The sequence below is a fragment of the Myxococcaceae bacterium JPH2 genome, assembly GCA_016458225.1.
Classification (GTDB): domain Bacteria; phylum Myxococcota; class Myxococcia; order Myxococcales; family Myxococcaceae; genus Citreicoccus.
In genome coordinates, this window is record JAEMGR010000003.1 from 980,416 (window position 1) to 1,025,808 (window position 45,393).

The following is a 45,393-nucleotide window of genomic DNA, read 5'->3' on the forward strand; positions in this document are numbered from 1 at the left end:
AAGTCCGACTGGCGCCGCGAGTGCCGCGCGGGGCTCGACGCGCTGTGAGCCCCTCGCGGGCTTACGTGGGCGAGGTGTACTTCGTGGCCCGCCACGCCAGCAGGTTGCGCTCGGCCGAGACGAGGGAGAAGCACACCACCAGGGCGCCCACGATGACGTCGTTCGCGGTGGCGCGGGTCAGGTCGCCGTAGCCCAGCACGGGCGGAGACAGCACGAGCCACGCGCCCAGCAGCGTGTTGACGAAGCGCAGCCCCATGACGAGCGAGGAGAGGAGCGCGACCGTGGCGATCAACAAGCCGACGATGGCGTCATTCATTCGCGGCACGGGGTGGGGATAGTCGAGCACGACAGGGGCGATGATGAGCCAGACGCCCAGGAACAGATTGCACCAGCGAGCCCACATGGCGGACACCTCCACGCGCGTACCACCGCAAGGTGTGACACGCCCGAGCTGCCCCTCAAGCGGGGGCGGCGGACGGAGCGAGGGCTCGGCGCGTCACCCGCGCCACAGCTGGCTCCAGAGGAAGCGCAGGTTGGCGGGGCGCTCGGCCAGTCGGCGCATGAGATACGGATACCAGGCGCGGCCATACGGCACATAAATCCGCACCGGATAGCCCTCGCGCGCCAGGGCGAGCTGCAAGTCCCGGCGGATGCCGAGGAGCATCTGGAACTCGAAGGCGCCCTTGGGCAGCCCGCGCGCCAGGGCGTGTGCCCGCGTGGCGTCAATCATTCGCTCGTCATGCGTGGCGATGCCATGGCGCACGCCGCTGTCGAGCAACACGCGCATGCAGCGCACGAAGTTCGCGTCCACGTCTGCCTTGTCCGGGAAGGCGACGTCGGGACGCTCCAGGTAGGCGCCCTTGCACAAGCGGATCCGCACCCGCTCGGCGCACAGGGCCCGGGCATCCGCCTCCGTGCGGCGCAGCGCGCTTTGAAGCACCGCGCCCACGTGCGCCTCACCGAACTCCGCGTGCAGCGCCCGCACGAGGTCCAGCGTCACCTGCGTCACCGCCGCATGCTCCATGTCCACACGCACGAAGGAGCCGCGCGCGGCCGCCTCGGCCACCACCTCGCGTGCATGGGCGAGCGCCAGCGCGGGGGAGAGCAGCAGACCGCACTGCGTGAGCTTCAGCGACACGTGAGCCTTCACCCCGGACGCGTCGATTCGCTGCAGCAGGCGTTTGTATTCAACGACCTCCTCGTGGGCCTCGGCCTCGCCGCGCACGGCTTCGTTGAGATGATCCACGCTGGCTTGCAACCCTTGCTCCGCCAGGGCTCGCGCGGTGTCCACCGCGTCCTCCCACGTCTCGCCCGCGACGAAGCGCCGAGCCAGCTCGCGCAGGGGCCGCAGCTTGAGGGCGGCGTCCTTCAAGCCCTGTCTTCGGGAGAGAAAGAGCAGGGTGGCGCGGGGCAGGGCGTGGGCGGTCATGGTGGAGCGCTCGGGTTCAATCCAGATGTCGGCTGAGGAAGTCTCCAACGCAGGCGTTGAGGGCTTGGGGATGGCTCATGTAAGGCAGATGGCTGGCCTCGGGGAGCAGCTCCATGCGCGCGCCAGGGATTCGCGCCGCCACCTCCCGCGCGGCCCACACGGGCACGAGCAGGTCCTTCTGTCCCTGGATGATGAGCGTGGGCGCTTGGATTTCGGAGAGCCGGTCCGTGAGGTCCGCGGCCAAGACGTCCCGCAGTCGGCGGAGCAGCTCCGTGGGAGACATCCGCCGCGCCTCGCGGACAATCTCCGCTCGCCCTTCGGCGGGAAGCGCGGCCCCGCCGAGCACGTGCGCGACCAGCGGCGCGAAGACATACGCCAGCGGCCGAGGCGCCCGGACGAGCGTGGACAACATCAGCGCCAGCCGCCGCACCCGCCGCACGCCGCCCACGGGAGACACCAACACCAGCGCCTTGACTCGCGAGGGGTAGCGCAGCGCGAAGGTCATGGCCAGCAGGCTTCCATAGGAAGACCCCAGCAAGGCGAAGCGCTCCGGGAGCCGCGCATCGGGATGGGCCAGGACCTCCTGGTTCCAGCGCAGCGGTGTCTGTCCCGACGGCGTGTGCAGGGGCGGGGTCCACAACAACAGCCGCAGCGTGCTCGCCAGCGGCGCCAGGGGGGCAAAGGAGCGGCCACTGGCGCCCAAGCCGGGCAGACACACCACGGTGCGCGCCGCGTCCGCGCAGCCCCCGGGAAAGGTGAACAGCCGCACGGGTGAGCCCCGCACCTCGCGCAGCTCGCATGGCAAGGCATAGCCGTGCTGGATGTCTTCGAGGTCCGGGACGAGGTGCGGCCGAGTCGCCTCGTCAGTCGTCATGACAGGCCCTCAATAGCAGCAGCCGCACGCTGGCCGCCAGTCGTTCGCGAAAGGCTCGCAGGCGTGGCTCGGGGGCGTCTTCCGGCGGCGGGGCATGCGGCGCCCCCACGGCGAAGGTGAGCCTCACGGGCCGGGGCCCCACGAGGAGCGGCAGCCGATATTGCTCTCCTGCCGCCAGCCTCACGCGCAGGCGCTCCGCTGGGGGCAGCCACCAGAAGGTGTCATCCACGCCAAAGCCCGCGAAAGGAATGACGGGCACTCCGGCTCGCGCGGCCAACCGGACGAAGCCCAGCGTCCGCTCCCAGCGCAATCGGTACCGCGCGCGTGGCAGCTTGAACGTCTCATGTGCTCCGCCGGGATAGCAGACCACCAGCTGGCCCTGGCGCAGCGCCGCCAGTCCATTCTCACGCGTGCCCTCCATGCCTCCCAGCCAGGGAAGGACGGTGCGCACCACGGGGATGCGGAAGAAGCCTCGCTCGGCCAATCCCTGCGCATGACGACCTGTGGCGGCATGTAGCAAATGAAAGAAGGCCGGGGTCTCGTACCCCCACACGCCATGGTTTCCCACCAGGAGCGCCGCCCCTTGCGTGGGCAGGTGCTCGACTCCCATCAGCCTGGCGCGGTGATAGCTCGCGGACAGGGCGGCCCCCCATTCCGCGAGGCGGAATACGGCGCGGCGCAGGGGCGGAAGTGTGGCGTCCACGGCCCATCATGATGGGCACGCCCTACACCTCGCGCATCCCGGAGCGACCAACGAGACGGGCGCACCACCCCCTTGCGCCACCCCTCACCACCCCACCCCCCCGGTTGTTTGACTCCGCCAGCCTCTCGGCAGCGCACCGCCTCACCCCTCGCATTGATGGCATTGCGTGAGGCGTTGGCCCAAGCCCTGGCCTCGTGTTGGAAACCCGGCGTTGGACTGGCGCCCCAGGCCTTGCCAGTCGCCAATATCCCCAGAAATCCCGGAAGTTCCCGAGACGACAGAACGGCTGATACGTCGCTCAGTCACAACTTTTTATCGCTTCCTTCGACAAATCCTTTTTTGGAAGGTATTGGTAGGGGCGGCAGTAATTGATGCCTCCCCCCTCCCTCTAGACGAGGAAAAGTCGAATATGTCGGTTGACAAGGCGTTCCGAGAGATGATTCGTAACGAGATCGAGGTCCAACTCAAGCCGCTGCGCGATGTGGTTTCGCGTCTGGAGGCTGGGACCTCGGACCTGGACGCGCTGCGCAGCGTGGCCGAGCGGCTGGCGCCCCTGGCGCAGGTCGTGGGCCCCCTGTTCGGTGGCAACGCGGCGGCGGCGGCGGTCAAGCCGGTGAAGCGTGGCCCGGGTCGTCCGGCTCGCACGGCGGCTCCGGCCCCGGTCGCGGTGTCGGGCAAGCGTCGCGGCCGCAAGCCGGCCACGGCGGACGGCGCGCGCTCGTGCGCCATCATGGGCTGCGGCAAGCCCAGCCGGACCAAGGGCTACTGCGCGGCCCACTACCAGAAGCTCCGGATGCTGGAGAAGACCAACCGCCGCCCGTCCGCTTGGGTGGACTACGCGCCGGCGGACAGCGTGGAAGACATCAAGCTGCCGCGGGGTCGGGCCGCCTCCAAGGCGCTGGCCGCGGCCGCTCAGGGTAACGGCTAGTCTTCGGACTGCCCCGGCCCGGGCAGACCTGGCGGTGGACCGCGGCTCCCTTCCGGGAGTCCGCGGCAGGTACACCCGCGCGGAGGCGCTTGCGCCGCGAGGGGGTGGCGGGCATGAATGCCCGGGCCATGAACAAACGCGAATTGGAACCAGGCATCATCACCGACCTGGCCGGCCGGACGACATACGGCGACTATCTTCAGCTCGACCGGCTGTTGTCCGCGCAGGTGCCGCGCTCGCAGCCGCCGCATCACGACGAGTTGCTGTTCATCGTTCAGCATCAGACAAGCGAGCTGTGGATGAAGCTGCTCATCCACGAGCTGAGCGCCTGCATTCGCTATATCCAGGCGGACCGTCTGGAGCCGTCGTTCAAGATTTTCGCGCGCGTGGCGCACATCCAGCGGATGCTTTTCGAGCAGTGGAGCGTGCTGGAAACGCTCACGCCCAATGAGTACCTGGAGTTCCGCGACACGCTGGGCAGCGCCTCGGGCTTCCAGAGCTTCCAGTACCGCGCGCTGGAGTTCCTCCTGGGCAACAAGGACCCGCATGCGCTGGGGCCCTTCCGTCACGTGCAGAGCGTGCATGGCGAGCTGGAGCGGCTGCTCGTGTCACCCAGCATCTATGACGAGTTCTTGCGACACCTGGCGCGCACGGGCCATGCGGTGCCGGCGGACCGCGTGGAGCGGGATTGGCGTCAGCCGTATGAGAAGAGTTCCCAGGTGACGGAGGTCTTCCGGCGCATCTACGAGGACATCGAGCAGCACTGGGATGCGTATGAGATGTGCGAGAAGCTGGTCGACACCGAGGAGCGTTTCCAGCTCTGGCGCTATCGCCACATGATGACGGTGATGCGCATCATTGGCTTCAAGCAAGGCACGGGCGGCTCATCCGGGGTGGGGTTCCTGCGCAAGGCGCTGGACCTGCGCTTCTTCCCGGAGCTGTGGGATGTGCGCACGGAGCTGGCGCCGCCCTCCGCCCGGCCGCCTCGGGGCCACGAGGGCACGTAACGAAAGTGTCACGCGGCGCGCGCGGCGGGAGGTCCACGGGGCCTCCTCCACGCAGGGTGGCTCGGTCACGCCCGACCCGCGATGTCTGGGTGAAGGGGCGGCTCCGAGCGGGCCGACCGTTCCCTGGCGGATGGCGCGGGAACTTCCCGCGCGCCGCGTGGGGAGGGCGGACTAGGCTGGCTCGCACCATGGCTGCCGAGGCACCGCTGCTCTTCGACCAGGCCTACATCCTCTGCTACCGCACCTTTGACGTGGCGGAGGAGATTGACCTGGAGCGGGCGCGGCGGGCGCTCACCGAGGACGCGCGCCGACTGAAGCTGTCGCGTGAGAACAGCCAGTACCTTCAATTGCCCAATCCCCCCGTGGCGTATGAGCTGGGGCGCCGGCCGCTCGCGCTGCGCGGCGGGCCTGTCACGGTGGATGCCACGGCGCGCCTGTTTGACCATGGCGCCGTGTCCATCATCCTGCGCGTCCCCGTGGTCCCTGGCACCACCTGGGAGACGCTCACCCAGGTGGCGGACGAGCTGTATGACAGCCAGGCGTTGGAGGACCTGGCGCTGGAGTTGGTGGAGGGGGTGCGCCGCACCATCGCCCCCGCGGTCCAGGCCTCGCACCTCTGGGGACAGAATGAGAGCTACACCGTCATCTTCGCCGAGCGCATCCGGGGGGAGCCCACCGCGGACGAGCTGCTGAGCCGCGCGAACATCGCCCGGCTCCTCTTGGGGGAGGTGGCCTCGGCGGACCTGTCCGCGCGAGAGGTGGAGGCCGTCACGCAGGTGCGCTTCAGCTATACCGTCAATGACCTGGTCGTCATTGATTGGAACAGTGCCTTTGTCTATGAGCCCTCGGGCTCGCGGGACATCCCAGACCTGCTGGAGATTGCCAACGCGCAACTGTTGGAGTTTCGCTACTACGACGAGCGGTTGGATGCACACATCGCCCGCATCCATGACGAGGTGCAGGCGCGACGCAATGGCTGGATTGCATTGCTGCGCAGTCCCTATCGCAACCTCGCGCGCCAGACGTTGGGCACCCTCGTGGACCTCAACGAGTTCGTCGAGCGCGTGGAGAACAGTCTGAAAATCATCGGAGATTTCTATCTGGCCAAGGTCTACGAGGGCGCGGTGCGTCGCATGCGCATCTCGGCGTGGCAGGCCTCCGTGACGCGCAAGCAGCAGCTGCTGGCCCAGACGTATGGACTGCTCAAGGGCGAGGTGGACATCGACCGCTCCCACCTCTTGGAGATGATGGTGGTGGCCCTCATTGTCTTGGAGTTGGCGGTCGCGCTCGCGCGCTTCATCGAACACTAGGCAACGCCTGGCGCGGTGGCTGGGTTCCCCGGGTAGAGGGGGCGTGGGACACTGAGGCTCCGCGGGCGACCCCTCCGCCCGGCGGGGGGAGCGGGGCATGAAGATGCCCGAAAGCGATTCGATGGCCACGGTGGACCGCGCCGCGCGGTCCTTGGATGCGAGGGCCGCCGCGCCCGGGGTGACGGGGCCCGGTGTGACAGGGCCCGCCGTGAATGGGCTTGAGTCGTTGCTCCGGTTGGTGGCGGCCTCGCTGGAGGCCCCGGCGGCGTCGCTGGGCTGGTGGGACGAGACGGGCCTCTTGCGCTCCTGGGTGACGCCGGGCCTGTCCCCCGAGGCGGGCGAGGCGTGCTCACGTCGCCTCCTCTTGCGCGGGTTGGGGGCGTTGGGCTCGGTGGAGGCGCCGGGCGCCTACCTGTCGGAGGACCTGTCCTCGGACGTGCTCCTGGCGGACGTTCCGGAGGTGCGGCAGGCGGTGGGCTCGGCGCTCCTGGCGCTCCCCCTCTTCCTGGCGCCCCGGCCCGCGCCGCTGGGGGTGCTCGCGGTGTACTTCGCCCGGCCCCGGCCCTTCCTGGCCCAGGACCTCCAGCGCCTGGCGCTCCACGCGACGCTGGCGGAGCGGGTCCTCGAGCGCGAGCGTCTGGCCGCGTTGGAGGCCGCCGCGCGGCAGCAGGCCGAGGAGTCCCGGCAGCGCTTCCAGCTCCTGATGGACGCGGGCGCGCTGCTGGCCGGGCCGCTGGACTGGGAGGAGCGGGTGGCCGCCGTGGTGCGGCTGGCGCTGGGCACGTTCGCGGACGGCTGCGCGGTGGACATCACCGCGGACGAGCCCGAGGCCCTGCGCCGGTTGGCGTCGCTCCAGGCGGACCCCGGGCTGGCGCCACCGTCGCTGGAGGCGCTGCGGTGGCGCTCGGACGATGCGCGGCCCGCGCTGCTGGATGAGGTGCTGCGCTCGGGGCGCTCGCGGATGGTGTCGCGCGTGGGGCCGGCCTTCGTCGAGGAGCGCAGCGGCGGCGAGGTGCTGTGGCGCAGCGCGTATGCGCAGGGCCTGTGCTCGCTCATCGTGGCGCCCCTGATGGCGCGCCAGCGCACCCTGGGGGTGCTCACCTTCGTGCGGGGCGAGTCGCGGCCCCCGTACGGCACCGAGGACCTGGCGCTGGCGGAGGACCTGGCGAGCCGGATGGCGGTGGCGCTCGACAACGCGCGGCTGCTGCGACAGGCGCGGGGCGCGGAGGATGCCAGTCGCCGCAGCGCGGCGCGGCTGCACGTGCTGGTGCAGGTCAGTCAGCTCATCGCCGAGGCGGGGTTGGACCTGGCGCAGGTGCTGGACGTGCTGACGCACAAGGTCTCCGAGGCCATTGGCGAGGCGTGCGTGCTGCAGCTCCTGTCGAGCGACCAGGAGCGGCTGGAGGTGGTGGCGGTGCACCACCCTCGGCCGGAGTCGCGGGCGCTCCTGGAGCAGGCCCTGCGCGACCATCCGGCCCTCCCGGGCGAGGGCGTGGAGGGGCGGGTGGCGCTCAGCGGGCAGTCCCTGGCGTTGCCTCGGCTGACGGCGGAGGAGCTGCGCCTGGAGCGGGCCCCGGCGGGGTTGGCGTACTTCGAGCGACAGGGGCCCCAGAGTCTCCTGGTGGTGCCGCTCGGCGCGCGGGGCCGGGTGCTGGGCACGCTGACCGTCATGCGCGAGTCCCCGGGCCGCGAGTACAGCGCCGAGGAGCGCGCGCTGCTGGAGAGCCTGGGCGCTCGGGCGGCGCTGGCCATCGACGACGCGCGGGCCTACGGCGCGGCCACCGAGGCGGTGAAGGTGCGCGACGAGGTGCTCTCCATGGCGGGGCACGAGCTGAAGGCGCCGCTCAACGCGCTCCAGCTCCAGATTCACATGCTGGCGCGCACGGCCCGGGAGGCGACGGCGGCGGGCAAGCTGGCGGAGCGCGCGGAGCGGGCCGCTCGGGCCAGCCAGCGCATGGGGCTGCTCATCGACGACCTGCTGGACGTGTCGCGCATCAGCGCGGGGCGGCTGTGGCTGCGGCGCGAGGAGGTGGACCTGGCCGCCGTGACGCGGGACACCGTGTCGCGCATGTCCGAGGAGCTGGTGCGCGCCGGCTGCGAGCTGCGCCTGGAGGCGGACACGCCGGCGCCGGGGCTGTGGGACCGGCTGCGCGTGGAGCAGGTGCTCGTCAACCTGCTGTCCAACGCGGCGAAGTACGGCGCGGGCCGGCCCGTGGTGGTGAGCGTGTCCTGGGCGGACGGGTGGGCGCGGGTGGGCGTGCGGGACGAGGGGATTGGCATCGCGCCGGAGGACCACGAGCGCATCTTCGAGCGCTTCGAGCGCACCGTGGCCGCGCAGCACTTCAAGGGCCTGGGGCTGGGGCTCTGGATCTCCAAGCGCATCGTGGAGGCGCTGGGCGGCACCTTGCGCGTGCGCAGCCAGCAGGGGCAGGGCTCCACCTTCACGCTGGAGCTGCCGGTGACGCCTCCCGAGGGCGAGGGCGCGCGGGCCGCGTCGGGTGACTCGGCGCTGGAGGAGCGGGGGGGCTGAGTGCCATGGTCGGGCTGTCCGTGCGAGCGCCCATGACCTCCCTCCCGCGACGTCCCTTCGTGCCGCTGGCTTCGCTGTGCCTCGGGCTCGTCCTCGCCGCGCCCGCTTGCGCGCCCCCACGCGTTCCCGCCGCCGCCGTGAGCGCGGCGCGGGACACGGACGGAGATGGCGTGGAGGACGCGAAGGACCGGTGTCCTCAGTACGCGGGGCCGGCCTCGCGCGAGGGCTGTCCGCTGCGCGACGTGGACGAGGATGGCGTGGAGGACGCGCGCGATGCGTGTCCCCGTCAGGCGGGGCCGCCCGAGCTGCGCGGGTGTCCTCTGGCGGACGCGGACCGCGACGGCTTGGAGGACGCGCAGGACCGGTGTCCGGAGGAGGCGGGTTCGCGCGAGCACGACGGGTGTCCGGTGCGCGACGCGGACGAGGACGGCGTGCCCGACGAGCAGGATGCCTGTCCGGCCGACGTGGGGATCGCGGAGCTGCGGGGCTGCCCGGCCCGAGACAGCGACGGGGACGCGGTGGCGGACCACCAGGACAACTGCCCGCGCGCGGCGGGGCCCGCGTCCAATCAGGGCTGCCCCGCGCGAGAGCCCCAGGCGGTGGTGCTGCGCAGGGATCGGCTCCAGCTCCTGGAGCGGGTGTACTTCGAGGGCGGCACGGCCACGGTGCAGCGCCGCTCGTTTCCGCTGCTGGACAATGTCGTGGCGGTGCTCAAGGCCCACCCGGAGCTGCGCAAGGTGCGCGTGGAGGGGCACACGGATGACCTCATCGAGCCCGAGGCCAGCCTGGCGCTCTCCCAGGCGCGCGCCGAGGCGGTGCTGTCGCGGCTGGTGTCCCAGGGGTTGGAGTCCGAGCGGCTGGAGGCGCAGGGGCTGGGGCAGGAGCAGCCCTTGGAGTCCAACACCACCGCGCCGGGCCGCGCGGCCAATCGTCGTATCGAGTTCGTCTTCGTCACCGAGGAGCCCATCCGCCCCGCGAAGGCAAGCCCGCGGCGCTGACGCGGTGGTGGACAGTTCGGAGCCCGGGCGCTCCCCGGCGGAAGGGGCGTGGGGTACGCTGGTTCGGGCGCTCCTCGTGGTTCCACCGTCCCTCCGGACGCCCTTGCCGCCGCCTGTCCCAGGCCGCAGAGGCTGTTGAATGAGTGCTTCGAGCCCCCTGTTCGGCGATCTGCTCCTCAAGCTGGGCATCGTCACTCCCTCGCAGGTGCAGGAGGCGCTCGCGCTCCAGGCGCTCACCGGCCAGCGCGTGGGCGAGGCGCTGATTTCCCTGGGCTACGTCTCGCGCGAGCAGATTCAGGACGCGCTCGGCGAGGCGCTGGGCCTGCACCACGACAAGACGCACGCGCAGCCGGCCCTGGGCGAGCTGCTCGTGGGCCTCAAGTACGTGACGCTGGCGCAGTTGGAGGAAGCGCTCGCGCGCCAGAGACGGGATGGACGGCGCCTGGGCGAAATCCTCGTGGAGCTGGGGCACTGCACCTACAAGCAGATCTACGAAGGGCTGGGGCTCCAGAACCGCCTCGCCGGCAGGCAGGACGTGTCGCGCCCCGCCATCGAGGGTCGCCGCCGCGTGGTGGTGGTGGATGACAGCCCCCTGGCCTGCGCCTTCGTGCAGGAGGGGCTGGTGGCGCTGGGCTTCGAGGTCGTCTGCTTCCAGGACCCCTACGAGGCGCTGGAGCAGGTGGGGCGGCTGCAGCCGGCCATCGTCCTCAGCGACCTGGAGATGCCGGGCCTGGAGGGCGTGGAGCTGTGCCACCGGCTGAAGGAGGGCCCCAGCCGGGGCGTGCCCGTCATCATCCTCACCGCGAACGACCGCGAGGCCGAGCGCGTGCGCGGGCTGCGCATGGGCGCGGACGACTACGTCAACAAGACGGCCTCCATGGACGAGCTGGCCGCGCGCATCGAGAGCGTGGTGCGCCGCACCGGCGAGACGGAGCGCATCCGCCGCCTCTTCGCGCGCTACACGTCCGACGCGGTGGTGGACGAGATTCTCAAGAGCACGGACGCCGTCGTGCTCACCGGCGAGAAGCGCGAGGTGACGGTGCTGTTCGCCGACATCCGCAACTTCACCGGGCTGGCGGAGAGCCTCCCGCCCGAGCAGGTGGTGGCGGTGCTCAACCAGGTGCTGGGGCGGCTGGCGGACGCCGTGTTCACCTGCGGCGGCACGCTGGACAAGTTCCTGGGCGACGGGCTGATGGCCGTCTTCGGCGCGCCGGTGGCTCGGCCGGACGAGGCGCTGCGCGCGCTCCAGTGCGCGAAGATGATGATGGAGGCCATGGCGGAGCTGCGGCTCCTGGCGGAGGCCGAGTGGCTGGCCAACGGCCGAGAGGGACAGCCGCTCGTGCTGGAGCTGGGCATCGGCATCAACTCGGGCGTGGTGGTGGCGGGAAACATCGGCAGCACGGTGCGCGCGGAGTACACCTGCATCGGGGACGCGGTGAATGTGGGCTCGCGGCTGTGCGCGCTCGCGGGGCCCGGGGAAATCCTGGTGGGCGAGCGCACCCGGGACCTGGTGAACGCGAGCGAGACGTCCTTCGAGGACCTGCCGCCCGTCCGGTTGAAGGGGAAGCAGCAGCCGGTCCCGCTTTACCGGGCGCTGTGAACGGGTAGGGTGACGGCCCATGTCCGCCGAACCCCCGCTTCCCGAGCCCCACCGCCGCTCTCCCATCCTGTGGGTGGGGCTCGTCTTCGCAGTCCTGCTGCTCATCGCCGTGGTGGTGACCGCGCTCAGCCGTCGCAACAGCGTGGAGGCCACGCGCGTGCATGACGACTTCGCCGTGCTGCTGGGCGCGCTGGAGCGCTACCGCGCCGACCACGGCGGCACGCTGCCGGAGGAGGGGGACCTGGAGGCGATGCTGGTGCCCCAGTACCTGCCCTCCGTGCCGTTGGACCCGTGGGGTCGCCCGTACAAGTACTCCAGCAACGGCAAGGACGTGTTCCTGGCCACCTTCGGGCGGGAGAACCAGCGCGGCGGCGCGGGCGAGGACCAGGACCACACCAACCACGACGGGCACGCGCAGCCCGTGCGCTGAGCCGCGCCCTCCGTGAAGCCGGCCCCGGAGCAGCCCGCCGGGGTGCCGGGCGCGCCACGGGGCCTCGGCCATGGCCATGTGTCCTGAAGGCAGGGTCGCGCCACTCGCGTCCTCGCCCGAAGGAGGACGGCGATGGCCATCGTCTGTGCGACCAACCTCTCCCCGGAGTCGGGGCGCGCGGCGGCGGTGGCGGCGGCCCTGGCGGGACGGCTGGGAGAGCCGCTGCTGCTCCTGGACGTGTCCGACGAGGCGCCCGTCCCCACCCCCGATACCCTGTCCGACGCGGAGGCCCATCGAGAGCGGCTGGAGGCCGAGGCCGACCGGCTGCGCGCGTCGGGCGTGACGGTGCTGCCTCCGGTGTCGGCGCCGTCCGCGGAGGGCTCGCGCCGGGAAGAGGCGGAGTGCCAGCGCGCGCGGCTGGTGGTGGTGGCGGCGGACGGCTGGCCCCCTGCTTCGTGGCCGCGCACGTCGATGGCGGCGCGGCTGACGCGGTACGGCCGGGCGCCGGTGCTGGTGGTGCGGCGGGACGGCGCGCTGCTGGACTGGGCGCGAGGCCGCCGGCGGCTCACGGTGCTCGCGGGAGTGGACCGGGCGTCCTCCACGTCCGACGCGGCGCTGACGTTCCTGCGCGAGCTGCGGCGGGTGGGCGCCTGCGACGTGGTGGCCGCCTGTGTCTGCTCGCCGCTGGAGGAGCGCGAGCGGCTGGGCATGCGCACGCCCGTGCACGTGGAGCTGTTGGACCCCGGAGGCAGTGAGCTGTCACCGCTGGAGCCGGCCATGGAGCGCGTGCTGCTGCGGGAGCTGCGCGAGCGCGTGGGCGAGCTGGAGGGCGAGGGTGGAATGGAGGTGGTGGTGGAGCCGGGCTATGGCCGGCCCGCCGACCATCTGCTGCACGTGGCCCGGGAGCGTGGCGCGGACGTGGTGGTGGTGGGCACGCACCTGCGTCGCGGGGTGCGGCGGCTGTGGCACGGCTCGGTGTCCGAGGGAGTGCTGCGCCGCGCGGAGCAGGCCGTGGTGTGCGTGCCGCCCGGTCTGCGCGAGCCACGTCACGCCCAGCCACCGCGCACGGTGCTGGTGCCGGTGGACTTCTCCGAGGCGAGCGTGCGGGCCGTGTCCCAGGCGCGCCTCCTGGTGGGCGCGGGCGGTCGCGTGCACCTGTTGCACGTGCACCGAAGGCGACTGACGGACCCCTCGTGGCTGGACACCGTCGGCGTGCCGCCCGAGCCCGAGCGCGACGCGGTGCTGCGCCGGCTGTGGACGCTGGTGCCCTGGGAGGAGGGGGCCCAGGCGGTGCATTGGAGCGTGGAGGGCGTCACGAGCGAGGACGTCCCGCTCGCCATCCGCCAGGCCACGGAGCGCGAGGGCGCGGACCTGGTGTGCCTGGGACTCTCGTCCACGTCGGACGCGCCGGACACCCTCAAGGGCGCGGTGGCCCGGGAGCTGGTGATTCACGGCGCGAGGCCGGTGCTCGTGCTGCCCGATACGTGAGGTGCGTGGCTTCCGGAGCGGGCTCGACGGCGGAGGGGCGCGCGGGCCGGAAGACAGCGCCCGCGCGCCCTGGAACCTACTGCCCCAGCTCCTGCACCTCGATGCGGCGGTTCTGCAGCCGGCCCTGCGGCGTGTCGTTGGAGGCGACGGGCTTGGCGTCCCCCTCGCCCACGGCCTCCAGGCGGTTGCCCGCGATGCCCTCGCTCACCAGCGTCTGGCGCACGTTGTCGGCGCGCGACTGGGACAGCTGGCGGTTGGCGTCCGCGTTGCCCGTGGAGTCCGTGAACCCCTCGATGCGCACGCGCGAGTTGGGCTTCTCCTTGAGGATGGCGCCCAGCTCGCTCACCGTCTGCTCACCCTTGGGCGTGAGCTTCGCCGAGCCGGTCTGGAACTCCACGCCCTCCAGGATGACGCCCTTGGCCGCGGAGCCGTCCGAGAACGCCTTGCGCAGCCCGGACGCGTCCTCGATGCGCGGCTTCTGCTCCGCCGTGCCCATGTTCCCCGAGCCACCCGTGCCCTGCTGCTCCTGGGGCGCGGTGGGGGCGGGCGGCGGTGCCTTCGCGGTCTGCTGCTGCTGGGGTGCCGGAGGCGGTGTGGCCTGCGGGGTGGTGCGCTTCGTGGCGGGCTGGGTGACGGAGGCCTGCGAGGGCCGAGGCTCATGCCGGCGTCCGCGCAGCGCCCACCAGCCCAGGGCCACCAGGGCCAGGAGCGCCAGCGGCAGCGCCCAGGACGGGCGGCGGTGCGCCTCGGGCGCCTGGGGCGAGCGCACCACCGGCGTGCGCGACGTGGGTTCGCGGTGGACGGAGGTCACCTCTCGACTGCGCACCTCCTGCACCTCGGGGCGCTCGGGCACGGCCTCGCGGAGCACCTCGGCGCCCGCGTGGCGCCCGCCGCCCAGGAGGCTGCCCAGGCCCGCCGGGAGCGCCGCGGAGATGAGCGAGCGCTGGCCGCCCAGCATCTGCATCAGCCCGGAGGCGCCCATCCGCTGGTCGCGCACCTGCTTGCCCAGCACGCCCATCAGCGCCGGCGCCGCCAGCGACAAGAGCCGCGTGGCGGAACTCGAGTTGCGCAGCCCGCCGAAGCGCGAGAGCCCCTCGGTGACGGCGCCCAGCTTGCCGCCGAGCAATCCGCCGAGCATCCCATGGCCCTGCTCCGCGGCCTCGCGCAGCCCCCCGGCGCCCTCTCCCAGGCCCGGCACGTCCGCCTTGGTGAAGCCGCCCTCGTTGAGCTGCGACAGGAGTCGGCCCGCCCCCGCCTCCGTGCTGCCCTGCTCCACGACTCCCGAGGCCACCGAGGCGATGGTGCCCGGGAGCACCTTGGCCATGGCCTGAGGGTCCTCGCCGGACTCCTCGCTGATTCGCCGCACCAGGTCCCCCGAGAACTGTGAGCGGACCGCTTCGATGAGATTGAACGCCATGTCTTGCCTCCGAGGGTGTGCCGCACCGGAACTCCCCCGATGCGCGAGGCCACGCCCCACCCCCGTGGGCATGGGGCTGATGGCTTCCCGAAATCGTTACGGAGCGCTTCCGCCGTTGGTAACCCCTTGCGCTGCGGCCAAGCGCCAGCGGCCCGCCACCTCGCCCCCTCTGGGAACGGGCTCGGCGGACCCGCCAGGTGGGGCGTGCCGGAGCGCGCGCGAGTGTCCACTGGCGCGTGAAACCCGCCCGATTCCAGAGAAGTGGGGATTGAACGGGCGACCCATGAGGGCGTTAGACTTTGCCCAAACTGCTTTCCCAGACAGGAAGGGGGAGTCCGGTGACACTGCGTGGCTACCGAGAAGAAGAGCTCGTGAGCAACCGTGCGTCGCTGTTGATTCATGGCGGCACGGAGGACGAGCGTCGCGCGTGGGCGGAGGAGGCCGCGCGCAGCTTCGACGTACCCCTCGTCGAGGTGCGCCAGCAAGGGGACCTGGCCGGGGCGCTGCGCCACCCCAATGGGGTGGTGTTCATCCCAGACATCGTGAAGCTGGGGCTGGACGCGCAGCAGATGCTGCTGCACTGCCTGCGCACCCAGGAGGAGCGGCCCAAGGTGGTGGTGGGGCTGTCCGGCGGCGCGGACCTGGCGCTGTCGCGCGGCACCGTCCGAGAGGACCTCCACTACCGGCTCCACAAGGCCCAGGTGGACCTCCAGACGGAGGGGCTGCGCGAGACGCTCAAGCGCCGCTGGGCCCAGCAGGCCGAGGCGCTCGCCGCCAAGGCCGCGCAGGCCAAGGCCGAGGAGCAGGCGCGCGCGGCGATGGACCCGCGCAAGCCCGGCTCGGTGACGCGCATCGCGCCCAAGCGCAAGGCGTCCAGCTCCCGCAAGGGCGCCTCCCGGAACGCGGTGCGCTGAGCGCCGCGCTTCGTGCTATCAGGCGTCCGCCGTGACCCGGACGCCCGCGAGCGCCGAGGCCGTCACCCCGTCGTGGCAAAGCGAGCCATGGCGCGCGAGGGGGGACAGAAGCCTTGCATGCGAGGCGCGGAGAGGAGCCCCTGGCGTTCTGGGGCAGGGAATGGGGCTAATCGGAAAGTTGCGTTAGAGTGGCCGCCGTCCTCATCCCTCTCCGGAGTGACGAACATGTCGCAGCAGACCCCTGGCAAGAAGCGTGGGCTCACGCGCCCCATCGAGGTGGTGCGGGCAGAGCTTCTCAAGGACCCCGAGACCAAGCGCATCGCGGACGCGGTGGGCATGAAGCTCGAGGACTACGTCGAGCTGGTGCTCGACTACGCGCAGGACAAGGACAAGGAGCCCGAGCTGAACGTCGTCTCGGATGAGCAGGCCAAGGCGGCCGGCTTCCCGGTCCACAGCGTGGAGGAAGTGGGCGAGTTCTTCGTCGCCGCCGTCAAGGGTGAGCTGCCCGGCATGGGCAACCCCTTCGCCAAGTCCGAGTTCGAGAAGGGCGCCTCCCACGCCGGCAAGCCGTCCCTGGACCCCGAGGTGAAGCCGGGCCCCAAGACGGGCGAGTCCAAGGCCGTGAGCCCGGACCTGCTCGACCAGGTCAAGAAGGGTGGCGGCGGACCCCGCGGCTAGGTTCCCGGGCGCCCGTACGGAGAGAAAAATCACGATCGGAAATCCCGGACGAAACTTCTTTCCGCTGCGCCCGAGAATCATTTCGAAGCTTCACTTCAGCACTCCTCTCCGGCTTCAGACTCCAACCTTTCAGCACACTTAGGGGGTATCACCATGGGCGGCATTACGAAGGCGATCGGCAACATTGCGAAGACGGTCAGCAAGGTTGCTGGCGGCATCGCGAACATCGCGGGCAAGGCGCTGAGCTTCATCCAGTCGCCGCTCAAGATGCTGACGGACCCCCTCAAGAAGCTGGCCGGTGGCGTCCTCGACAAGCTCCCGTTCGGCATCGGCAAGATGATCAAGCCCTTCGCCGACAAGTTCATCGACAGCGGCGCCAGCATGCTGCTGGGCGGCCCGCTGGGTGGTCTGGCCTCGCTGGCCAAGTTCGCCCCCACGGTGAAGTCCATTGGTGACATCGCCACGGGCGTGAAGGGCGTGGCGGACAAGGTCGGCGCGCTGAGCTCGCAGCCCGCGCAGCAGAACTTCCAGCAGCTCATGGCCTGGGGCCAGGCGAAGCTGGTCCACTGAGATTTGGAGTCTCGGTAGGATTCACCTGCTGAAGCCAAGAGGGCCGGTCTCCACCGATGAGGTGGGCCGGCCCTTCTTCATTTCCAGCGCCAGGCAGGTCCGGCCGGGCTCGGGTCCGGCGGTCGGGCGGCTACTGCTGCGCGCTGGCCAGACGCTGTGCGTCACCCAGGAGCCGCTCGGTGGCCTCGGGGTCGTTGCTGTCGTAGTAGCCGCGAATCTGGCCGGTGGCGTCCACCAGCACGAAGTGGGTGCCGTGGAAGATGGACGGGATGTCGTCCTCGCTGGCCCCGGCCTCGCGCCCCATGCTGATTTTGAAGCCCTGGACGATGGTGTCCTTCAGGCGCTCGTAGTCGCCGGTGAGGAAGCTCCAGCGGGCGAAGTCCGCGTGGTACTTCTGGCCGTAGGCCTCCAGGCGCTCCGGGGTGTCGTACTTCGGGTCCACCGAGAAGGAGACCAGCCGGAGCTTCGGTCCGAGCGCCGCGGTGCGCTCCTGGAGTTTCGCCATCTTCTGGGTGAAGACGGGGCACACGGTGGGGCACCGGGTGAAGACGAAGTTGGCCACGTAGGCCTGTCCCAACAGCTGCTCGCGGCCGAAGGGCTGTCCGTCCTGCCGGGTGAAGGTGAAGTCCGGGAGCGCGCCCAGCTGGGGCAGGGGCTGAGCGCCCCGCGTCCCCGTCAGCGACAGGGTGGCCACCAGGGCGATGCCCAGGGCGGTGATGGCGAGGCCCGCCCAGAAGGCGGGGCGCTGGGTGAGGCGAGGGGCGGGAGCGGTGGCGGACGAGGCGGCGGACATGGAGCCCCCGACGTAACGACAAGGGTGGGGGAGGCACAAGCGCCGCGAGCCGGGCCACCGGGTGCTGGACGCATGCGAGGCATGAGCGGGAGTGGCTGCTCCCAGTGCGGCCGGGCCCGACGCGGGGCCTCCGCGCCTTGAGACGGGCGCCGGACGCGTGCTAGCCGGGCGGCTGGACCATGCCGCGCGCCGCCCAACTCCCGAGTGACCAGGCCCGCCCCGCGCACTCCCGGGGGCGCTCCCTTCCCGCGTTCAGCCTCGGCGCGCTCCGTCCCAGGCCGTTCGGACGTCGCTTCCCGGCCGGGGTGGCGGTGCTCGCCGGACTGGCGGCGTGGAGCGCCCAGGCCTGTCCCGCCTGCACCGCCCATGTGCCCGAGCCCGCCGGCCGCTCCCTGGGCTTGCTGGTGGCGCTGGGCATCGCGCCGCTCCTGCTCGTCGGGCTGGGGATATGGGCGGCGTGGTGGGCGGGGAGGCGCGCGTGAGGCCGGACCTCTCGCCCGCGCCGCTGATCCTCGCCGAGTCGACGCCCGGGCCCGGACCGTCCCCCTCGGAAGCACGGGACGCGGACCCTGCCCATCCGACCCCGGTGCGATCTGCACCCCCGGCGAATGCAGTGACACAGAGTGTGAGTGAGCAGGCGAGCACGGGGCGCGCGTGGAGGCTGGCTCCGCCCGAGGGCGCGAGCACCTACGGGCCCCAGGTCGACGCGCTGCTGGAGCGCAGCCACGTGTTCGAGGCGGGGCTGGCGGCGGTGATGTTGGCGTGGCTGGTGCTGGCGGTCTGGCGCTTTCGCGGCGCGCGGCCGGTGGTGGCGGCGAACGGTGGGACGCGGCGCTCGCGGGCGTGGGTGGTGGGCCTGGCGGTCTGCGTGTTCATCGGGGTGGACGGCACGCTGTTCCTCGGCTCGGAGCGCTACGCGCGCGAGGTGCTGTGGAACCTGGATGTGCCCGCGAAGGACTCGCGCACGGTGCGGCTGGAGATCAACGCGCATCAGTGGTCCTGGGAGGCGCGCTACGCGGGCGAGGATGGCCGCTTCGGCACGCCGGACGACGTGGTGACCTGGAATGACTTGCGGGTGCCGGTGGGCGTGCCCGTCTGGGTCCAGGTGGTGTCCACGGACGTGGTGCATGGCTTCTCGCTGCCGGCGTTCCGCGTGAAGCTGGATGCGATTCCGGGCCGCGTGAACCAGACGTGGTTCCAGGCCGCGCGCGAGGGCACCTTCGAGGTGGCCTGCTACCAGCACTGCGGCACCAGCCACTACCGCATGCGCGGGCTGCTCACGGTGCTGTCGGAAGCGGACTACGCCCGCTGGTTGCGCGAGGCGGGACGGCTGGCCACGCAGGCCTACGACGCGGACGACGCGGCGGCCCACTGGGGCTGGGAGTGGAGGGCGCCATGAGGGCCGGCTGGGTGCGCGCGCTGTGGACCACGGACCACAAGCAGGTGGCCCGGCAGTATTTGTGGGGCGGCTTTGGCTTCCTCCTGCTCGGGGGACTGCTGGCGCTGCTCATCCGCTGGCAGTGGGCGTGGCCAGGGCAGCCGGTGCCGGGGCTCGCGTGGGCCCTGCCCGAGTCGCGCGGCGCGCTCACGCCGCCCGCGTACACGGTGCTGTTCACGCTGCATGGCCTGGTGATGATCTTCTTCGCCGTGACGCCGCTGCTCTTCGGCGCGCTGGGGCACTTCGTGCTGCCCCTGGCCATCGGGGCGCGCGGCTTCGCGTTCCCTCGGCTCTCGGCGGCGGGCTTCTGGGCCTACGCGGTGGGCGGCGCGCTGGTGCTGGCGTCGTTCGCCGTGCGGCTGGGCCCGGCGAGCGCGGGGTGGACGTCCTATCCGCCGCTGGCCACGCCCGCGTTCACGCCGGGGGTGGGGCAGACGCTGATGACGGTGGCCATCCTGTGCGTGGGCGTGTCCGCGTTCTCGTACGGGCTCAACTTCGTCGTCACCGTGGTGCGCTGCCGAGCGCCGGGCATGACGTGGGGCCGGATGCCGCTGGTGGTGTGGGGCCTGTTCTACGGCGCGGTGCTCAACGTGCTGTTCGTCCCGGTGCTGGCGGCGGCCACGCTGCTGCTCCTCTTGGACCGGGTGGCGGGCACGCAGTTCTTCATCGCGGGCGCGGCGGCGGTGGGCGGGGGCGGTGACCCCATCGTCTACCAGCACCTGTTCTGGCTGTTCGGCCACCCGGAGGTCTACATCCTCATCCTGCCGGCCTGGGGCATGGTGGGGGACTTCGTGGCGTACTTCAGCCGCAAGCCCGCGCACGGCTACCGGCTGACGGCGGGCGCGATGGGCGCGGTGACGGCGATGAGCGGCCTCGTGTATGCGCATCATCTGTTCACCAGCGGACTGTCGCCGGTGCTCGGGCGCGCGTTCATGGTGCTCACGCTGCTCATCTCGCTGCCCGCCGAGGTCATGTTCCTCAACTGGCTGATGACGCTGTGGCGCGGGAGCGTGAGGCTGACGTCGCCCATGCTGGGCGCGCTCGCGACCATGATTGTCTTCGGGCTGGGCGGCATCACCGGGTTGGTGCTGGGCGCGGTGGCCACGGACGTGCCGCTGCACGGGACGATGTGGGTGGTGGGGCACTTCCACCTGACGATGGGCGCGGCCAGCTTCCTCGCCGTCTTCGCGGGCCTCTACTTCTGGTTCCCCAAGATGTACGGCCGCGCGCTGCACGAAGGGCTGGCCAAGGCCCACGTGCTGTCGAGCGCGGTGCTCTTCGTGGGCGTGTTCGGCGGGCAGCTCGCGGCTGGGTACGCGGGGCAGCTGCGGCGGCTGTACGACCCCTACCAGTACACGTACCTGAAGCCCCTGCTGCCGCTGAACCAGTGGACGACCGCGTGCGCGTTCCTGCTGGGCGCATCTCAGCTCCTCTTCGTGGGGAACCTGGTGTGGACGCTGTGGCGAGGCCGCGCCGCCGAGCCGAACCCGTGGAACGTGGGCACGCTGGAGTGGACGTGCGCGGCGAGTCCGCCCGCTCCGGACAACTTCGCGACCGTTCCCGTGGTGCTGCGCGGCCCGCATGTTTTGTCGCAACCCGATGTACAACAGCAACTGGGTCGCGATTGGATGGGTCAGGCCGAGGTCGCTCCGCTGGGAGGTACTGAATGAACCCCGAGGCATCCCTGGCATCGCCGGAGGCCTCCGCGCCTCGGCGGGCCGAGTCGACGCGCTGGTTCGCCGGAGTGCTGGCCCACGGCGCCGGCACCATGTTCTTCGTCGCGCTGGCCTTCGCGGCCGGCTGGTACCGGATGCGCGGCCTGTGGGTGCTGCCCGCGGTGGCGCCCAGCGTGTTGCCGCCGTGCGTGGCGGGCGCGTTCCTCCTCGGCGTGGGGCCACTGCTGCTTCGGGCCAGCCGCGTGGACGCGAGCACGCCGCGGCGCGCGCTGCCGTGGCTGGGCGGGGCGCTGGTGTCGGGCGCGGGCTTCCTCGCGACGCAGGCGGCGTGGCTGCACGTGATGTTCTGGTACCGCAACTTGCGGGTCCCCGAGGGCGGCGCGTTCGCGTCCGCCTTCTATGGCCTGTCCGCGTTGCAGGTCGTGCACGTGGGGTTGGTGCTGCTCGCGGTGCTCGGCGCGGCGGTGAGCACATGGCGCGGCGGGGACGCTCGGGATGCGGCGCGGCGGGCGCTGGCCGGGTGGCTCTTCACGGTGGCGACGTTCGGGTTGCTCTTCCTGGCGGTGTACCTGCCATGAGCCGCGCGGCGCGGTGGGCGGTGGTGCTGGGACTGGTGCTGGGGGCGGGGTGCCGCAAAGAGCCGCGCCCGGTGCTCGCGCCGCTGAAGCTGGCGGATGGGCGCACGGTGTCCGTGGCCACGCTGGAGCGCGGCCGGGACGTGTACACGTACTACTGCGCCTCCTGTCACGGTGAGCGCGGCGATGGCCAGGGCCCGGCGGGCACGGGCATGCGGCCGGTGCCTCGCGACTTCCGCCAGGGCCTCTTCAAGTTCGGTGACGTTCCGGCGGGCGAGCTGCCCACGGACGCCGCGCTGAAGCGCACGCTGCGCCGCGGCCTCCAGGGCACGCCCATGTTCGCGTGGGACGTGCCCGAGGCGGACGTCGAGGCCGTGGTGCAGTACCTGAAGACCTTCAGCCCGCGCTGGACGCAGGAGGCTCCGGGCAAGCCCATCACCGCGTCCGAGGACCCCTGGCGAGGTCGCGAGGCCGAGGCCATCGAGCGCGGGCGGACCGTGTACCACGTGGCCGGCGCGGGCAACGCGGGGTGCTCCAGCTGTCACGTCGCGTACCTGCCGCGCGCGGAGCTGGCGGCGCTGGTGGAGAAGGTGACGGGCCGCAAGGTGAACCTGGCCGGCGCGGACCCCTACACCGCGCAGGCGCGCGAGTCGGATCATCCGGTGGCCTGGGACGCGAAGGGCGAGCCCGCGAAGATGGCGCGGGTGCTCCCGCCCGACTTCCTCTTCCAGGCGCCGCGCACCGTCTTCCCCGTGGACGCGACGGTGGAGGGCCGCCCGTACTCGGCGCAGGCGCAGCGCGAGGACCTCTACCGCGTCATCGCCTCGGGCGTGGGCGGCGCGGCCATGCCCACGTGGAAGGGCGCCATCCCCGAGGAGAACCTCTGGGCGCTCGCCTACTACGTGCAGACGCTCGTCGACCTGCGGGACACCTCCGAGGCGCGCGCGCTGAAAGAGCGGCTGCGCGCGTCACCGGCGCAGTAGCGGACGGGGCCCCGGCTGGGCTCACGGGCGACGAGCAGCCGGCCGACACGGGGCGGGCTCGCGCCATCGCGCGTGCGCACCCTTTGCCGCGAACCCCTTCCCGACGAGAGAGGCGCGCATGGCATTGGAGCGAGCGCAGCGGTTCGTGGACGCACTGACGAGTCTGGAGGAGCGCGGCGACGTGGAGGCCCTCGTCGCGCTGTGTGCCGATGACGTGCGGGTGAGCAACCTCGCCTCGGCGCGGGTGTTCACCGGCCTGGAGGGCGCTCGGTACTTCTGGTCCGAGTACAAGGCCACCCTGCGCCAGGTGAAGTCCACCTTCCGCAACCTGATTGAGTCAGGGGACCGCGTGGCGCTGGAGTGGTCGTCGCGAGGCACCGCGCACAACGGGGCCGCGGTGGCTTACACGGGCGTGTCCATCATCGAGTGGGACGGCGCGCGGATCCGCCGCTTCATCGCCTACTTTGACCCGCACGCGCTGGGCCTGGAGCTGACGCACGGCATGGCGCCGCGCTCGGAGGTGCCGGCCACGACGCCGGCGTGATGAGGCGAGCCACCGGCCCGCGAAGTCCGTCACTCAGGTCTCGGGGCAGACGCGGGGCAGCTCCAGGGTGAGCGTGGTGCCCACGCCCGGCGCGCTGTCCAGGCGGATGAGGCCGCCGTGCGCCTCCACGACCTGCTTCACCATCCACAGGCCCAGCCCGAAGCCGCCGTAGTTGCGCAGCGGCACGGCGCGCTCGAAGCGACGGAAGAGGCGGGCCTGCTGCTCGGGCGGGATGCCCATGCCCCGGTCGCGCACCACCAGCTTCACCGAGTCATCCACGTCCGTGGACAGCTCCAGGTCCACCGGCTGACCCTGTCCGTACTTGAGGGCGTTGGCGAGCAGGTGCGCCACCACTTGATGCAGCCGGTCCCGGTCCCAGCGCCCCACCAGCGGGCCGGGCGCGCTCAGGTTCACCTCGGAGCCCATGCGCGCCAGGTCGTCGCCAAAACGGCTGAGCGTCTCGCGACACAGCTCCACCAGGTCCAGCGTCTCGGGATGCAGCTGCAGACGACCGGCGGACAGGCGCGAGACGTCCAGCAGCTCGCGCACCAGCTTGCCCAGGCGATCCGCCTGCTGCGTGGCGGCGGCGGTGCGCTCCTGCACGTCCGCGTCCTTGGACACGCGCTGCAGCCGGGCCAGGTGCAGCTTGAGCGCGGTGAGCGGCGTGTTCAGCTCGTGGCTCGCGATGGCGAGGAACTCGTCGCGCAGCTGGATGGCCTGCTGCGTCTGGTGGAAGAGGTGTGAGTTCTGCACGGCGGTGGCCGCGCGCCGGGCCAGCTCGCACGCCAGCGCCTGGTCTTCTTCCGTGTGGTGGCGCCCGGACGTGCTGAAGCCCAGCGTCAGCGCGCCCAGCGTTCCCTCTTGCGAGGGCAGCGGCACGGACACGAGCGACGTGGACCCCAGCGTGGACAAGAGCGCCCGTTGCTCGGCGCCGCTGGAGGAGCCCGCCAGGAAGGCCGCGTCCACGTGGGGATGGAGCACGGGCTTGCCGGTGGTGAAGGCGCACAGGTCCGTGCCGCGAGGCTCGGGCGGGTGCCAGTGGCTCGCGGCGAGCAGGTGCGCGGCCTCGGGGCCACTCGCCCAGCTGACGCGGCGCATGTCGCCCTCCACGGTGAGGACGTCGAAGAAGCAGAAGTCCCCCAGCGTGGGCAGCATGGTGACGGCCGCGGCGCGCAGCGCGTGCTCCACATCCAGCGACGTGGCGAGCGCGGCGGTGGCGCGCTGGAGCAGCTCGGAGCGCTCCACCTGCTGACGCTCGGAGGCCAGGAGTCGCGCGCGCTCCAGCGCCATGGCGCACTGGCGCGCCATCAGCACGATGAAGGACTGCTCCTCGGCGTCGAACGCGCGCGCGTGGTCGAAGCTGATGCACAGCGCGCCCCGGGGCTGGCCGTGCGCGGCCAGGGGAATGCACGCCACGGCCATGCCGCCCGGGTGGTCCACCTGTCCCAGCGCGGCGGCGTCCGGGTAGCGCAGGGCATACGCCCCCAGGTCCTCCATCCACACGGGGCTGTTGGTCCGGAAGGACTCGGCGATGGGCAGCGCGGCATCCAACGGCACGCGCCGGTAGAAGGCTTCCTTGAGGGGGCTGAAGTGCATGCTGTGCACCAGCTCCAGCGCGGTGGACTCGGCGTCGACGAGGAAGAGGCCCGCGGCATCCGCCTCGAGCGTGCGCACCGTCTCCTCCACCACGGCGCTCGCCACGTCCTCCGGCGTGCGCGCTCCCGCCAGCGCGAAGGTGAGGGACTGAAGGCTTTCCATGCGCAGGCTCGCGCGCTCGGCGCGGGCCCGCGCCCCACGCTCCTCCTCATGGCGCATGGCCAACTCCAGTCCTCGCGCGGCCACCTCCACCACTTCCTCGGCCAGCGCGACAGCGGCGGCGTCCAGCCCGCGCCCGGACAGCAGCACCACGCCATGGGTGCGCCCTCCGCAGCGCAAGGGCAGCAGGGCGGTATGCCGGCCACCCGTCTCCGACTCCAGGAGGGAGGGCCCACCCTCGCGCGGGCCGCGGCCTCCGAGTGGCTCGGCGTCGCCCGCGAGCACCAGTCGCTGAAGGGCGCGGGCCAGGTGGCGGACCGCGGGCCCATTGGAGGCCCACGCGGTGTCGAGCAGCTCCACGCTGCACGTCTCCACGAGTCGGGGCGCCAGGACGAGCGACAGGCGCCGCGCGACCTCGGCGGGAGGAGACACGCCCACGAGCTGTCGGGCTGCCTCGGCCAGCAACTCATGGCGAGTGCCCGGTTCAGCGGCGGGCGAAGGGGGTCGGACGGTGGCGAACGAGCGCTTCTCCATGGGGGATTCCGGGCCTGGCACCCGTCTGGTGCGGGGCCCAGTCAAACGCACATGGCGCCCGCTTGCCGATGTCCCGTGCGCGGAGTGTCCAGCGGGAATCATTCGCCGGCCAACCGTGGGGCCTCAGCTGCCCCCCGGTCTGATTGCAGGGTGAGAAGGGACCCTTCTTGGGGCACGGGCGGCGAGGAGGTGGGCGAACCCCCGTGGCGGATGCCATGTGCGCACGGCGGCGAGAGCGGCGGGGTTGCGTGGCCGTGGCGGCGGTGTCACCGAGGGAACAGGGGCGGAAGTTCCTTTCGTGAGGCAGGGCGGGACGATAGCGTCCTCACACAGCCCGGCCGTCGAGGCTGGGGGCCGCCACCGAGGGCGGGTCCGTCTTCCCGCGAGAAGCCATGTCGAGCCGCCTTCCCGTCGCCTTCCTCAGCCTGTGCCTGCTGTCCGCCTCCCTTCCCGCCCGAGCGCAGCAGGCCGCGAACTCCGACAGCGCGGCGATGGACGCGCCCATGGCGCCCAAGCCCCTGGAAGCGGCGGCGAACGAGCCCGTTCCTTCATCGCAGACGCCCGCCGGACAGGAGCCGTCGCTGGACTTTGACTTGCTCCAGCCCGCGGAGGAGGCGGCCCAGGCGGATCCCGAGCTGGATCGCCGCATCAAGCGCCGCCGCACCATGCTGAAGCTGCACCAGGGCCTGGGGCTCGCGATGGCTGGCGGGTTGGCCACCACGACGGTGCTGGGCCAGCTTCAGTTCAGCCGCTCCTTCCGAGGCGGGGAAGACAACCGGGCGCTGCTCGCGTGGCACAAGGGCTTCGTCATCGGCACGTCCGCGCTGTTCGCCACGGTGGGCGCGCTGGGCCTGCTGGCGCCGGAGCCCATCGAGAAGAAGTTCCAGTGGGACACGGTGACGTTCCACAAGCTCTTCATGGGCCTGGCCACCGCGGGAATGCTGACGCAGGCGGTGCTGGGCATCCTGGCCGTGCATGACTACGGAAAGCTGTCCGAAGTGAACCTGGCGACCGCGCACCAGGTGGTCGGCTACATGACGCTGGGCGCGGTGGTGGCCGGCGTGGTGTCGCTTACCTTCTGAGGACGCCGCCGGTTCGTGAAGGTCCCCGTGCCGCCGCCGTGGGGCGGGCACAAGGTCTGTTTGGAGGTCTCACCGTGAACGCTCGACGATTCGCCCTGCTCGCCCTGCTGTGCGTGGCCCTGCCCTGCGTGGCGGCGGCCCAGGCCAAGTCCTATTCGGTGAACAAGGAGGGCAGCACGCTCTCCTACAAGCTGAAGCACAAGCTCCACGAGGTGGTGGGCACCGCGCATCCCAGCGAGGGCAAGGCCCGGCTGCTGCCGGACGGCACGCTCCAGGTGGCGGTGCGCGCCAACGTGAAGGACTTCGACTCGGGCAACTCCAACCGTGACGCGCACATGCAGGAAGTGACGGAGGCGGCCAAGTTCCCGCTGGTGGACTTCAAGGGCGTGGCCACGGGCGTGAAGGTGCCCACCACGTTCCCCTCCACGCAGCAGGTGACGCTCAAGGGCCAGCTCTTCTTCCACAACGTGAAGCAGAACGTGGAGTATCCGCTGACCGTCGTCTTCACGTCCGCGAAGGAGGTCCACACCGAGGGCTCCTTCGACATCAGCCTGGAGGGCTATCAGGTGGAGCGTCCCTCGCTGCTGATGGTGAAGGTGGACGACAAGGTCGTGGTGGAGCCGAAGCTGACCTTCGTGTTGGAGGGGGCGTGAGCACCTCGCGTCGTGGCTTTCTGAAGGGCGTGTTGGGCACGGGCGCGGTGGCGGGCGCGGCGGCTGCCGCGTTGCCTGGCTGCGCGCCGGACATCGACCCCGCGCCGGTGCTGGACGTGCCCGCGCCGGGGGACGACGGCAAGGTGTCCCTGGTGGTGCCGCGCTACCCGGACCTGTCGCGCGATGGTGGCGCGGTCACCCTGCGCATCCCGGGCATGGAGAACCTGCTGCTGGTGCACCCGGGCGGCGAGACGTTCGCGGTGATGTCCGCCACGTGCACGCACGTGGGCTGCCCGCTGGGCTTCAACGGACAGGAAGCCGTGTGCCCGTGCCACCTGTCGCGCTTCGGCACGGACGGGCAGGTGACGCATCCGCCCGCCAAGGTGGGGCTGAAGACGTTCCCCGCGCAGTACAACGCCGCCACGCAGGTGGTGACCATCGACCTGAAGGCCGGCGATGTCGGCTTCCCCTCGGTGGTGAACGGCAAGGTGGCGCTGACGTTCGCCCAGTTCCCCCAGCTCCAGAACTCGGGGGGCGTGGCGCAGGGCAAGCCGCGGGGCTACGGGAACACGCTGTTTGTCTTCCGCTTGGATGACGGCTCGTTCTCGGCGGTGGACGGGATGTGCACGCACCAGGGCTGCACGGTGCAGTTCGACAGCGGGGCCAATGACCTGCTGTGCCCGTGCCATAGCTCCACCTTCACGAAGGAAGGCGCTGTCACTCAGGGCCCGGCCACGGTGCCGCTCAAGAAGTTCACGGTCACCTCGGATGCCAGCGGCGTCACGGTGACCGTGGCCTGAGCGCGGGCGCTACCGCAGGCGACTCCAGAAGGAGCGCCTCGCGGAGATGCGCTCCAGCGCGTCCTGGAGTTCCTCGTCGTAGTCCGCGCGGTGCGCGATGTCGCTCAGCGCGAGGATTCCGACGAGGGTGTCGTCTCGATCCACCACGGGGACGCGGCGAATCTGGCGGCGTCCCATGAGGTCGATGACTGCGGGGAGTGGCTCCTCGGGAGTGACGGCCTCCACGTCCTCGGTCATCACGTCCTGCGCGCGGAGTTGATCCGGCCGGCCGCCGCCCGCGAACGCGCGCAGGGCGAGGTCCCGGTCCGTCACCAACCCGAGCAGGCGCCGCTGCGCATCCACGATGGGGATGACGCCGCAGTCCTCGTCCTTCATGAGCTGCGCCACGTCGCGCAGCGAGCTGTCCCGGCGCGCGGTGCGCACGCTGCGGGTCATCAGGTCGCGAGCGGTGAGAGGCTCCTTGCGCCACCGACGTCGAGGCGCATGGCCCCGAGTGGCCAGGAGGCCCGCGATGCCGCCCCAGGCGTGGGGGCGGCCGCGAGGCTCACCCCCACGTCCCGAGTGGCGGTGCGTCGCCGGAGCGGGCTCCGAGTGGGGCGAGTCTCGCGGCTCCCACGCGGCGGGCTCCTGGGCATCACTCCACCCGGAGGACTCACTGTGCGCGGGGTGTTGAGGCTCGAGGTGATGGGTCGGCTCGGGTGCTCCGCCGTAGCCGTACCGGTCCCACGGCCGATAGTCCGCGGGCTGGCGATGCAGCTCTCGGATGTCGTCACCCTGGTGAGGGTGCGGCCCGCGTCCGGTCGCGTAGGCGTCGTCACGGTCGTCCGCGCCGTAGGGCCCCGGTGCGCGGATCCGCGACTCGGGTGAGCCGGGGTCGTCCACGTTGGTGCGAGGCTGGGCCATGCGCAGCAGCGCGGCGCGGTGGAAGCGACCCTCGCGCGCGGAGGGCTCCTCATCGCGCGCGGGGTTCCAGCCGCTGATGTCGGACTCGGAGCGTTCACGCGAGCCAGGGGGCGCCACGTCCGCGCGCCGCGCGGGAGGCGACTCACCCGTGCCATTCGTCGAGGGCGACGAATGAGGTTCCCGGCCATTGTCGAGCGTGCGTTGGGCCATGCCTCGAAGCTGGGGGCGCGTCGTCGCGCGACCAACCACGCGAGTCCGTCGCGAGCGCGCGAGTGTCCGCGGCCGTGCGTCCGCGCCCGAGCCACCGCCCGGGACAGGACACGGCCGATGCCGCACGGTGGACAGAGGCCCCACGCCTCACGGCGGAACAAGCGCATCGCCCAGCCGCACCAGTCCCTGGAAGTCCTCCAGGCCCGCGTCCGCGTCTGGCGCCGCCACGGCCAACGCACCCTTGGGGGACTGCTCGGCCAGCCGTGCGAGCAAGGCGCGATGCGCAGTCGCACGTGCATGCTCGTCCGCCGCGAGCCGCGTGAGCGCCTCCACCGCGTGCACCGAGGCCGAGTCGTGCGCGTAGGAACGCAGGGCCTCGGGCCCGGGCAGCGGCTCGTCGCGGGCCCAGCTCCGGTTGAGGATGTAGCCCGCGAAGGGCAGCTCGCGCGCGGCGAGCGCCTCGCGGAAGAAGACCGCCTCGCGCAGCGCCGCGGCCTCGGGCGAGGTGACCAGCAAGAAGGCCGTGTCCGGCGAGGACAGTCGAGCGCGCAGCCGCTCCGTGTGCAGGCGGATGCCCGCGAACAGGCTCCCGAAGGCGCCCACGAAGTCGCGCAGCTCTCGGGTGAAGCCCTCGCCGAAGACGGGCCCCAGCACGCGCGCGACCAGGGCCTGCGCGCCCTGCCACAGCCTCCCGCCGCGCGTGCCCTCCACCGGCCCGAACAGCGAGACGATGCGGTCATCCAAGAAGCGCGACAGCCGGCCAGGCGCCTCCAGGAAGTCCAGCGCGTGTCGGCTCGGTGGCGTGTCCAGGACGATGAGCTCGTAGCGCTCGGACGCGAGGAACCCGTCGAGCGCCTCGGCGGCCGCGTACTCCTGCATGCCGGTGATGAGCTCGGACAGGAAGCGGTACAGGCGGTGCTCCAGGATGGCGCGCGCGGCCTTCTCCGAGGGCGCCAGCCGCCGCACCATGCGCTCGAAGACGATGCCCGGCTCCAGCATCCACACGTCGAGCCGCCCCGCTCCCCGCGCGCCCAACAGCTCGGGCGGAACGGCGGTGGGCTCGGGGCCGTGGTCCTTCATCCCCATGGCCTCCGCGAGCCGGCGGGCCGGGTCGATGGTGAGCACCAGCACCTGGCGCCCCGCGCGCGCCGCGGCCACGCCCAACGCGGCGGCCGTCGTCGTCTTGCCCACGCCCCCCGCGCCGCACAGCACGAGGACGCGCTTGTTCCGCACCAGCGGGCCCAGGCTCATGGCGTGGCCTCCCGCGCGCGTCGTGACGGAGGCGCGGTGACGAGCCGCCCCGCGAGCTGCTCCACCAACTCCGGCCCCGTCACGGACAGCTCGGGCAGGCACAGGTGGGGCGCGTCCAGGCCCACCGCGAACCGCTCCCACGAGGCCTGCGCCCGCGCCAGCCGCCCCAGGGCGCGCTGCCCGTGATGCGGCCCGTGCGCCGCGAGCAACCGCTCCGCCGCCGCGCGAGACGCGGGCGTGAACGGGTCCTCCGGCATGCGGTTGAGGACCGCGGCCGCCAGCGGCAGCCCCAGCCGCCGCAGGTCCTGGCTCAGCGCGAGCGCCTCGCTGACGGGCAGCGGCTCGGGGAGACTCGCGAGCAGCACGCCCGTGCGGGCCGGGTCCTGCAGGAAGGTCAGCCCCTCGGCCATGGCGCGCCCGATGGGCCCGCCCGGCATCACCGACAGCACGCTCTTCGGCAGCGACGCGAGCCCCAGCGCATGTCCCGTGGCCGGCAGGTCCAGGATGGCCAGCGGGTGCGTGGGCGCGCCGCCAGGACGGGTGAGCCGCAGCAGCGTGAGCATCTGGTACAGCAGCCCCATCTCCCGCAGCCCAGGGCCCGCATCCAGGAAGCGCCGCAGCGCCCGTGCGCGCAGCGCCGCGTCCGCGAGCCACCGCAGCGGCAGCGTCTCCTCCAGGAATCGCCGGTGTCCCTCCAGGGCGGACAGCCGCACGAAGGACAGTCCCGGCCTCGCCACGGTGACGCGCGGCCCCTCGTCGCGCGCGCCCACCAGCGCGGCCAGCGTGGACGGCCCGTTCTCATCCGGCGACAGCTCCACCAGCAGCACCGGCCGGCCCGCTCGCGCCGCGGCCACGGCGAGCGCCGCCGCGAGTGTCGTCTTTCCGACGCCACCCTTGCCCGACACGAGCACCGCCCGCTTGCTCCACAGGGACTCCAGCACCACTCCCCCATTCCGCCGCACCTGCTGGCGCGACCCTTCGTGGCTTCGCGCCGGAGACTACAACCCGTGGGTGCTCTGAGGCGTGGACGCCGCGCGCGAGGCCTTTCCCGAGGGAGGAATGGCGCGCCAGGAGGGGCCGACGCGAGCGGGGGACCTACCCGAAAGGTGGGCCGCTTTTTCCGCCACGCAGGAACGTGACACTCCGTCTGTTATCCAGGGGGCAGTTTTGAGTACCCTGCCGCCCTCTGCGTGGGAGACGGTATGGGACAGTTGCAGGAATGGGCCTTCGGCACACATCGGATCCGAAGCGAGCCCCCCGACATGTTGTGGGCGACCTTCCGAGGACCGGTCTCGGTGGAGGACTCGAAGCAGATCGTCGACATCGCTCGGGCCACGGCCACGGGCGAGCCGCTCTATCTGGTGGCAGACCTGGGGGTCAGCTCGCTCTCGGTGGCGCCGCGAAAGTATCTGGCTGAACACATCAACCCCGAGTGGTTCCGCGCCATCGTCTTCGTGGGCGGCGGCATGGCCCAGAAGGCCGTGACGAAGGCGCTCATGGTGGCGCTGCTCTTCACCGGGCGCACTCGCTTCGACACGGAGTTCCTGCACAGCTTGGATGACGCACGCGCGTGGATTGACGCGCACCGTGCTCGCACGGCGCAGTCGGCGAAGGGGCGGTAGGCAGCACCGGGGGGGAAAGGTCCCGAGTCCCAGGCGAAGGCCGGGATGCGCGGGACAGCAGCTCAATGCAAGGCCCAGCGCTCGGCGATCTCCTCGCAGGCCAGCACCACGTCGCTCAGCCGTCGGATGTGCGCGCGCGGCGCGACGAAGATGGTGCCCGCGAAGACATCCACCACGTACGTGAGGCGATGGTCCGCGGGGCCCAGCCGGCACAGGTGCTGCTCGGAGAAGCGCTGCAGCATCGTGCCGATGTACTGCCCCGAGCGCTCATCCAGCGGGTGGTGCTTGGAGAAGTAGAGCTTCATCAACCCCACGCGCGGGTTGCCGTGGCGATCCAACTTCTGCAGCACGACCTCCGGGCGCACGCTGATGGTGACGCCCGCCATCTCGAGCACGGGCGGCTCCGCGCCCACCGCGCTGATGATGGCGTCATCCAGCTCCAGCCACGGCACCAGGTCCGCGAAGCGCTCCAGCGCCTCGGAGCACAGCTGCAGCCGCTGCGCCTCGAACTCGGACTGCGGCACGCTGCACGCGAAGCGCCGCTGGTGCTCGCGCAGCACGGACATGTCCAGGCCGCGGCAGAGGAACTCGGTGATGGCGAAGGACGCCTCCGGGTAGCGCAGATACTGGGGCTCGGGCGGGTGCTTCTGGTCGTAGATGATGCGCTTGCGGCGGGCGGGAGAGGCGGTGAGGTACTCGCCCAGCTTGTTGACCGAGACGCGCGGCAGCTCGTGGATTTCCGGCATGGTGCATTCCCCCTGTGCTGTCGGAATGGGCACACAGTACAGAGGGGGGCTGACGTTTCCGGGGCTCGGACGTCAGGGTTTGCGTCCCACCGTGGGGCCGCGCCGGGTTGGGTGCCGGACAGTGATGAGGGATTCCGCCGTCTCCCGGGAGGTTTTACCGGCGGGGTGCATGCGCGCGCGCGGCTCACGCCTATCCTGATGGCCTGGCGGGCCGAGCAGGGAGGATGACCCATGGAGGAACTGCGAGAGTGGAGTTCCGGCGCGCATCGTCTGTGGTTCGAGCCACCCGACATGCTGTGGGGAACCCTGATTGGAAAGGTGAGTCCGCGCGATTCCCGATGGCTCCTCGAGGCCTGCGCGGAAGTGGCAACAGGTGGACGTTTCTATGTGATTGCGGACGTAGCGCAGGCGGTGCTGCCCACCGAGTCGCTCAAGTACCTGGCCGACCACGTCCATCCCGAGTGGGAGTGCGGCGTCGTCTACCTGGGCGCCAATCCCGAGCAGCGCGCCGCGGGACGCGCCTTGGCCGTGGCGTTGCTCTTCACGCGCGCGACGCGCTTCGAGACCGTCTGCGTGGACTCCTTCGAGGAGGCGCGCGCCTGGGTGGACGCGCACCGGATGAAGGTGGAGGAGTCGCGGCGTCAGGTCGGCTGACGCTTCGGGGCGCTCAGCGCGAGGTGTCTGGGTAGGCTGACCAATACACTTCGGGCAGCGGGTTGGTGCCCGCGTCGCTGCGAGGCCCGTCGCCGTCGGGGATGTCGTCCAGCAGGGCGCCCGGGGTTCGCGCCGCGGGGTCCACCGGACGCGAGATATCCTCCTGCGCGTCGAAGGCCGGGAGGACGTCCTCCTCGTCGGCTTCCGTACGGCCGGGCGCTTGGGGCCCGGCTGTCATGGGAGCGTCCTCCGGCTCCTCGTGACGGGGGCCGGTCTGGCGCCCATGGAAGTCCTCGGCGGGCTGGATGACCATGGTGTCTTCCTCTCTCCCGAGAAGGTCGGGACGGGCGGCCAGCGAGGCAAGGCCACCCGGAGTGCCGCGGGGGAGGAGGCCTACTCTTCGGGCTCGTCGTCGGCGCCGTCGTCCTCGTCCTCGAGGGGCACCAGCTCGTCCAGGGCCTCCTCGCCCACGGGCAGCGGCTCGTCCTCGCCGGTCCAGGGAGGCGGCTCGGCGCCGGGCTCGGGCGTCGATTCGGCGCCGGGCTCGGGCGTCATGGCGGCCTCGTCCGCGGTGAGCCCCTCGGGGTGCAGGCCGCCCTCCAGCAGGTCCGCCTGGTGACGGCGGGCGGTGGCCTCCACGGCGGCCTGGGACAGCTCCTCGGCCGCGGCGTGGCGCCCGTAGTCCGGAGCGTGGATCCGCAGCCAGGCGCGCAGCAGGGTGGCGAACTCGTGGGCGTTGGGGATGCGCTGGGCGGGGTCCTGATGCAGCGCGCGCACGAGCAGCTCGCGCAGCAGGTCCGGCACGTCGCGCGCGAGCCGCTGCACGTCGTCGGAGCCCAGCCGTGCCATCCGCGCGGCGATCTCCGGCAGGGGCATCCACGTGGGGCCCTGGGAGAGCAGCGCGGGGGCCTCGGGGAGCGGCGCGAGGGGCGTGTCGTCCTCGACGGAGAGCGGGTGCGAGCCGGTCAGCAGCTCCAGGAGCACCAGCCCGAGCGAGAACAAGTCCGAGCGCGCGTCGAGGGGCTCGCGGCGCAGGGCCTCGGGGGAGGCGTAGGCGACGTCGCCTTTCACGAGGGGGCGGCTGGTGACCTCACGGCCGGCGAGGGACGACGCGGCGACGGTGAAGTGGAGCAGCTTCACCTCGCCATGGACGCCCACGCGGATGTTCCGAGGGCTGACGTCGCGGTGGACGATGTGGAGCGGGCGGTTCCACTCATCGAGCAGGGTATGGGCGTAGTGGAGGGCCTCGGCGACCTCGGAGACGACGTAGGCGGCGAAGGCGGCGGAGAGGGGACGCCGGCGCATGGCCATCAGGTTGAGCACGGTGTCCAGCGAGCGTCCTTCCACGTACTCCATGACGACGTGGGGCGCGCCTCGGTAGGCCTTGATGTGGAGCACCTTGGCGATGGCGGGGTGGTTGAGTCGGAAGGTGAGTTCCACCTCTTCGACGAGCCGACGCCGGTCGATGAAGGTGGAGGGGTCGCGCAGTCGCTTGATGACCACGGGGCCGCCGAGTCCGCCTCGGTAGCGACGGCGCGCGAGCATGATCAGCTCGCCGGTGGCGCGGACCTCCAGCTTGCGAACGAACTCGAAGGCGGTGCCGCCCACGTTGAACAGCACGCGGGGTCTGCGAGGCACTCCAGGAGTCTCTTCCGTCGTCGTATCGGGCGTCATGGGCGTGGGTGACCTGCCAGGGAGGGAGGAAGGCTGTCAACGCCACAGGTAACACGGTCCGCGCGCGGATGGAACTCCACGGGTCCTTGATGGCGAATAGGATGTTCAGGGTCCAATGAATGCGCGCGCGAGAGCGCGCGCATGGAGTCCGCGGAACGGAGTCAGCGCTGCACGGCGAGGATGCGCCACGGGCGCGTGTCGACCGCGTAGGTCGCGCCCATGTCGAGGATGGGTGCACGACAGCGCCGAGAGCTTCTCCGTCAGCGCCATCCACCGAGCTGACGAGTCGAGGGGGCCGCGTCCTCGAGCACCCCTGTCCTGGAGACGTCTGGGATTGCGACCCCTGTCGCTCGCGGAGCGACGGAGTCTGTTCAACGGCGCCCCCCCATCGCATCGAGCCGAGACGCCTCACCCGCATCTGCGAGTCGATGCCGAGCGGACCCCGCGACGCATGCGCCATCGGCGTGCCCACGCGAGGAGTCGTCGCCCCCAGCCGTGCACCCACGAGCGTTCGCTCCGCGCCGGTGCCAGCGCGGATGGCGGAATCAGCATCACGGGCATCAGCGCGACCTTGCGCGAACTCGCGTCCTGCTTGGATGTGCCGCCGCGCGCGGGACGCTCGAGCGAGCGCACCCAGCGCCGCAGCTCGCGCGCCTCTTCGTCGCCATCGAACAGCGCCTCGTCCTCCTCCGTGACGGCGTCCTCGGGAGACGGCAGGGCGAAGAGCGGTTGGTCCCACGACGAGGAGGACTGCTCCATCGCGGCGCTCAGTGCCCCAAACAGCTCCGCCCCGGTCTGGTAGCGGTGGGTCGGGCTCCGCTCCAGCAGTCGCCCGCACACGGCGCTCAAGGCCCGAGGCACCTGCGGATTGATGCGATGTGGCGCGGGCGCGCGAGCCGACAGGATGCTGCCGAGCAGCGCGGTGGGCGGCAGCGTCGCGGGATACGGGAAGGTGCCCGTGAGCACCTCGAACAGCACGAGCCCCAGCGAGTACAAGTCATCGGTGGGGCGGAACGTGTAGCGAGGCCCGTGCTCGCGGTGCTCCATCCAGTACTGCAAGGACTCGGGGCTGCGATAGCTGGGCGTGCCGGGGGGGAGCCGGCCCTCGGTGAGCACGGGCGCGCTCGCATGATCTCCCGAGCCGAAGTCCACCAGCACGGGCCGCCCGTCCGAGGCGCGCACGATGATGTTGCTGCCCTTGATGTCGCGGTGACGCACGCCCTCGCGATGGATGGCGTCCAGCGTGAGCGCCAGGTCCGCGAACAGCATCGCCACCTGTCGAGACGTGAGGAGCGGCGTCCGAGCCCACTCGGACAGCGTGGGCCCGTCCACGTAGTCCATGACGAGGAACAGGTAGCCCGTGCGCGGATGTGGCCAGCGGTTGTAGCCCCGCAAGGCCACCACGTTGGGATGGGTGACGCGCGAGAGCACGCTCACCTCCTTCAACGTGCGCGCATCCACATGGGCCGAGTCCGCCGCGTCCTCGGGCCCCTGGAGCGCGAACTTGAGCGCGACGGGATGGCCACCCGCCTCCGCGAGGAACACGGTGCCATACCCCCCAGTGGCGATGCGCCGCACCAGCCGATAGCTGCCGACGACCTCGGAGGGCTGCAGGAGCAGGGGATGGAGTGACTCGGGACTCATGGGGTGCCGCCCCCGGCGACGCAAGATGCCACGAGGGCCTCGCGGTGGCGACGGAGCGGAACGAGACCTGAAGGGTTGAATTCACCTCGGAGAACAAGGCTTCGCAAGCGCGTGGACCTCACAGGAATGGACCCGTGAGGTCCATAGCATGTGAAATGCCCTGTGAGGTAGTCTCTGGCCGTGACAGGTAGGGTGTGGGAAACCCAACGTGTGAGAGCCCCTGACCCGAGCGGCGGAGAGCGCATGAACGAGGAGCTGGCCATCATCGTGGGTGAAGCCGCGCGCGAGGCGCGTGACCGGCTTCGCCTGTCGCAGGCGGACGTGGCTTCACGGGTAGGAATCGCGCTGGAGGTCTACGCGCGCATCGAGCGGGGCCGGGTCCTGCCCAGCGCGACCACCCTCCGGCGCCTCTGCCGGGTGCTGAGCGTGCGCGCGGACACGCTGCTGGGATTGGAGGCATCGGGTCCCGTGGAGTGGACCGAGGAGGACTCCCCGAGGCTGCGCCGACTCGTGGGTGAACTGCGGGAGCTGGATGGCGAGCAGCTCGGCGCCGTGACGCGAATGGTGCGGGACGCGCTGGTCCTGGTGCGTCGCTGAGGACCTGAACTCCACCGGAAACTTGCACACCCGGGGTGAAATGAGAGTCTCGGGTTGTCCGTACTTCCTCTTCTCCCCGCGACATGTTGGATGGCGTCGCGCCCTGATTCGGAATGCCCGCGCCCGTTAATGAGAAGCTGACCGTCATCTTCGGAGCCGCCGCTCGCGATGCCCGCCTGCGCCTGGGGCTCACGCAGGCCGATGTGGCCGAGCGTGTGGGGATTGCCATGGAGGTCTACAGCCGGATGGAGCGCGGGAAGATGTTGCCGCGCGCGCAGACGTTGCGCCGGCTGTGCGACGTGCTGCACGTCTCGGCGGACGTGCTGTTGGGAGTGGGCGCGCCGGGCTCGCCGGTGGCGGTGGGGGTGCCTCGCCGGGAGGGGCGCGAGGAGCCCGCCGAGCTGCGCAGGCTGACGCGGACGCTGCGCACGTTGGAGCTGGGGCAGTTGCGAGCGGTGTCGAGGGTGGTGAACGCGGTCGTGTCGGTGATGCCGAAGCGGGCGCCGACGCTGGTGACCCGAGCCCCGAAGCGGCGCAGAGCCGGGTAGCCGAGGCGCGGCCCGTTCCGCGCGCCAGGTCGCGGATGCCCACCGCCGGACACGTCGCCGGCGAGGCAGATGAGCGACATCTGACAGCCAGATTAAAGGGCTCTCATCCAGCGAACGGAAGTCGCGGACTTCCAGCGGGTGGTCGAGCATGCGGCGTGGATTGCTCATGGCTGCGAAGCAGACGGGTGCGAGAGGAGGCAGGAGACGCGGAAGCGGCGGGCTGATCACGCTGGCCCTGCTGTCCAGCGCCCTGGCCCAAGCCGAAGCGCCGCGACCCCCCATCGCGGAGCCAACCCAAGCCCCTCAACCACCGAGCGCGACACGCACCAGGGCACCAGCGCCCGCCAACACAGACACGGCATCGCGCTCGGCCAAGCAGCCAGGTACCGATGCGCCCCACGCATCCACTGCGCTGCCCACCGAAGTCCCACTGACGCTCGACGTCGCCCTCGTCGAGGCCGGAACACGCGCACCCGGTATCGCAGCGAGCCGAGCCCGGGAGGCGATGGCGCGAGGGGACATCGAAGTGGCCCGGACCTTCGCGCCGCTCACGGTATCGCTCGCCGCAGGCGGGAATGATCCGCACTGGTCCGCGGGCGTGTCGCAACGCCTCCCGGTCCCAGGCGCGCGAGGCGCGCGGATCCACGCCGCTGAACTCGGTGCGCGAGGCGCGGAAGAGGAGCGCCGCTCGAACGAGCTGACGGTGCGAGCCACCACGCGTCGCGCCTACTTCGCCCTGGTGCGAGCGCGACAGCTCGAATCCAACGCCGAGCGAGCCCTGCGTCTCGCGCAAGAGTCCGAGGCCGCGGTCCAGCTCCGCTTCGAGACGGGCGCGGCCCCGGAGCTGGAGTGGGTACAAGCCAGGCTCGCGAGAGCCTCCGCCGAAGTCGCGGTATCGGAGCAGCACGCGGACACGGTGATGCTCTCCGCCGAACTCGCCGTGCTGTTGGGTCGAGACCCGCGCCGCCCCTTGGCGCCGGCAGCGGAGCAAGCCCCGCGGTTGCCCGCGCTGGATGACGCTGTCTCGCGATCGGATCACGCCCCGCGAGCCAAGGCGAGACAAGCGGACGTCGAAGCCGCGAGAGAGTCCTTGCGAGCCGCGAAGCGAGAGCGCTGGCCCACGCCCGTGGTGGGCATCTCGCTGGAGGGAGACGGTCCGCATGGGGAGAGCGTGTTCCTGCGAGGCGCGCTCGACCTGGAGGTCCCCACCCCAGGGTTGGGGCGCGGAGAGCAGGACCGCCTCCGAGCCACGGTGGCACTGGCCGAGGCGCAAGCGGATGAGGATCGCCGGCAGGGGCTCGCGGACATCGTCGTCGCGCACGCGCGCCTCACTGCGGCGCTCGCGACGTTGCGCCGGTACGAGGCGGACATCCTGCCGGGCTTGGAGACCACGGAGCGGATGGCCTTGGACGCCTACCGGGCGGGACGCAGCCCGCTGCTCGCGTTGAACGAGGCCCTCAAGTCCGCCTCGGAGCTGCGAGCCCAATTCATCCAGGCGGCCTTCACCGCGCAGTCGGCCTTCGCGGACCTGGAAGTGGCCGTCGGGAGTGCTCTTCCATGAGATTCAGTGTCGCGCTCCTCGCGTGTGGACTCACGGTGGCGTGCAAGTCCGCGTCGAAGGAGGAGGCCGTGCTGCCGCATCCCCGAGTGCGTGGAGTCACCGCGCATCTGGCCCCCGCGGGAGTGTCGCTCCCGGTGTCGGGCGTATTGGCATCGCCCCCAGGAAGAGAACTCAAGCTGGGTCCTCTGGTGCCCGGTCGCCTCGCGAAGCTGAGCGTCTCGGAGGGAGCGCTCGTGCGGGCAACGCAGACGTTGGCCGAGGTGGAGTCCGCACCCGTCGCAGCCGAACTGACGCAAGCGGAGGCCACCGCGAGAGAGGCAGCGGCAGCGACTCAAGCAGCCAAGGCGAAGCGCGAGCGCACCGAGGTGCTCGTGCAGCGAGGAGTCGCGGCCCGTCAGGAGTTGGAGCAGGACCGCAGCGCGGAGGTCGCCGCGGTCGCCGCCGAGCAGCGAGCGAAGTCCGCGGTGGACCTGGCGCACCGAGGCGTCCGTCGCAGCGTCATCCAAGCGCCGTTTGATGGCGTGGTGACGGCGGTGTTCGTCCAGCAGGGCGAATCGGTGGACACCTCGGGTCAGCCCATCATCCAGGTCTCGGCCACGGATCCGCTGGAGCTGCGCGCCTTCGTGCCCCAAGCGGAGGTCGCGCGTGTGCGGGCAGGCCAGAAGGTCACGCTCGGTCTCGACGCGCGAGCGGATCCACCGCCAGGCGAGGTGCTCGCCGTCTCGCCCACCATCGACGCGCGAAGCGGCAATGTCCTCGTGCGCATCCGCGTCGCGAACCCGACGGGAGCGCTGCGCTTGGGGAGCCTCGTCCGGGCGCGAATCCTCCTGGAGGAAGTGGGGCGGGCGCTGCGACTTCCCGCCTCGGTGCTGTTGCCGACGGCGGACGGAGGCGTGGGCGTGGCGCTCGTGGAAGAGGGGCGAGTGCGGGGCGTCGGGGTGACGGTGTTGTCGGAGGAGAACGGTGAGGCCTTGCTCGACGGCCCGGTCCCAGACGGGGCCGTGGTCATCGTCGAGGGTGGGTACTCACTGCCGGACGGCACCGAGGTGGAGGTGGTGCGTTGAGGTGGATGGAGCTGTTGCGGCGGCACGCGCCGGGCCTGCTGGTATTGCTCGGTGCGCTGTGCATCGGCGGCGCGGTGGCGGGGATGCATCTGCCGGGCGGGCTCTACCCGGAGGTGACCTTCCCTCGCATCGTCGTCGTCGCGACGGTGCCGGGCGCGAGCGCTCGGACCATGCAGCTCTCGGTGACGCGCCCGGTGGAGGAGGGGCTGTCCACGGTCATCGGAGTGCGTCGGGTTCGCTCGCGCACCATCCGCGCCGCGAGCGAGGTCTCGCTCTGGTTCGAGCCGCAGGCGGACATGGACCGCTCCCTGGGGTTGATCAACGCGAGGCTGGCGGAGCTGCGCGGCTCGCTCCCGTCGGACGTGACGCTGACGGCGGAGCGACTCCTGCCGTCGTCCTTCCCCATCCAGACGCTCGCGGTGACGGGCACGGCCGAGCCCGCGAGGTTGCGAGACTTCGCGCTGTACACGCTGCGCCCGATGCTCGCCGGCTTGCCGGGAGTGGGGCGCGTGGAGGTGATGGGCGGCGACGTGCGCGAGCTGCGCATCGAGGTGGATCCACGCAAGCTGGAGCAGGCGGGGCTGGACCTCGCCACGGTGGCCACCGCGGTAGGCGACGCACTCAAGCTGGAGCCCGCGGGCCGAGTGGACGTGCACTACCAGCAGGAGTTGGTGGTGGTGCGCGGTCCGGTGGATGACCCGGGACGGTTGGTGGAGCTGGTGGTGGGAGGTTCGGACACCGCTCCGATTCGACTGGGAGACGTGGCCCGAGTGGAGGAGGGGCACGCGGACAGGTTGTCGCGAACGTTCGCGAACAGTCGGCCCGCGGTGTTGGTGAGCATCGGTCGAAGGCCCCAAGCCGACGCCATCGCGCTGGCGAAGGACATCGAGCGCGAGCTGAATGCGCTGACACCCGCGCTGCCGCCGGGCGTCGAGGTCCGAGTGTCCTACAACCAGGTGGACCTCATCGCGCGCTCGGTGTCGCACGTGCGCGACGAGGTGGCGTTGGGAGGGCTGCTCACGCTCGCGGTGGTGGGGCTATTCCTGCGCTCATGGCGGCCGATGCTGGCGGCGGCGGTGGCGTTGCCGGCCACGCTGTGGATGACGCTCGGCGCGCTCTGGATGTCGGGGGGCACGCTGAACCTGATGTCACTGGGTGGGCTCGCGGTGGCCATCGGGTTGGTGGTGGATGACGCGGTCGTGGTGGTGGAGGCCGTGCATCGTCGGATGAGCGAGGGCATGGAGCGCTGGGCCGCGACCGCCGACGCGCTTCGAGAGGTCGCGTGGCCCGTCACCAACTCCACGCTGACGACGGTCGTGGTGTTCGCGCCGCTGGCCTTGCTGTCGGGAGTGGCCGGACAGTTCTTCTCCGCGCTCGCGTTCACGCTGTGCGCGGCGGTGGTGTTCTCGCTGGGCATCGCGGTCACGCTGACGCCGTTGCTGTGCGGCACCTTGCTGCGTCCCCAGTCGGGACACGCACACGAGGCACCCGGTGCCGGGCTCTACGCCAGGACCCTGGTGCAAGTGGCCAGGCATCCCGCGAGGACGCTGGCGGTCGTGGCTCTGGTGACCGCGCTGCTGGGCGGACTGGCCTGGGGAGTGGGAACGGGCTTCCTTCCTGAACTCGACGAGGGGGCCTTCGTGGTGGACTACTTCACGCCCACGGGGACCTCGGTGGACGAGGCGGAGCGATTGGGCCATCAGCTCGAGGAGGTCCTCGCCAGCCTCCCCGAGGTCGAAGGCACGAGCCGTCGATTGGGCGCGGAGCTGGGGCCGCCCGCGGCCACGGAGTCCTCCCTGGGGGACATCACGGTGGCGTTGAAGCCCTCGCGCGATCGCCCCGGCGAACAAGTCATCGAGGAGGCCCGCGAGAAGGTCGAGGCGGCGGTCCCAGGCGTGCGGGTGGAGTTCGTCGAGTTGCTCCAGGACGTGCTCTCCGACCTGGAGGGGAACCCGGATCCGGTGGAAGTGAAGCTCCAAGGCACGGACCTGGATGCACTCAGAGCCTTCGCGCCGCAAGTGGCCGAGCGCCTCAAGGACATCCCGGGGCTGGCGGACCTCTACGACGGAGTCGCGGGTTGCACCCCCGAGGTCCACCTGGACGTGGATCTCCGAGCCGCGGGCCAACTTGGGCTGACGGTGCAGGACCTGGCCACGCAGGTGCGCACGGCGATGTTGGGACAAGTCGCAGGCTCCGTGCCCAAAGAGGGGCGCTGGATGGAGGCCCGGGTGAGCCTGCGAGATTCGGATCGCCTGGACGCGCAGGTGTTGGAGCACTTGCGAGTGAGGACGCCCGCGGGAGCATCCGTGCCAGTGCTGCAGGTGGCGCACATGCGGCGCGAGTGCCTGCCCTCCGAGTTGCTGACAGACAATCTCAGGCCACTGGTGGCGGTGACAGGTCGCTTGGAGGGACGGGACCTGGGCAGCGTGACGGCGGATGTGCAAGCACGGCTCGCGGGACTGGTTCCGCCACCAGGAATCGATCTGCGCCTGGGAGGGCTGCGCGAGAGTCAGCACGAGTCCTTCGTGTCCCTGGTGTGGGTGTTGTTGCTGGCCGCCGTGGGCGTGTTCTGGGTGCTGACGGTTCATTTCCGCAGCCTCGTCCTGCCGTGCCTGATCCTCGGCGCGGTACCGATTGCGCTCGCGGCCGGAGTGGCCTGTCTGCGAGTGACGGGAGTCCCGCTCAACGTCTCCTCGTTGATGGGCTGCATCCTGCTGGTGGGCCTGGTGGTGAAGAACGGCATCCTCCTGCTCGACCGAGCGGAGGAGGGTCGCGAAGCCGGAATGGATCCGAGAAGCGCGGTAGTGCTCGCGGCCCAGGTCAGACTGCGTCCCATCCTCATGACCACGCTGGCCACGCTGCTGGGCTTGTTTCCGCTGGCGCTGGGCCTGGGCGAGGGAGGAGAACTCCAGCGCCCCTTGGCGGTCACTGTCCTAGGGGGCCTCGCGCTCTCGACCCTGATGGTCCTGATCGCCTTGCCAGCGGCCTACCTCCTGGTCCGTCGAGCAGGCCAATCCCCACCGCAAGTCAGCCCCTGATCCATCCAGCTCACCCAACCTGGCCGAGTACGCGGTTCGCCATCTTCGACAGAATGCCGATCCGCGAGACCGGGTCGGTCCTGAGACCAAAGGCGCACCACTCGAAGCCGAGGAACGCAGGTCACGAGGGGAGTCGAACGATGAAGACGCTCGAATGCGTCTCGCGCCGCTCATAGCTGAGCGATCCACCATGCGCCGCGACCAGCGCACGGGAGAGCGCGAGCCCCAGGCCAAGTCCCTCGCCAGTACGGGCATCGTCCGCGCGAGCGAACCGTTCGAAGAGCCGGGGAAGGAACGCAGGCTCGACACCCGAGCCATCATCCGCGACGGTCACCAGGGCGCCCGCGGGAGTCGAGTGCACCTCGACCCGGACCTCGCTCTGGCAGTGGCGGAGTGCATTGGACAGAAGGTTGTCGAGCACCCGTCCCAGCAACACCGCATCGCCCCGAACCTGAATCGCCGCGCCCGTGACGCTGAGCCGAGGCGCGCGCTCTCTCTGCACCCGCTCCATTCGACGAGCAGACGCCTCGGCGAGCTGAAGCAGGTCCACCAGAGCGGCTGATGAGACCAGCGCACCGGCATCCGCGCGAGCCAAGGTCAGCAGGGCATCCACCAACGAAGCGAGCCCAAGACTCTCCGCGTGGATGATCTCAAGCGCCTGTCGATACGCCTCGGGAGAGCGCTCACGGCGGAGCGCCAGCTCCGTCTCCCCAAGGATGACGGTGAGCGGTGTGCGCAGCTCATGCGCAGCATCCGAGGTGAAGCTGCGGATGCGAGCCATCGAGCTGCGAGTCTCCGAGAGCAGCCCGTTGAGCGTGGAAGCCAGCTCGTCCCACTCATCGCCGGTGCCGCGAACGGGCAAAGACAAGTCCAGCGAGGACGCGCGAGCGGCCCGAGCCCTGCTGCTGGCCTCCCGCAAGGGAGCCAGCGCCCGATCCACGAAGAGTCGCCCCAGGGCCACCGCGCCGACCACCGCGAAGGGAGCCGTCAGCAGCACCGTGCCGAAGGCCTCGCGAGCGTCATCGAGGAGTCCTTCCTCCTGTCCAGGAGGGCGAGGATGCCGCTGCTCCCACCAGTCGCACACACCCAGAACAACGGTCACGAGCGCGCCGTAGAGAAGCAGCGTGCCCAGCACGGCCCCGGCGAAGAAGCGAGTCAGTCGCGATCGCAGCGACTGGGGGCGAGTCATTCCTGGCTCCTCAGCACATAGCCCACGCCGCGCACGGTATGGATGAGCTTGTCGGGAAAGGGAGCATCCACCTTCGCGCGCAGATAGCGGATGTAGACCTCGACGACGTTGGAGAAGGTCTCGAAGTCATGGTCCCAGACCGCCTGCACAATCCGGGTCCGCGAGACGACCTCCCCCGCATGCTCGAGGAGAAAGTGCAGGAGCGAATACTCGCGAGCGGTCAGCGCCAACGTCGCTCCAGCCCGAACCACCTTGCGAGTCACTGGGTCGAGCGACAGGTCCCCATGGCTCAGCACAGGACTCGCGCGGCCGGAGACCCGCCGAAGGATGGCCCGGATGCGAGCGAGCAGCTCTTCGAAAGAGAACGGCTTGACCAGGTAGTCGTCCGCGCCAGCATTGAGGGCGGCGATGCGGTCCGCGACAGCGTCGCGAGCGGTAAGCATCAGGACCGGGGTGATGTCCTGGCGAGCCCGCAGGGCCTGGAGAAGGTCGAGGCCGGACAGTCCAGGAATCATCCAGTCGAGCAGCACGAGGTCGAACCGACCGTCGCGCAACAGGTCGCGCGCTTCGTCTCCCGAGGAGCAGACGCGGACCAGGAAGCCCTCTTCGCTCAGGCCCCGCTCGAGAAAGGCACGGACCCGAACTTCATCTTCCACGACGAGGATGGGCACGGACGCGTTCTACGCTGAACCGTCTGCCCGCGCCGCTCACCAGGGCCAGGTCACAGAGCGCTCGTCCCCTCGAACGCCGGTGCCAGTGAACCCGGGAACGAAGAACCTGGGACGGAGGCGCGAAGAGTCGTTGACACCGTACGCGGCACGGCGTTACAAGCCGCGCCCCTCGCCAAGAGGGCCCCGACGCTGGTTGGGGCAGAAGGATTTGGTGGAGGGGAAAAAGGAAATACGGCAGTCAACGGAGCGAGTTGACAGCGGAAGGCGCGGAGGAATAGAACGCGCGCCCCACCTCGGAAGTGAGCCCTGGAA

The 45,393-nt window shown here is 71.1% G+C and carries 44 protein-coding genes (1 of these 44 only partly in view); 28 read left to right on the forward strand and 16 right to left on the reverse strand.

The features are described 5' to 3' along the window. A protein-coding gene (locus JGU66_08705; protein MBJ6760841.1) for an AAA family ATPase crosses the window boundary here: on the forward strand, nt 1–48 show its final stretch. The gene continues 831 nt to the left of window position 1, outside the view; 48 of the gene's 879 nt are visible here — the last part of the coding sequence; the start codon falls outside the window, past its left edge; the stop codon is at nt 46–48. A gap of 13 nt (nt 49–61) precedes the next feature. On the opposite strand, the gene JGU66_08710 is transcribed toward JGU66_08705, so the two are convergent. The 4 genes from JGU66_08710 to JGU66_08725 form a co-directional block, all read right to left on the reverse strand. Beyond that, complete coding sequence (locus JGU66_08710) at nt 62–403, reverse strand: SPW repeat protein (protein MBJ6760842.1); 342 nt, start codon at nt 401–403, stop codon at nt 62–64. Nucleotides 404–496: 93 nt separating this feature from the next. Next, the gene (locus JGU66_08715) at nt 497–1,429 is read right to left on the reverse strand and encodes a proline dehydrogenase family protein (GenBank protein MBJ6760843.1); all 933 of its coding nucleotides are present in this window, start codon (nt 1,427–1,429) and stop codon (nt 497–499) included. A 16-nt stretch (nt 1,430–1,445) separates the two neighbouring features. Next, nucleotides 1,446–2,303 carry an alpha/beta hydrolase gene (locus tag JGU66_08720; GenBank protein ID MBJ6760844.1) on the reverse strand — a complete coding sequence of 286 codons (858 nt, stop codon included), beginning with the start codon at nt 2,301–2,303 and terminating at the stop codon, nt 1,446–1,448. Further along, nucleotides 2,293–3,006, reverse strand: coding sequence for an acyltransferase family protein (locus JGU66_08725; GenBank protein MBJ6760845.1), 714 nt, complete (start codon nt 3,004–3,006; stop codon nt 2,293–2,295). Before JGU66_08725 ends, JGU66_08720 begins: the two co-directional genes overlap by 11 nt. Nucleotides 3,007–3,415: 409 nt before the next feature. Between JGU66_08725 and JGU66_08730 the strand changes: the two genes are divergently transcribed. From JGU66_08730 to JGU66_08765, 8 genes are all read left to right on the forward strand, one after another. Then, on the forward strand, nt 3,416–3,934 hold the full coding sequence (locus JGU66_08730; GenBank protein ID MBJ6760846.1) for a cell wall protein: 519 nt from the start codon (nt 3,416–3,418) through the stop codon (nt 3,932–3,934). Nucleotides 3,935–4,062: 128 nt separating this feature from the next. Continuing rightward, complete coding sequence (locus JGU66_08735; protein MBJ6760847.1) at nt 4,063–4,941, forward strand: tryptophan 2,3-dioxygenase; 879 nt, start codon at nt 4,063–4,065, stop codon at nt 4,939–4,941. 188 nt (nt 4,942–5,129) lie between these two features. After that, nucleotides 5,130–6,251 (forward strand): hypothetical protein, encoded by a 1,122-nt coding sequence (locus JGU66_08740; protein ID MBJ6760848.1) that lies wholly within the window; start codon nt 5,130–5,132, stop codon nt 6,249–6,251. 97 nt (nt 6,252–6,348) lie between these two features. Beyond that, complete coding sequence (locus JGU66_08745; protein ID MBJ6760849.1) at nt 6,349–8,781, forward strand: GAF domain-containing sensor histidine kinase; 2,433 nt, start codon at nt 6,349–6,351, stop codon at nt 8,779–8,781. A 32-nt stretch (nt 8,782–8,813) separates the two neighbouring features. Beyond that, a complete protein-coding gene (locus tag JGU66_08750) occupies nt 8,814–9,779 on the forward strand; it encodes a thrombospondin type 3 repeat-containing protein (GenBank protein MBJ6760850.1) in 966 nt (321 codons plus the stop codon). Nucleotides 9,780–9,918: 139 nt separating this feature from the next. Continuing rightward, nucleotides 9,919–11,379, forward strand: a complete 1,461-nt coding sequence (locus JGU66_08755) for a response regulator (GenBank protein ID MBJ6760851.1) — start codon at nt 9,919–9,921, stop codon at nt 11,377–11,379. A gap of 19 nt (nt 11,380–11,398) precedes the next feature. After that, entirely contained in the window at nt 11,399–11,809 is a 411-nt protein-coding gene (locus JGU66_08760; GenBank protein ID MBJ6760852.1) for a type II secretion system protein GspG, read from the forward strand. 132 nt (nt 11,810–11,941) lie between these two features. After that, complete coding sequence (locus JGU66_08765; GenBank protein ID MBJ6760853.1) at nt 11,942–13,297, forward strand: universal stress protein; 1,356 nt, start codon at nt 11,942–11,944, stop codon at nt 13,295–13,297. A 76-nt stretch (nt 13,298–13,373) separates the two neighbouring features. Here the strand turns inward: JGU66_08765 and JGU66_08770 are convergent, their stop codons facing one another. Continuing rightward, a complete protein-coding gene (locus JGU66_08770) occupies nt 13,374–14,786 on the reverse strand; it encodes an OmpA family protein (protein ID MBJ6760854.1) in 1,413 nt (470 codons plus the stop codon). A 266-nt stretch (nt 14,787–15,052) separates the two neighbouring features. Here JGU66_08770 and JGU66_08775 point away from each other — a divergent pair, with 266 nt between their 5' ends. The 3 genes from JGU66_08775 (at nt 15,053) to JGU66_08785 (ending at nt 16,876) form a co-directional block, all read left to right on the forward strand. Then, on the forward strand, nt 15,053–15,628 hold the full coding sequence (locus tag JGU66_08775; GenBank protein MBJ6760855.1) for a Fis family transcriptional regulator: 576 nt from the start codon (nt 15,053–15,055) through the stop codon (nt 15,626–15,628). Between the two features lie 225 nt (nt 15,629–15,853). Further along, a complete protein-coding gene (locus JGU66_08780; protein ID MBJ6760856.1) occupies nt 15,854–16,306 on the forward strand; it encodes a hypothetical protein in 453 nt (150 codons plus the stop codon). A gap of 153 nt (nt 16,307–16,459) precedes the next feature. Then, nucleotides 16,460–16,876 carry a hypothetical protein gene (locus JGU66_08785; GenBank protein MBJ6760857.1) on the forward strand — a complete coding sequence of 139 codons (417 nt, stop codon included), beginning with the start codon at nt 16,460–16,462 and terminating at the stop codon, nt 16,874–16,876. A gap of 130 nt (nt 16,877–17,006) precedes the next feature. On the opposite strand, the gene JGU66_08790 is transcribed toward JGU66_08785, so the two are convergent. After that, nucleotides 17,007–17,669: an SCO family protein gene (locus JGU66_08790; GenBank protein ID MBJ6760858.1), complete on the reverse strand. Its 663-nt coding sequence runs from the start codon at nt 17,667–17,669 to the stop codon at nt 17,007–17,009. Between the two features lie 179 nt (nt 17,670–17,848). On the opposite strand from JGU66_08790, the gene JGU66_08795 reads away from it, so the two are divergent. The 6 genes from JGU66_08795 to JGU66_08820 all read left to right on the forward strand — a co-directional run bounded on the left by JGU66_08795 (nt 17,849) and on the right by JGU66_08820 (nt 22,885). Further along, nucleotides 17,849–18,151, forward strand: a complete 303-nt coding sequence (locus tag JGU66_08795; protein ID MBJ6760859.1) for a hypothetical protein — start codon at nt 17,849–17,851, stop codon at nt 18,149–18,151. After that, nucleotides 18,118–19,068 carry a cytochrome C oxidase subunit II gene (locus JGU66_08800; protein MBJ6760860.1) on the forward strand — a complete coding sequence of 317 codons (951 nt, stop codon included), beginning with the start codon at nt 18,118–18,120 and terminating at the stop codon, nt 19,066–19,068. The genes JGU66_08795 and JGU66_08800 overlap by 34 nt, the downstream gene beginning before the upstream one ends. Then, entirely contained in the window at nt 19,065–20,777 is a 1,713-nt protein-coding gene (locus JGU66_08805) for a cbb3-type cytochrome c oxidase subunit I (protein ID MBJ6760861.1), read from the forward strand. The genes JGU66_08800 and JGU66_08805 overlap by 4 nt, the downstream gene beginning before the upstream one ends. After that, a complete protein-coding gene (locus tag JGU66_08810) occupies nt 20,774–21,361 on the forward strand; it encodes a hypothetical protein (GenBank protein MBJ6760862.1) in 588 nt (195 codons plus the stop codon). Before JGU66_08805 ends, JGU66_08810 begins: the two co-directional genes overlap by 4 nt. After that, the gene (locus JGU66_08815; protein MBJ6760863.1) at nt 21,358–22,341 is read left to right on the forward strand and encodes a cytochrome c; all 984 of its coding nucleotides are present in this window, start codon (nt 21,358–21,360) and stop codon (nt 22,339–22,341) included. The genes JGU66_08810 and JGU66_08815 overlap by 4 nt, the downstream gene beginning before the upstream one ends. A gap of 118 nt (nt 22,342–22,459) precedes the next feature. After that, on the forward strand, nt 22,460–22,885 hold the full coding sequence (locus JGU66_08820; protein MBJ6760864.1) for a nuclear transport factor 2 family protein: 426 nt from the start codon (nt 22,460–22,462) through the stop codon (nt 22,883–22,885). 33 nt (nt 22,886–22,918) lie between these two features. On the opposite strand, the gene JGU66_08825 is transcribed toward JGU66_08820, so the two are convergent. Further along, nucleotides 22,919–25,174, reverse strand: a complete 2,256-nt coding sequence (locus JGU66_08825; GenBank protein ID MBJ6760865.1) for a GAF domain-containing protein — start codon at nt 25,172–25,174, stop codon at nt 22,919–22,921. Between the two features lie 392 nt (nt 25,175–25,566). Here JGU66_08825 and JGU66_08830 point away from each other — a divergent pair, with 392 nt between their 5' ends. The 3 genes from JGU66_08830 (at nt 25,567) to JGU66_08840 (ending at nt 27,709) form a co-directional block, all read left to right on the forward strand. Further along, complete coding sequence (locus tag JGU66_08830; protein MBJ6760866.1) at nt 25,567–26,256, forward strand: hypothetical protein; 690 nt, start codon at nt 25,567–25,569, stop codon at nt 26,254–26,256. 74 nt (nt 26,257–26,330) lie between these two features. Then, complete coding sequence (locus tag JGU66_08835) at nt 26,331–26,909, forward strand: YceI family protein (protein MBJ6760867.1); 579 nt, start codon at nt 26,331–26,333, stop codon at nt 26,907–26,909. Beyond that, nucleotides 26,906–27,709, forward strand: coding sequence for a Rieske (2Fe-2S) protein (locus JGU66_08840; protein ID MBJ6760868.1), 804 nt, complete (start codon nt 26,906–26,908; stop codon nt 27,707–27,709). Before JGU66_08835 ends, JGU66_08840 begins: the two co-directional genes overlap by 4 nt. 9 nt (nt 27,710–27,718) lie before the next feature. Here JGU66_08840 and JGU66_08845 read toward each other — a convergent pair whose 3' ends face one another. The 3 genes from JGU66_08845 to JGU66_08855 form a co-directional block, all read right to left on the reverse strand. After that, entirely contained in the window at nt 27,719–28,822 is a 1,104-nt protein-coding gene (locus JGU66_08845; GenBank protein MBJ6760869.1) for a CBS domain-containing protein, read from the reverse strand. A gap of 147 nt (nt 28,823–28,969) precedes the next feature. Next, nucleotides 28,970–30,073, reverse strand: a complete 1,104-nt coding sequence (locus JGU66_08850) for an ArsA family ATPase (GenBank protein MBJ6760870.1) — start codon at nt 30,071–30,073, stop codon at nt 28,970–28,972. Beyond that, entirely contained in the window at nt 30,070–31,014 is a 945-nt protein-coding gene (locus JGU66_08855; protein MBJ6760871.1) for an AAA family ATPase, read from the reverse strand. The genes JGU66_08850 and JGU66_08855 overlap by 4 nt, the downstream gene beginning before the upstream one ends. 321 nt (nt 31,015–31,335) lie before the next feature. On the opposite strand from JGU66_08855, the gene JGU66_08860 reads away from it, so the two are divergent. Further along, complete coding sequence (locus JGU66_08860; GenBank protein ID MBJ6760872.1) at nt 31,336–31,695, forward strand: STAS/SEC14 domain-containing protein; 360 nt, start codon at nt 31,336–31,338, stop codon at nt 31,693–31,695. A 62-nt stretch (nt 31,696–31,757) separates the two neighbouring features. On the opposite strand, the gene JGU66_08865 is transcribed toward JGU66_08860, so the two are convergent. Beyond that, nucleotides 31,758–32,441, reverse strand: coding sequence for a hypothetical protein (locus JGU66_08865; GenBank protein MBJ6760873.1), 684 nt, complete (start codon nt 32,439–32,441; stop codon nt 31,758–31,760). Nucleotides 32,442–32,672: 231 nt separating this feature from the next. On the opposite strand from JGU66_08865, the gene JGU66_08870 reads away from it, so the two are divergent. After that, on the forward strand, nt 32,673–33,095 hold the full coding sequence (locus JGU66_08870) for a hypothetical protein (GenBank protein ID MBJ6760874.1): 423 nt from the start codon (nt 32,673–32,675) through the stop codon (nt 33,093–33,095). A gap of 13 nt (nt 33,096–33,108) precedes the next feature. Here JGU66_08870 and JGU66_08875 read toward each other — a convergent pair whose 3' ends face one another. The 3 genes from JGU66_08875 to JGU66_08885 all read right to left on the reverse strand — a co-directional run bounded on the left by JGU66_08875 (nt 33,109) and on the right by JGU66_08885 (nt 36,413). Continuing rightward, entirely contained in the window at nt 33,109–33,408 is a 300-nt protein-coding gene (locus tag JGU66_08875) for a hypothetical protein (GenBank protein MBJ6760875.1), read from the reverse strand. 80 nt (nt 33,409–33,488) lie between these two features. After that, nucleotides 33,489–34,769, reverse strand: coding sequence for a serine/threonine protein kinase (locus JGU66_08880; GenBank protein MBJ6760876.1), 1,281 nt, complete (start codon nt 34,767–34,769; stop codon nt 33,489–33,491). 408 nt (nt 34,770–35,177) lie between these two features. Beyond that, nucleotides 35,178–36,413, reverse strand: a complete 1,236-nt coding sequence (locus JGU66_08885) for a serine/threonine protein kinase (GenBank protein MBJ6760877.1) — start codon at nt 36,411–36,413, stop codon at nt 35,178–35,180. Nucleotides 36,414–36,656: 243 nt separating this feature from the next. Between JGU66_08885 and JGU66_08890 the strand changes: the two genes are divergently transcribed. The 5 genes from JGU66_08890 to JGU66_08910 all read left to right on the forward strand — a co-directional run bounded on the left by JGU66_08890 (nt 36,657) and on the right by JGU66_08910 (nt 43,221). Then, nucleotides 36,657–37,010, forward strand: coding sequence for a helix-turn-helix transcriptional regulator (locus JGU66_08890; GenBank protein ID MBJ6760878.1), 354 nt, complete (start codon nt 36,657–36,659; stop codon nt 37,008–37,010). Between the two features lie 113 nt (nt 37,011–37,123). After that, nucleotides 37,124–37,558, forward strand: a complete 435-nt coding sequence (locus tag JGU66_08895; GenBank protein ID MBJ6760879.1) for a helix-turn-helix transcriptional regulator — start codon at nt 37,124–37,126, stop codon at nt 37,556–37,558. A 505-nt stretch (nt 37,559–38,063) separates the two neighbouring features. After that, on the forward strand, nt 38,064–39,119 hold the full coding sequence (locus JGU66_08900) for a TolC family protein (GenBank protein MBJ6760880.1): 1,056 nt from the start codon (nt 38,064–38,066) through the stop codon (nt 39,117–39,119). Continuing rightward, nucleotides 39,116–40,183, forward strand: coding sequence for an efflux RND transporter periplasmic adaptor subunit (locus JGU66_08905; protein ID MBJ6760881.1), 1,068 nt, complete (start codon nt 39,116–39,118; stop codon nt 40,181–40,183). Before JGU66_08900 ends, JGU66_08905 begins: the two co-directional genes overlap by 4 nt. A 5-nt stretch (nt 40,184–40,188) precedes the next feature. Then, complete coding sequence (locus tag JGU66_08910) at nt 40,189–43,221, forward strand: efflux RND transporter permease subunit (protein ID MBJ6760882.1); 3,033 nt, start codon at nt 40,189–40,191, stop codon at nt 43,219–43,221. A gap of 121 nt (nt 43,222–43,342) precedes the next feature. Here the strand turns inward: JGU66_08910 and JGU66_08915 are convergent, their stop codons facing one another. Beyond that, the gene (locus JGU66_08915) at nt 43,343–44,410 is read right to left on the reverse strand and encodes a hypothetical protein (protein ID MBJ6760883.1); all 1,068 of its coding nucleotides are present in this window, start codon (nt 44,408–44,410) and stop codon (nt 43,343–43,345) included. Further along, a complete protein-coding gene (locus JGU66_08920; GenBank protein ID MBJ6760884.1) occupies nt 44,407–45,081 on the reverse strand; it encodes a response regulator transcription factor in 675 nt (224 codons plus the stop codon). The genes JGU66_08915 and JGU66_08920 overlap by 4 nt, the downstream gene beginning before the upstream one ends. Nucleotides 45,082–45,393 lie beyond the last annotated feature (312 nt).

Coding starts and splice junctions, on each gene's coding strand:
- JGU66_08800 (MBJ6760860.1), top strand. CDS start 18,118: ATGGGCGGCGTGGTGGGCGGGGAGGCGCGCGTGAGGCCGGACCTCTCG.
- JGU66_08910 (MBJ6760882.1), top strand. CDS start 40,189: ATGGAGCTGTTGCGGCGGCACGCGCCGGGCCTGCTGGTATTGCTCGGT.
- JGU66_08815 (MBJ6760863.1), top strand. CDS start 21,358: ATGAGCCGCGCGGCGCGGTGGGCGGTGGTGCTGGGACTGGTGCTGGGG.
- JGU66_08870 (MBJ6760874.1), top strand. CDS start 32,673: ATGGAGGAACTGCGAGAGTGGAGTTCCGGCGCGCATCGTCTGTGGTTC.
- JGU66_08805 (MBJ6760861.1), top strand. CDS start 19,065: ATGAGGGCCGGCTGGGTGCGCGCGCTGTGGACCACGGACCACAAGCAG.
- JGU66_08715 (MBJ6760843.1), bottom strand. CDS start 1,429: ATGACCGCCCACGCCCTGCCCCGCGCCACCCTGCTCTTTCTCTCCCGA.
- JGU66_08875 (MBJ6760875.1), bottom strand. CDS start 33,408: ATGGTCATCCAGCCCGCCGAGGACTTCCATGGGCGCCAGACCGGCCCC.
- JGU66_08850 (MBJ6760870.1), bottom strand. CDS start 30,073: ATGAGCCTGGGCCCGCTGGTGCGGAACAAGCGCGTCCTCGTGCTGTGC.
- JGU66_08780 (MBJ6760856.1), top strand. CDS start 15,854: ATGTCGCAGCAGACCCCTGGCAAGAAGCGTGGGCTCACGCGCCCCATC.
- JGU66_08765 (MBJ6760853.1), top strand. CDS start 11,942: ATGGCCATCGTCTGTGCGACCAACCTCTCCCCGGAGTCGGGGCGCGCG.
- JGU66_08895 (MBJ6760879.1), top strand. CDS start 37,124: ATGCCCGCGCCCGTTAATGAGAAGCTGACCGTCATCTTCGGAGCCGCC.
- JGU66_08900 (MBJ6760880.1), top strand. CDS start 38,064: ATGGCGCGAGGGGACATCGAAGTGGCCCGGACCTTCGCGCCGCTCACG.
- JGU66_08720 (MBJ6760844.1), bottom strand. CDS start 2,303: ATGACGACTGACGAGGCGACTCGGCCGCACCTCGTCCCGGACCTCGAA.
- JGU66_08820 (MBJ6760864.1), top strand. CDS start 22,460: ATGGCATTGGAGCGAGCGCAGCGGTTCGTGGACGCACTGACGAGTCTG.
- JGU66_08915 (MBJ6760883.1), bottom strand. CDS start 44,410: ATGACTCGCCCCCAGTCGCTGCGATCGCGACTGACTCGCTTCTTCGCC.
- JGU66_08755 (MBJ6760851.1), top strand. CDS start 9,919: ATGAGTGCTTCGAGCCCCCTGTTCGGCGATCTGCTCCTCAAGCTGGGC.
- JGU66_08905 (MBJ6760881.1), top strand. CDS start 39,116: ATGAGATTCAGTGTCGCGCTCCTCGCGTGTGGACTCACGGTGGCGTGC.
- JGU66_08865 (MBJ6760873.1), bottom strand. CDS start 32,441: ATGCCGGAAATCCACGAGCTGCCGCGCGTCTCGGTCAACAAGCTGGGC.
- JGU66_08785 (MBJ6760857.1), top strand. CDS start 16,460: ATGGGCGGCATTACGAAGGCGATCGGCAACATTGCGAAGACGGTCAGC.
- JGU66_08810 (MBJ6760862.1), top strand. CDS start 20,774: ATGAACCCCGAGGCATCCCTGGCATCGCCGGAGGCCTCCGCGCCTCGG.
- JGU66_08740 (MBJ6760848.1), top strand. CDS start 5,130: ATGGCTGCCGAGGCACCGCTGCTCTTCGACCAGGCCTACATCCTCTGC.
- JGU66_08860 (MBJ6760872.1), top strand. CDS start 31,336: ATGTTGTGGGCGACCTTCCGAGGACCGGTCTCGGTGGAGGACTCGAAG.
- JGU66_08795 (MBJ6760859.1), top strand. CDS start 17,849: ATGCCGCGCGCCGCCCAACTCCCGAGTGACCAGGCCCGCCCCGCGCAC.
- JGU66_08710 (MBJ6760842.1), bottom strand. CDS start 403: ATGTGGGCTCGCTGGTGCAATCTGTTCCTGGGCGTCTGGCTCATCATC.
- JGU66_08730 (MBJ6760846.1), top strand. CDS start 3,416: ATGTCGGTTGACAAGGCGTTCCGAGAGATGATTCGTAACGAGATCGAG.
- JGU66_08750 (MBJ6760850.1), top strand. CDS start 8,814: ATGACCTCCCTCCCGCGACGTCCCTTCGTGCCGCTGGCTTCGCTGTGC.
- JGU66_08735 (MBJ6760847.1), top strand. CDS start 4,063: ATGAACAAACGCGAATTGGAACCAGGCATCATCACCGACCTGGCCGGC.
- JGU66_08745 (MBJ6760849.1), top strand. CDS start 6,349: ATGAAGATGCCCGAAAGCGATTCGATGGCCACGGTGGACCGCGCCGCG.
- JGU66_08830 (MBJ6760866.1), top strand. CDS start 25,567: ATGTCGAGCCGCCTTCCCGTCGCCTTCCTCAGCCTGTGCCTGCTGTCC.
- JGU66_08880 (MBJ6760876.1), bottom strand. CDS start 34,769: ATGACGCCCGATACGACGACGGAAGAGACTCCTGGAGTGCCTCGCAGA.
- JGU66_08845 (MBJ6760869.1), bottom strand. CDS start 28,822: ATGGCCCAACGCACGCTCGACAATGGCCGGGAACCTCATTCGTCGCCC.
- JGU66_08825 (MBJ6760865.1), bottom strand. CDS start 25,174: ATGGAGAAGCGCTCGTTCGCCACCGTCCGACCCCCTTCGCCCGCCGCT.
- JGU66_08760 (MBJ6760852.1), top strand. CDS start 11,399: ATGTCCGCCGAACCCCCGCTTCCCGAGCCCCACCGCCGCTCTCCCATC.
- JGU66_08770 (MBJ6760854.1), bottom strand. CDS start 14,786: ATGCCCACGGGGGTGGGGCGTGGCCTCGCGCATCGGGGGAGTTCCGGT.
- JGU66_08885 (MBJ6760877.1), bottom strand. CDS start 36,413: ATGAGTCCCGAGTCACTCCATCCCCTGCTCCTGCAGCCCTCCGAGGTC.
- JGU66_08790 (MBJ6760858.1), bottom strand. CDS start 17,669: ATGTCCGCCGCCTCGTCCGCCACCGCTCCCGCCCCTCGCCTCACCCAG.
- JGU66_08890 (MBJ6760878.1), top strand. CDS start 36,657: ATGAACGAGGAGCTGGCCATCATCGTGGGTGAAGCCGCGCGCGAGGCG.